We start from the raw sequence: 49,992 nt of genomic DNA, 5'->3' as shown, positions 1-49,992 counted from the left end.
CCGTCTGTCGCGAGGTGGCGTATATTACGCTTTCCTCCTTCAGAGTCAACTTCTTTTTCAGAAGTTTTTCTCCGGCGGCTCAGTTTCCTGAACCTCTCAACACCGCATTCCGTAAGCCGTTGTGCCGTGTCAGTGGAGGCGCATTATAGGGAAGCTTTCGCAGAGCGCAAGTGCAAATTTAAACTTTTTTGCTGTTCGTCTGAAATTTGCACAAAAGCGCTGTTTTACGCGTTTTTAATGTGCGAAGGCAGCTCGGCAAGACTCGCGATGACCCAGTCAGCCAGGGCCTCACCTTCAGCCGTAACCGGCTTACCGCTGCGCACTAATACCTTTTTACCCACGCCAGCGGCCTGAGCGGCCTGCATATCTTCCAGTTTGTCACCTACCATATAAGAAGCAGCCATATCGATGTGCAGCTCCTTTTGTGCTGACAGCAACATCCCTGGCTGAGGTTTACGGCAGTCACACTGCTGGCGAAATTCTTCAATTGTCGCATCGGGGAGATGCGGACAGAAATAGATACCATCAAGATCGATATCCCGATCGGCCAATGACCAGTCCATCCACTCGGTGAGCCGCATAAACTGATCTTCGCTAAACATACCGCGTGCAATGCCGGACTGGTTGGTTACGACCACCAGCGCAAAGCCCATCTTCTTTAACTGCTGTAATGCTTCAATGACGCCATCGATAAACTGGAAATTATCGATTTCATGGACATAGCCGTGATCAACATTGAGGGTGCCATCGCGATCGAGAAAAATGGCCGGGACTTGATTCGTCACGTAAAAACTCCTGCTATAAAAATTGCCGCTTAGTATCGCACGATTGCCATAAAAGGGAGAATGTCAGATTGAATCACTTCCATTGATTTAGACGTCTGGATGCCTTACCATCCATCCAGCTTATGCATGCTTTCATCTATGGAAGCACACCAGACCACGGACAATGCAAGACGATAATAAATAACGTAATGATTAAATTAGAAAATATCACCAAAGTGTTCCAGCAAGGTTCGCGTTCGATACAGGCTTTATCCAATGTCAGCCTGCATGTGCCTGCCGGACAAATCTATGGCGTCATCGGCGCATCCGGTGCCGGAAAAAGTACGCTGATTCGCTGCGTGAATCTGCTTGAACGCCCTACCTCAGGCCGGGTACTGGTTGACGGTGCGGATTTAACGGCGCTGAGTGAACGGCAGTTGACTCAGGCGCGTCGCCAGATTGGCATGATTTTTCAGCATTTTAACCTGATGAACTCCCGCACGGTATCTGGCAACGTTGCGCTGCCGTTAGAGCTGGGCAACCTCACCCGTGACGAGATTAAAAAGCGTGTGGCTGAACTGCTGGACCTGGTCGGTCTGGCTGATAAGCACGACGCCTGGCCAGCCAATCTTTCCGGTGGTCAGAAACAGCGTGTTGCCATTGCGCGTGCGCTGGCGAGCAACCCCAAGGTTCTGCTGTGCGATGAAGCCACCAGCGCGCTCGATCCAGCCACCACGCGTTCGATTCTTGAATTGCTCAAAGATATTAACCGTCGTCTCGGCCTGACCATTCTGTTGATTACGCATGAGATGGATGTCGTAAAGCGCATCTGCGATCAGGTCGCGGTGATCAGTCAAGGTGAGCTAATCGAAAAGGACAGCGTGAGCGAAGTCTTCTCGCATCCTAAAACGCCGCTGGCACAGCAGTTTATCCAGTCAACACTGCATCTGGATATTCCAGACGATTATCAACAGCGCCTGTCGCCTGAAGCCGGTCCTGAAAGCATGCCGTTGCTGCGTATGGAATTCACCGGGCAGTCCGTTGATGCACCTTTACTGTCTGAAGCCGCACGTCGTTTTAATATCAATAACAATATTATCAGTGCGCAGATGGATTACGCCGGCGGTGTGAAGTTCGGCATCATGCTGGCGGAAATTCACGGCAGTGAAAGTGATACACAAGCCGCTATTCAGTGGCTGCAAGAACATCATGTAAAAGTAGAGGTATTAGGTTATGTCTGAAGCGATGATTGCGTTGCTGGGGCGCGGCGTGTGGGAAACGTTGATGATGACCTTTGTCTCTGGCTTTTTCGGTTTCGTGCTGGGTTTACCGGTGGGCGTGCTGTTGTACGTTACTCGTCCAGGGCAGATTCTTGAAAACAAAGGCTTGTACCGGGTGCTGTCGGCGCTGGTCAACATCTTCCGCTCTATTCCTTTTATTATCCTGCTGGTATGGATGATTCCGTTTACCCGCATTATTGTCGGCACCTCAATCGGTCTGCAGGCCGCCATCGTGCCGCTGACTGTGGGCGCAGCCCCGTTTATTGCCCGTATGGTTGAAAACGCGCTGTTGGAACTTCCGACCGGATTGATTGAAGCCTCGCGCGCAATGGGCGCAACGCCGATGCAAATCGTCCGTAAAGTCCTGCTGCCTGAAGCGCTGCCCGGCCTGGTCAATGCTGCAACCATCACGCTGATTACGCTGGTTGGCTACTCTGCCATGGGTGGTGCAGTAGGCGCGGGCGGCCTGGGACAGATTGGCTACCAATATGGTTATATCGGATATAACGCGACGGTGATGAATACGGTATTAGTGTTATTAGTCGTTTTGGTGTATCTCATACAATTCTGTGGTGACCGCATCGTGCGTGCTGTGTCCCATAAATAAGCAAGCAATATCACTCTTAAGGAAAGGATATGTCTTTCAAATTTAAAAAAATTGCCGCTGTGGGTGCATTAATTGGCGCGATTGCGCTGGCAGGATGCGATCAAAAAGCTAAAGATCCAAACCACATTAAAGTGGGTGTGATCGTAGGCGCAGAGCAGCAGGTTGCAGAAGCTGCGGCCAAAGTTGCAAAAGACAAGTATGGCCTGGATGTTGAGCTGGTCACGTTTAACGACTACGTGCTGCCTAACGAAGCGTTGAGTAAAGGCGATATTGATGTGAACGCCTTCCAGCACAAACCGTATCTGGATCAACAAATCAAAGATCGCGGTTACAAGCTGGTATCCGTTGGTAATTCTTTTGTTTATCCGATTGCTGGCTACTCGAAAAAAATCAAATCACTTGATCAACTGCAGGATGGCGCACAGGTGGCGATTCCTAATGACCCAACCAATCTGGGTCGCTCGCTGCTTCTGCTGCAGAAAGTTGGCCTGATTAAGCTGAAAGACGGTGTGGGCCTGCTGCCAACCTCACTGGATATCGTTGAGAATCCAAAACACCTGAAAATTGTTGAGCTGGAAGCACCGCAGCTGCCACGTTCACTGGACGATCAGCAAATTGCGCTGGCGGTGATCAATACCACTTACGCCAGCCAGATTGGCCTGACGCCGGCGAAAGATGGCATCTTTGTTGAAGACAAAGACTCACCTTACGTCAACCTGATTGTGGCACGTGAAGACAACAAAGACGCGGAAAACGTGAAGAAATTCGTTCAGGCTTATCAGTCTGACGAAGTCGCGGACGCCGCGAATAAAGTCTTTAACGGCGGCGCGGTTAAAGGCTGGTAATCCCGTCTGACATCTTCCCTCAGGGCGGCTTTTAGCCGCCCTTTCTGTTATTGCGCTTTGCTGACTTGTTATTTATCCGTGTCCTTGTTTCAATAACGCCACTTTTTGAAACTTGAGGATGTTGCCATGCGTTTTTTACCGCTCTGCTTGTTAGCATTGATGCTGACAGGGTGTGTTCGAGAGTACCACCCAATAAGCAGCGCACCTTCTCAGCCGCAGCAACCCAGCGAACCGACACGTAAGCCAACGTATCGACCCGCGCCTGTTAAGGTTTATACCGACGCTGCCGATCTGGTGAGCAAACCCTTCCGCGATCTGGGCGAAGTGTCCGCTGAAGATTGCCAGGTAAGCAACCAGAGTTCGCCCCCCAATATCGCTACCGCACGTAAACGTATGCAAATCAAAGCGTCACAGATGAAAGCCAATGCTGTGCTGCTGCATAAATGTGAAATCGTCAGCAGCACGCCAGGCTGCTACCGTCAGGCTGTTTGTCAGGGATCGGCGCTGAAAGTCACCAGTCAATGAGTGAATTCGCCTTTGCGCAAATCGGCGTGATCCATTCACCCTGGAAAGAGAAGTTCGCCGTGCCGCGCCAGCCGGGGCTGATTCAGGATGGCGGCGGCGAACTGCATCTTTTGCCGCCTTACAATCAGGCGGATGCGGTGCGCGGCCTGGAAGACTTCAGCCATCTCTGGATACTGTTCGTTTTTCATCAGACCATGGACGGTGGCTGGCGTCCTACTGTGCGGCCGCCGCGCCTGGGCGGTAACGCCCGCATGGGCGTTTTTGCCACACGATCCACCTTTCGCCCCAACCCTGTTGGCATGTCGCTGGTTGAGCTCAAAGGCATTCGCTGCGAGAAACAACAGGTCATTCTGCAGTTGGGCAGTCTGGATTTGGTAGACGGTACACCGGTTGTCGATATCAAACCCTACCTGCCTTTTGCCGAAGCCCTGCCCCAGGCTCGTGCAGGTTTTGCCCAGTCCGCGCCGGAAAGCACCATGCCGGTCCGGTTTTCACCGCACGCCCAGCAGCAACTGCAACAACACGGCCGCTATCCCCATCTGGCGAGATTTATCAGCGAAGTACTCGCTCAGGATCCGCGGCCCGCTTACCGTAAAGGTGAAACCCAGGACAGGGAATATGCCGCCTGGCTACTGGAGTTTAATGTGCGCTGGCGCATTGATGAGGCAGGGACAGAAGTCGTGGCTATCGATCCGCGTTAAAACCCGCTTTTTAGCCAGTGATCTCACTGGTACACTAGCCGCCAGCAAATTTTTGTCTGTGAATTTCCGATCAACTGGAATCGTAATCAATGCGTACTACTCAATATCTGCTCTCTACTCAGAAAGAGACACCTTCTGACGCGGAAGTGATCAGCCATCAGCTGATGCTGCGTGCCGGAATGATCCGTAAACTGGCTTCGGGTTTATATACCTGGCTGCCAACCGGTCTGCGCGTATTAAAAAAAGTCGAAAACATCGTTCGTGAAGAAATGAACAACGCCGGTGCCATTGAGATTTCAATGCCTGTGGTCCAACCCGCAGACCTGTGGCAAGAGAGCGGGCGCTGGGAGCAGTACGGCCCAGAATTACTGCGTGTTGCGGATCGCCACGAGCGTCCGTTTGTGCTCGGCCCGACGCATGAAGAAGTGATTACCGATCTGATTCGCAATGAGCTGAGCTCATATAAGCAGCTGCCGCTGAATCTGTATCAAATCCAGACCAAATTCCGTGATGAAGTGCGCCCGCGCTTTGGCGTGATGCGCTCGCGTGAATTCATCATGAAAGATGCTTACTCTTTCCATACGACCCAGGAATCGCTGCAGGAAACCTATGACGCGATGTACCGCGCCTACAGCCAAATTTTCAGCCGTATGGGCCTGGATTTCCGCGCGGTGCAGGCTGATACCGGTTCGATTGGTGGAAGCGCGTCTCACGAATTCCAGGTACTGGCACAAAGTGGTGAAGATGATGTGATTTTCTCCACGGAGTCTGACTTCGCTGCCAACATTGAACTGGCTGAAGCCGTCGCGCCAGCTGGCGATCGTCCTGCGCCTGCAGAAGAGATGCGCCAGATCGATACGCCGAATGCCAAAACCATCGCAGAACTGGTGAGTCAGTTCCAGCTGCCGATTGAGAAAACCGTGAAAACCCTGATGGTTAAGGGCGCAGAAGAAAGCGGTCACGCATTGGTTGCGTTACTGGTTCGCGGCGATCACGAGCTGAATGAAATCAAGGCAGAAAAATCACCGCTTGTCGCTTCTCCCCTGACGTTCGCGACAGAAGACGAGATCCGCGCAGCGGTCGGTGCAGGTCCAGGCTCGCTCGGCCCGGTCGGGCTGAATATGCCGGTTATTGCCGACCGTACGGTGGCGAAGATGAGCGATTTCAGCGCCGGTGCCAACATTGATGGTAAACATTATTTCGGCATCAACTGGGAACGCGATCTTCCTATGGCGCAGGTGGCCGATATCCGCAACGTTGTGGAAGGCGACCTTAGCCCGGACGGCAAAGGCACATTGCAGATTAAACGCGGTATCGAAGTCGGCCATATTTTTCAGCTGGGCACCAAGTACTCCGAAGCGATGAAAGCCTCTGTACAGGGTGAAGATGGTCGTAACCAGGTCATGACCATGGGCTGTTACGGTATCGGTATTACCCGTGTCGTTGCGGCGGCCATCGAGCAAAACCATGACGATCGCGGCATCATCTGGCCTGCAGCACTGGCACCTTTTGAGGTGGCGATTCTGCCCATGAACATGCAGAAATCGTTCCGCGTGAAAGAGTTAGCAGAAGAGCTGTACAACACGCTGCGCGCCAAAGGCGTAGAAGTGATTCTGGACGATCGTAAAGAGCGTCCGGGTGTGATGTTTGCCGATATGGAACTGATTGGCGTACCGCACACCATCGTGATTGGCGACCGCAATCTTGATAACCACGAGATTGAGTATAAAGCCCGTCGTGCCGGTGAGAAACAGATGATCAAGCAGGATGAGATTGTCGGGTTTCTGCTTAACGCACTGAATAAGTAACCTGCCTCAAAACGCCCCTTCATGGGGCGTTTTTATTCCCCGCTGAATAACGCCCTGCTCTGTAGTTTATTTACGCTTCCAGAACCCACAGACACGTATTGCGGTTATTGAGTCCCGCGCGCATAAGCATCTAAGCGTTATTGCACCTTGCCGCGCAGCGCTTTGGTACTACTGCGACGCGACTTGCCTTCCAGCCTGCGCTCTTTCGAAGCGCGCGTAGGCCGCGTTGACCGCCGGACTTTCTCTACCGTGGTAAGCTCACGAATCAGGTTGATCAGCCGCTGCAGTGCCGCTTCCCGGTTCATCTCCTGACTACGGTATTCCTGCGCCTTAATGATGACGGTTCCCTCACCCGTAATTAAATGATGGCTGGCGTTTAACAGCCGCTCTTTATAGAACGGTGGCAAGGACGAGGCGGCAATGTCAAAACGCAGATGAATGGCGGTGCTGGTTTTATTCACATGCTGACCGCCGGAACCCTGCGCCCGAATGGCCGTCAGCTCAATTTCACTGTCCGGCAGCTCCACGTTACGTGACAGCATAATCATCTGCCACCTGCCTGCGTCCAATTCGTGTGTTTTTGTCCTGGGCTGTTCATCAACTTAACCTTTCGTGCTTTATCCTGAGTCGTCTGATACTGCATAGCCAGCTACTTTAGCAGTGATTTGCGCGTTGTTCCTGCTTTTGCCTGGCTGATTTTCTGGAAATGCCTGTGATATAGTCGCTAATCAACCAGGGTATTTATGCTCTGCTGAGGAGGTGCCTGTGCAAAAATATTGTGAGTTAGTTCGCCAAAAATATGCCGAAATCGGCAGCGGGGATCTGGGATATGTACCCGATGCGATAGGCTGCGCCTTAAAAGCGCTTGATGATATTGCCGCGAATGCTGCGCTAAATGCTTCTCTCAGGGAACAGGCGGCCTACGCCGCCGCAAACTTATTGGTGAGCGACTATGTTGATGAATGAAGCTTATAAACCCATCAATTGCGATGACTACGATAATCTGGAACTCGCCTGCCAAAAAAACTGGATGCTGACGCTGGAGTTGAAAGATGGCGAACAGCTCAAGGCCAAGGCCAGGGATATTCTTTCACGTAAAAACGTTGAGTACCTGGCGATTGATCTTTCCGGTGAAACACGCGAGCTACGTCTCGACCACATTGCCAGCTTTAGCCATCCTGAACTTGGCACCGTTGTTGTCAGCGAAGAGTAATTCACTTCCCGTCGGGCGGGATGCACTCCCGCCCATCTCATCAAGGTTTTAACGCACTGTAGTACGCGGCTAAATTCGCCATATCGTCATCACTTAAGCCTGCGACAAACGCCTTCATCACTTCAGCCTGACCGCCGCTTCGTTCCCCTTTTTTATACGCCTGTAACGCATGATTAAGATAAGCGGCATTTTGCCCGGCCAGATTAGGATAAAGGGGCGCGGTCGCTTTCCCCTGTGCCCCGTGGCAGGCCATGCAGGCGGCCGAACGTTGTTCGCCCGCTTTCACATCGCCTGCGGCGTGGGCCGGTAAGACGGTTAGCAGCAGCAAGGCTGCTAGTCGTTGTATCATCACGGCGCTCCCGTCGTTTTCTGCCAGTTGACTTGCCAGCCATGGGCATCCTGACTTGCGCCCTCACGGGTAATAAACAGCCCGGGCGCGCTAATCAGTGTCTGATTAAAATAAATTAATGGAATGCGTGTACGCTGCCAGGGGGGAATATTCAGCATCTGCCAGATTTTCTTTATGTCACGTCCCCCTGTGCGATTCACAATATGAACATAGCCTGTTGCGTAAAACCGCACGAATACCTGCTCCTCCGGCTGTGGACAGCGAAGCGTACTCACGTTTTTTTCGGACGTGAGTACGCCCAGGTTCTGCGGTAAAACCAGGGGCTGATTGAGGTCAGGCCATGCCATTTCACAGTCGGTTAAGGACGCGCTGAGAGGCAAGCGGTAAAGCTGCTGGCGGTAGCGACGGATCTCGTGGTTCCCTAACGTTAACCGCGGCTGGGCATCCTCCCGGCAGAGCATGACGTCCTGGCGAATACGGCGTAATGCTTCCCGCGAGGGCATCTTCTCACCCTGTCTGGCCAGCCAGCGACGCAACAGGGCATTCCCTTTCGCCTCACTCATGGTCAGTAACGGCGTAAAGCACAGGCTACCGTCGGGTTGTATTAGCTCGCTGAGTTGCCCGGCCAGCAATTCATCCAGGAGTTGCTCCTGCTCACCACACAAGGCGGCACTGCGTGCCGTCGCCTCGGCAAAATGCGGCCAGCGGCTCAGTACCGCAGGTAATAGCTGCTGACGTAAAAAGTTGCGGTCATAACGCAGAACCTGATTACTTTCATCCTCGACCCAGGTCAGTTGGTGCGCGTCGGCATACTGCTCCAGGCTCAGGCGGGAATGGTGTAGCAGTGGTCTTAATAAGGGATGTCCGGCAAGCGTGGTCAGCATCGGCATGGCCGCCAGGCCCGCCGGGCCGCTGCCGCGCTTCAGCGCCAGGAGCAGCGTTTCACACTGATCGTCCAGATGCTGCGCAGTCAGCAGCTTTTCATCCCCGTGGAGTGCCTGGCTCAGTGCCTGATAACGCGCCTGACGCGCCGCCGCTTCGATACCCTGTCCCTTCTCCGCGATCTGCACACGCAGAACGTCACAGGGGATCTGCCACTGTTCGCACACATTCAGGCAGTGCGCTGCCCAGTCATCGGCATTCCGGCTGAGGCCATGGTGCACATGCAGCGCACGTAGCCGGGATAACGGATGACGTTGCTGCCAGGCCCGAAGCTGATGCAGCAGGACGGTCGAATCCAGGCCACCGCTAAAGGCCACGACCAGCGCGTCACGCTCATTCAGCAGTGCGTCGAAATCAGACATGATGTCAATCCATGAGACGGCTAGCGGTGTAGCCATAAAGTCGCTATTTTACGCTTGATAGAGTTCCAGCGGCAAACCATCCGGATCGGCAAAGAACGTACAGGGTTTACCGGTCAGCGCATCGATGCGAATCGGTTCACATGCTACGCCCTGGCTCGCCAGATAATCTGCCGCGGCCTCGACATCCGGTACGCTAAAGGCCAGATGACGTAAGCCGCAGGCTTCCGGTTGACTGACGCGGGCAGGCGGCGTCGGAAAAGAAAACAGCTCAATCGTATACTGGCCGTTCAATGCCAGATCCCCTTTCCAGGAATCACGCGCTTCACGGTAGTGCTCGCTTTGCAATTCAAAGCCCAGAATGTCGCAGTAAAAAGCTTTACTGCGCGGGTAGTCAGACGCAATGATGGCGATGTGATGGATGTGCGTTAGCTGCAGCATGTTTGCTCCCTGTTAAACATTGATATCCTGGTATTCAGCCTGTTTCAGCACACGAACCCGATACTCACCCTCTTCGGTTAAGGTCGCGCCGTGAATATCTGTCTCAAAGCCGGGATAGTGGCGTCCAATGCTACACAGCATTAACAGGAAGTCGAGTACGGCGCGGCTTTGTTCTGTAATCATTTCACCGGGCATTACCAGCGGGACACCGGGAGGATAAGGCAGGATCATGTTGGCGGAGATGCGGCCCACCAGCGCATTGATGCTCACCGTTTCAATATTGCCTTTGACCTGCTGCTGAAAAGCCTGATGCGGCGTCATTTTCATTTCGGGTAAGACATCAAACGCTTTCAACATGAGCCTGGGTAGATCATGTTGCTGGATGAGACGATGAATCCCCTGCGCCAGCGTCTGAATACGCATGTTACGGTAAAAATCAGGATCTTCCGCATAGAGATCCGGCAACATATTTTTGACCCGAAGATTGAGATCGTAGGCGCGCTTAAATTCCGTTAATCCCCGCAGCACGCTCATCGCTTTGGTTTTATCGATGCCGATGCTGAAGAGGAACAGCAGATTGTAAGGGCCGGTTTTTTCAACCACAATCCCGCGCTCATCCAAAAATTTTGCCACCAGCGCGGCCGGAATCCCCTCTTCTGCCATCTCGCCCAGCTCGCTCATGCCCGGTGTCAGAATGGTCACTTTGATCGGATCAAGGTACATATGATCGCGATCGGCCTGGGTAAATCCATGCCAGTCTTCTTCCCCCGGCTGGATCGGCCAGCACTGGGCTTCATCGACGTGTTCAGGCTGCCAGATATCAAAAAACCAGCTGTCGCACTCCTCTCGCAACCGCTGTATCTCGCGACGAAAGTGCAGTGCGCGTTCCACTGAGCGATTGATAAGCCTTTTACCCGGATTCCCCCGCAGCATCGCCGCCGCCGTCTCAATGGATGAAACGATGGCATAGTTGGGTGAGGTGGTGGTGTGCATCATATAGGCTTCATTAAACGTCTGCTCGTCATACTCGCCTTTAATATGAATCAGCGACGCCTGAGAAAACGCTGCCAGCAGTTTATGCGTGGACTGGGTTTCATAAAAGACTTTACCCGGCACCCGCTCGCCACTCATGCCGCTTTTTCCCTCATAGATAGGATGGAAGTTGGTATAAGGAACCCAGGCAGAATCAAAGTGGATCGACGGCACGTCCAGCGTTTGTTTGATGTATTGCGTGTTGTAGAGCAAACCATCATAGGTCGAGTTGGTGATCACCGCATGGACCGGCCAGCTTGCGCGCGGCGTGGCGGCGACCTTCTGCTCGATGCTGGCACGGGTGAATTCTTTTTGCGGAATCCCGCCCAGAATGCCTAATGCGTTGCGTGTCGGTTTCAGCCAGACAGGGATCAAATCGCTCATCATCAACAGGTGGGTGAGCGATTTATGGCAGTTGCGATCCACCAGTATGGTGCTGCCTGCCGGTGCCGCATACATCCCCACGATCTTATTCGAGGTCGAGGTACCGTTAGTCACCATATAACTTTGTTCTGCACCAAAGGTTCTGGCGATGTACTCCTCAGCGTCGAGATGCGGCCCGGTATGATCAAGCAGCGAGCCCAGTTCCGTTACCGAAATGGAGATATCGGACTTCAGCGTATTAGCGCCAAAAAAGTCATAGAACAAACAGCCGACCGGGCTTTTCTGGAAGGCGGTGCCGGCCATATGGCCTGGCGTACAGAAGGTGTACTTCCCCTCTTTCACATAGGTAAACAACGCTTTGGTTAACGGCGGTGTAATGTTGTCGAGGTAGTCATCCGTGTACTGGCGAATGTGTAAGGCGATATCCTCGGCGGCATTCAGCGCGTACTCAAAGAAATGCAGGGGCAAACGCATTTCGTTGATGCTGATATCCATCTGAGAATGGGTATTGATAAAGGCATACAGCGGCAGATGTTCATTGAGCTGATTAATTTCGCCGCACAGCTCCGGGCTGTTGTGCTCATCCCAGTCAAAAATGACACCGCTGATTCGGGGATTGTGCTCAATGAGCTTGAGCAAATCGTCATGATTTTTGGGATGGATAAGTTGAAAACCTTGCTGACTCAGTGCGACTTCCAGCTCGCGTAAGGGTTCATCTTTGAAAAACACGCCGTGCGCGCCCATGATCGCCAGAATATTCAATGCACATCTCCCTGATTGTTGAGGCATTGAGTAAGCATAGCGAATCATACCGCTATACTGCAGTCAGATTAGTGGCATAAAAAAAGCGGACCGAAGTCCGCTTTAGCGCTTGATGAGGCTGAATCAGGCGTAACCGTAGCTCATCAGCCGTTGATAACGGCGATCTAACAGTTCTTCGGTGCTGAGTCCTTCCAGATCGGCCAGATCGGCCAACAGTTGCTTTTTCAGCGACTGTGCCATTTCAACCGGGTGACGATGTGCACCGCCCAGTGGCTCAGGGATAACCGAATCAATCAGCTTCAGCTCTTTCAGACGCGGAGCGGTAATGCCCATTGCTTCTGCAGCCAGTGGCGCTTTATCGGCGCTTTTCCACAGAATTGAGGCACAGCCTTCCGGAGAGATGACAGAATACGTGCTGTACTGGAGCATGTTAACTTTGTCACCAACACCAATCGCCAGCGCGCCACCTGAACCGCCTTCACCGATGACCGTACAAATCACCGGCACTTTCAGACCTGACATTTCCCGCAGATTACGGGCAATCGCTTCAGACTGACCGCGCTCTTCCGCGCCGACACCGGGATAAGCACCCGGCGTATCGATAAAGGTGAGGATAGGCATCTTAAAGCGTTCAGCCATTTCCATCAGGCGCAGCGCTTTGCGATAGCCTTCTGGTGCTGGCATACCAAAATTACGGCGAATCTTCTCTTTGGTTTCACGTCCTTTCTGGTGACCAATGATCATGACCGGGCGACCATCGAGTCGCGCAATCCCGCCCACAATGGCTTTGTCATCCGCATAAGCACGGTCACCCGCCAGCTCATCGAAATCGTCAAAGGCATTGCGCACGTAATCAAAGGTATAAGGACGTAATGGATGACGTGCCAGTTGCGCAATCTGCCATGCGCCCAAATCGGCGAAGATTTTACGGGTCAGCTCAACGCTTTTCTCGCGCAGTCGCTTCACTTCTTCGTCGAGATTGACGTGTTTATCGTCCTGACGACCAATCGAGGTAAGCGAATCAATTTTCGCTTCCAGTTCTGCAATTGGCTGTTCAAAATCCAGGTAATTAAGACTCATAATGTTCCTGTTTTAGTCAAACTCCAGTTCCACCTGCTCCGACCCAATTAACGACCGCAAATCGTTGAGTAAACGATCGCTGGGCGAAATTCGCCACGCTGCACCAAAGCGTAGCTTCGCTCGCGCGTCGGCTCTCTGATAGTAGAGATGCACCGGAATTGTCCCTGAACGATGAGGTTCCAGGGACTGACGGAGTCGGTTTAATAGCTGGTCATCAATTTGCCTGTCCGTCAGCGAGATAGCAAGTCCACGCGCGTATTTTTCGCGCGCTTCGTCGATGTCCATGACTTCCCGGGCGGTCATTTTAAGCCCACCGCTGAAGTCATCAAAGCTGACCTGTCCGCTAACGATCAGGATACGGTCTTTCTCCAGCAGTTGCTGGTATTTATCTAACGCATCGGTAAATAACATGACTTCGAGACGACCAGAGCGATCGTCAAGTGTACAAATACCAATTCGGTTGCCGCGTTTGGTCACCATTACACGCGCCGCAATCACCAGACCTGCCGCGACGGTAATCTTACCACGATCGGTAGGATGCATATCTTTCAAACGCATCCCGCCAACGTAACGCTCAATTTCTTTTAAATACTGGTTAATGGGATGGCCGGTAAGATACAACCCAAGGGTTTCTCGCTCACCATCCAACTGCACCTGTTCTGGCCAGGGCGTAACGCTGGCATAAGACTGTTCGACCTGTTCAGGCTCGTCGGCCAGCACGCCAAACATATCCGCCTGGCCGATGGCTTCGGCTTTCGCATGTTGATCCGCCGCTTTCAGCGCATCGTTCAGCGCACTCATCAAGGCAGCACGATGCGGACCCAGACGATCAAAGGCACCGGACATGATCAGCTTTTCCATAACCCGACGGTTGATCTTTTTGGTGTCGGTGCGCGCGCACAGATCGAACAGTTCACGGAAGTAACCACCCTCATTACGCGCATCAATGATCGCTTCGATCGGGCCTTCACCCACGCCTTTAATCGCGCCAATGCCGTAAACGATCTCGCCTTCATCGTTCACGTGGAACTGATACAGCCCTGAGTTGATATCCGGCGGCAAGACCTTCAGCCCCATGCGCCAGCATTCGTCCACCAGGCCAACCACTTTTTCGGTGTTGTCCATATCGGCCGTCATTACCGCCGCCATAAACTCAGCCGGGTAATGCGCTTTCAGCCACAGCGTTTGGTAGGACACCAGCGCATAAGCAGCCGAGTGCGATTTGTTAAAACCGTATCCAGCAAATTTCTCTACCAGATCGAAGATTTTCATCGACAGTTCACCGTCGATGCCCATCGTTTCCGCGCCGTCTTTAAATATTGAGCGCTGCTCAGCCATCTCTTCGGGTTTCTTTTTACCCATGGCGCGTCGCAGCATATCCGCCCCGCCAAGCGTATAGCCTGACAGGACCTGGGCGATCTGCATGACCTGTTCCTGGTAAAGGATGATGCCATAGGTTGGCTCAAGCACCGGCTTCAGGCTTTCATGCTGCCACTGGATATCAGGATAGGAGATGGCTTCACGACCATGCTTACGGTCGATAAAGTTGTCCACCATCCCCGACTGCAACGGGCCAGGGCGGAACAGCGCCACCAGAGCGATCATATCTTCGAAGCAGTCAGGTTTCAGGCGCTTAATCAGATCTTTCATGCCGCGCGATTCAAGCTGGAAGACCGCCGTGGTCTCCGCGCGCTGCAGCATATCAAAGCTCTTTTTGTCTTCCAGCGGGATGGTGGCGATATCAATCGGCGGCAGACCCTGCTTTTCACGGCGCGGGTTAATCATCTTCAGCGCCCAGTCAATAATGGTGAGCGTGCGTAGTCCCAGGAAGTCGAACTTCACCAGACCGGCATATTCCACATCATTTTTATCGAACTGCGTAACCGGATACTGTCCGTTTTCATCACAATAAAGCGGCGCAAAATCGGTGATTTTCGTTGGCGCGATAACCACACCGCCCGCATGTTTACCGGCGTTGCGCGTTACCCCTTCCAGCTTGCGCGCCATATCGATCAGCGCTTTGACCTCTTCATCTGCCTCATAGATTTCCGGCAGTTGCGGTTCCGCAGCAAAGGCTTTTTCCAGCGTCATGCCGGGATCGGGCGGCACCAGTTTTGAAATACGATCGACGAAACCATAAGGATGGCCCAGTACGCGACCGACATCCCGAATCACCGCTTTCGCCGCCATCGTTCCGAAGGTAATGATCTGGGACACGGCTTCGCGGCCGTACATGTCGGCAACGTGTTCAATTACCTGGTCGCGTTTTTCCATGCAGAAATCGACGTCGAAGTCGGGCATGGAGACACGTTCCGGGTTCAGGAAGCGTTCGAACAGCAGGTCAAACTCCAGCGGATCAAGATCGGTGATCTTGAGTGCATAGGCCACCAACGATCCCGCACCTGAACCACGTCCCGGACCGACCGGCACGCCATTGTCTTTGGACCACTGGATAAATTCCATCACGATCAGGAAGTAGCCCGGAAAACCCATCTGGTTGATGACGTTAAGCTCGACATCAAGACGCTCGTCGTATTCTGGACGCTTCTCTGCGCGCTCGGCTTCGTCAGGGAACAGCATCGCCAGACGCTCTTCCAGCCCTTCCCGTGATTTCACCACCAGAAAGTCTTCGGTGGTCATATCGCCGGTAGGGAACTGAGGCAGGAAGTACTCACCCAGTCGTACCGTCACATTACAACGCTTAGCAATCTCTACGCTGTTTTCCAGCGCTTCCGGGATGTCTGCGAACAACTCACACATCTCTTCTTCACTGCGCATATATTGCTGAGGGCTGTAGTTGCGCGGACGCTTAGGATCGTCGAGCGTGTAACCATCATGAATGGCAACCCGGATCTCATGGGCATCGAAATCTTCTTCATTGATGAAGCAGACTTCGTTAGTGGCAACAACCGGGATTCCTTCTGCAATCGCCAGCTCAACCGCCGCATGCAGGTAGCTCTCTTCGTCAGGACGACCGGTACGGATCAACTCCAGGAAGTAGCGATCGGCAAAGTGTTGCTGGTAGAAAGCCAGGCAGTCCGCAACCAAGGTACTGTTACCGCGCAGCAGGCTACGGCCCACATCCCCGCGTCGCCCGCCTGACAGCAGAATCAGTCCTTCCTGCAGTTCAGCCAGCCAGTCGCGATCGATAATGGGGCCGGCAATACCGTATCCCCGTTGGTAAGCACGAGAGATCAGCAGCGTCAGATTTTGATAGCCGGTGTTATTGGTCGCCAGCACGGTAATCTGGGTCAGTTCATCGCCCATTAACTCGCTGGCAACGTTAAAATCTGCCCCGATAATTGGTTTAACCCCTGCGCTATGCGCACCACCGTAAAATTTCACCAGACCGCAAAGGTTGGTGAAGTCGGTAATCGCAATGGCTGGCATACCCAGCGCAGCCGCTTTCTTAACCAACGGCCCGGTTTTCGCCAGACCGTCGACCATTGAATAGTCGCTGTGAACGCGCAGATGTATAAAACGAGGTTCGGCCATATCAGTTTCCGGTTAAAACAAGGTCGGATTAGCGCAGCGTGGTCAGGCTGCTCGCCAGCACGTCGGCATCAATCAGCGCATTGCGCACAGGCGCAAAGCTGCGCCGATGATGAGGTGTCGCACCGTACTGCGTTAACTTTTCCCTATGTAACGCCGTAGGATAACCTTTATGTTGCGCGAAACCATACTGGGGAAACAACAAATCGAGTTCTGCCATTTCGCGATCGCGCGTGACTTTGGCAATGATGGACGCGGCACTGATTTCGGCAACCAGGCTATCCCCTTTTACCACGGCCAGAGAAGGCATCGGTAACGCCGGGCAGCGATTGCCGTCAATCAGCACAAAGTCTGGCGTGAGCGGCAAGCCAGCCACCGCGCGCTGCATTGCCAGCATGGTGGCATGCAGAATATTAAGACGGTCGATCTCTTCTGGATCTGCGCGCCCCAGGCTCCAGGCGAGCGCTTTCTCTTTGATCTGATCAAACAGCGCCAGGCGGCGTTTTTCGGACAGTTTTTTGGAGTCCGCCAGACCGGGGATCGGGTTGGCGGGATCGAGGATCACGGCGGCGGTCACCACCGCGCCCACTAATGGCCCGCGGCCCACTTCATCCACACCGGCAATGCACCGGGCAGCAGGATAGATAAAATCAGCCATTGGCGAGCTCCAGCACCGCATCTGCGGCTTGTTCATCGGCGTTCCAGCGAATCTGCTGATGCAGTTCGTAAAAAGTATGCAGCAGCGTTTCACGTTCGCTACTGGCGTGCAGCAACGGGTCCAGCGCGGCTGACAGCGCTTCAGGCTGACATTCATCCTGCAACAGCTCTTTGACCAACTCACGCCCGGCCAACAGGTTTGGCAACGAAACGTAGTCAGTCTTGACCAGTCGCTTAGCCAGCCAGAAGGTGAACGGCTTCATGCGGTAGCCGACAACCATCGGACATTTTGCCAGCATGCACTCAAGCGCGGCCGTGCCAGACGCCAGCAGTGCAGCATCACTGGCCACCATCGCTTCCCGTCCCTGTCCATCCAGCAGATGCATTGGCAGCTCAGGCGCAACCTCCGCTTTGATTTTTTCAAACTGCTCGCGGCGCTTAGCGTTGACCAGGGGCACAACAATTTCCAGCGACGGATAATGTTGGCGCAGCCGTTGCGCCGTTTTGAGGAAGTCTGCACTGAGCATTTCGACTTCGGCACCGCGACTGCCCGGCAGCAACGCAAGGCAGAGCGCCTCCTCATCTATGCCCAGATGACGGCGCGCCGCTGATTTATCGGGCTGTAGCGGCATGGCATCGGCCATCGTGTGTCCAATAAAGCGACAGGGGACGTCAAAACGGTCGTAAAAGGCTTTTTCAAAAGGCAGAAACGCCAGCACCAGATCGGTGTTGCGACCAATTTTAAACACACGTTTTTGCCGCCAGGCCCAGACAGAGGGACTCACGTAATGAATGGTGCGAATACCAGCGCGTTTGAGGTTGCCTTCCAGCGTGATGTTAAAATCCGGCGCATCTATCCCAACAAATACGTCAGGTTTGAGCGAGATAAAGCGCTGGGTCAAATCGCGGCGAATCGTCAATAAACGCCGTAACCGCCCCAGCACCTCAACAATGCCCATTACCGCCAGTTCTTCCATCTCGTACCAGGCTTCACAGCCTTCGGCCTGCATCAACGGGCCAGCGACACCGACAAAGCGGGCATCAGGATGACGGGCTTTTAAAGCCCGAATCAGGCCTGCGCCAAGAATGTCGCCAGAGGTTTCTCCGGCGACCAGGGCTATCGTAAGGGGACGCGCTGACATGAATTAGCGAATTAATCCACGTGTTGAGCGGGCAAAGAAATCAAAGAAAGGCTGCACTTCGCTGTGCTGCTGAGCAATCGCTTCGATTTCCGGTTTGACTTCATCCAGCGTTCTGCCGCTGCGATAAAGTAACTTGTAGGCGTTGCGGATAGCGTGCAGTGCTTCTTTGCTGAAGCCACGGCGCTTCAGGCCTTCAATGTTGATACCGAATGGCGTGGCATGGTTGCCTTGCGCAATCACATACGGAGGGACATCCTGAACAACGCCTGAACAACCGCCGATCATGACATGTGAACCAATAGTGCACCACTGATGCACCGCCGTCATGCCGCCAATGATAGCGAAATCATCCACAGTGACATGCCCACCCAGGGTCGCGTTATTGGCAAAAATACAGCGGTTACCCACCACGCAGTCATGGGCGATATGGGCATTCACCATAAACAGGTTATCGCTACCAATGGTCGTGGTGTTAATACCCTGCGCCGTACCGCGATGAATCGTCACGCTTTCACGGATGCGATTACGGTCGCCAATATCAACCCGGGTAGGTTCACCCGCGTATTTCAAATCCTGATTCACTTCGCCAATCGATGCGAACTGATAGATCTGATTGTCTTTGCCGATACGCGTATGGCCATTCACCACCACGTGTGACTTAAGTACGGTTCCCTCACCAATCTCGACATTTGCCCCAATAAAACAGAAAGGGCCAATATGCACGCCGGGGCCAATAATTGCCCCGTCTTCGATCACTGAACTGGGATGGATGTTGGCGGTTGGATCAATCACGAATTATGCCTCCCGGCTACGGGCACACATCATGGTCGCTTCACAGACGATTTTACCATCGACAGTCGCTACGCCAGTAAAGCGAGTCAGACCGCGACGGGTTTTCTCGAAGGTCACTTCCATGATCATTTGATCGCCCGGTACAACCGGACGCTTGAAACGGGCATTATCAATGCCAGCAAAATAATAAAGCTCGCCTGGCTCCAGTTTACCTACGCTTTTGAATGCCAGAATGCCGGTGGCCTGAGCCATCGCTTCCAGAATCAGCACGCCGGGAAAAATCGGTTTACCAGGGAAATGTCCCTGGAAAAACGGTTCGTTAAAGGAGACGTTCTTCACGGCGCGCAGATATTTGTTTGCTTCAAAATCCAGCACGCGGTCTACCAGCAGAAACGGATAACGATGCGGCAGCAGCTCTAAAATCTCTTCAATTTGCAGAGTATGAGTTTCAGTAGTCAAAATACTCTTCCTGTCCTAAAAAATCTGATGACATCAATAACACGGCCTGCACCGATCATCATGATCGTTGGCAGGCCGCAAATAGGTTCCGTGGCGCCTGGCTTCCCTGCTTAACACTGTTATTATGAAAGCCGGTCAGTCATGGGATGGCGTTTAGTCGTCTTTACCGACTTTCCGCTCGATTGCTTTTAAGCGTTTGCTTATTTCATCGATATTCATCACCAACGCTGCAGTTTTGCGCCAGGTTTTGTTGGGCTGTAATGGAATCCCTGAGGAGTATACACCAGGTTCTGTTATCGGACGCATAACCATGCCCATGCCGGTTACGGTCACTTTGTCACAGATTTCCATATGGCCATTGATGACGCTGGCACCGCCAATCATACAATAACGACCAATTTTCAAACTACCCGCCATGATCACACCGCCAGCAACCGCAGTATTGTCGCCAATAACCACGTTGTGAGCAATCTGACACTGGTTGTCTATGATAACACCATTGCCGATCAGAGTGTTATCCAGAGCGCCACGATCGATGGTGGTACAGGCACCAATTTCTACCCGATCGCCAATCACCACGGAGCCCAACTGCGGTATTTTCACCCAGTTGCCGCGATCGTTAGCATAACCAAACCCATCCGAACCAATGACGGTACCGGACTGAATCAGACAATCCTGACCAATCTGCACCTCATGGTAAACCGAGACGTTAGCCCATAAACGCGAGCCCTTGCCGATACGGGTTTTTTTGCCGACGAAGCAGCCAGCGCCGATGACAACGTTATCACCGAGCTCAACATCGGACTCAATAACGGCATTCGCACCGACAGAGACATTTTCACCGAGTCTGGCGCTGGAATCGATTACGGCGCTGGGTGCAATATGCTGCGCCGGCTGCGGCGTCGTATCCAGCAACTGCGCCATGCGCGCATAGGTGAGATAAGGGTCTTTGACCACCAGCGCAGCGGTTTTACACCACTCCAGATCCGCTTCCGTCAGCACCACGGCTGATGCCTGAATCAGGGCGAGCTGCTCGCGGTAACGGCTGTTGGCAAGAAATGTGATTTGACCAGAGGTGGCGGATTGCATAGAAGCAATGCCGGAGATGACGATATCGCCATCTCCGTGCAATTCTGCATCCAACTGCTGGGCTAAATCAGCCAGTCGAATTGATGACATCGATTATTTAACCTGCTTTACAACATCATCGGTGATGTCTTTAACATCGGAACCCGAATACAGAACAGCCTGAGAATTCAGCACCAGGTCATAACCGCCGCTTTTGGCAACAGACTGAACAGCGGTCTGGATTTTTTCCAGTAACTTGTTACGTTCCTGAACCTGACGCGTCTGGTTGTCTTTTTCGAACGCATCCGCTTTCACCTGGAATGCATCACGCTCAGCGGTGATCTGCTTCTCTTTCTTGCTGCGCTCGCTGGCTTTCATGGTTGGCGCATTACGCTGCAGATCCTGCATTTCCTGCTGGATTTTATCGTGCTGAGAACGGAGTTCTGCCGCGCGGCCCTGGAACTCACTCTCGAGCTGTTTGGTGATGGTCGCGCGCTGAGGTGATTTCTGGAAAACCTGGCTCAGATCAACAGTTGCGACTTTGTCCGCCGCCTGTGCGCCAGCAGAAGCAGCCAATGCAACACCCAGAGTAACTGCACATAACAACTTTTTCACTATAAACTCCTTACCCTCAACATGTATGTTTGCAGCGTGGAGCATAGCAATGCGCCACGCCTGCAAGCTAATTTTTTCACATCCCTGTGTAGAGCATTACCAGGTTTTACCAATGTTAAACTGGAACTGCTCTGACTTATCTCCATCAACTTTCTTGATCGGCTGGGCGTAAGAGAATACCAACGGCCCCAGCGGCGACATCCACTGTAAAGATACACCGGTCGAAACGCGAATATTGTTCGGATCGCTGTAGTCAGGAATGCCAGCAGCACGCGTTTCCGCCGTGTTCTGCCATTTGGTATCCCAGACCGTACCTGCATCGACAAACAGCGAGGTACGAACCGAGTTAGCATATTTCTCACTCAGGAACGGGGTCGGCGTGATCAGCTCAAGGCTGGCAATCGCCATGGCGTTACCACCGATGGCATCACTCGACTTACAAATACCGTTCGGATCGCTCAGGTTACAGAAGGAAGAGCCATCGTTCAGGTAAGCCGCTTTGGGACCAATGGTGTTGGACTGGAAGCCACGCACGGTACTGGAGCCACCGGCATAGAAGTTCTCATAGAACGGCATCTCTTTACCGCTGAGTCCATCGCCATAACCAACACGACCACGGCCTAAGACAACCCAGGTATGATCTTTATTGATGGGCACATACTGCTGACTGTCTAAGGTCATTTTGTAGAACTGGTTGTCAGACCCCGGAATCGTGACCTTGCCGTTCAGGTTAGTACGGTTACCTGAGGTGGCAAAGAAACCACGGTCCAACGTGTTGTATGTCCAGCCATAGTTAAAGGTGAAGTCATCAGCCGAGAAGTCACCATTGCTGTTCAACTGCTGTGGCTTACCAACCGAGTCGAGATAGCGCCACATCGCAACCTGCGGACGCATGTCTGACAGGTCGTTATGGACATAGCCCAGACCGACGCGCAGCGAGTTGTTCTCATTGATTGGGAAGCCCAATGTCCCGTCTGTACCATAACTTCTGTTGGTATAGCCGGAGAGATCCGCGTTACTGGCTTTAAAGTTGTTGTAGAACACCCGGCCGCCCAGACTCACACCGTCAACGGTGAAGTAAGGATCGGTCAGAGAGAATTCTGCATAGGTCTGATAATCGTTTTTGGTCCCGCTGATACCTACCGTATTACCGGTACCGAGCCAGTTATCCTGAGTTACGCCGACCTGGAAGCTGACGCCACTTTCCGTACCGTAGCCCACACCAAAGTTAAAGGTACCGGTGTTACGCTCTTTGACTTTATACACCACGTCAACCTGGTCAGGTGAACCTGGTACACGCTGCGTATCGACATCAACGGTTTCGAAATAACCCGTACGGTTCAGACGCTCTTTGCCCTGATCGACCAGGTCGCTGCCCAGCCAGGCACCTTCCATCTGACGCATTTCACGACGTAAGACGGCATCTTTCGATGTGTCATTACCTTCGAAGCGCACTTTACGCACGTAGTAACGGTTGCCCGCATCGACGTTGATATGCAGCTTAACGGTTTTATCGGCATCGTTGATTTCAGGCTGCGTCACAACGCGGGGATAAGCGTAGCCATAGCGGCCCAGCAGCTTCTTGATATCATCTTCCATCGACGTGACTTTCGTGCCGTTATACAGCTCGCCCGCCGGTATTTTTGTCAGATGTTCGATTTCAGCCGAATGGCCTGCCATGCTGCCGTTGACGATAACGCCAGCAATCTTGTACTGATCGCCTTCGTTAATATTAACGGTGATGTAGATGCCTTTCTTGTCCGGCGTCAGGCTGACCTGCGTCGAATCGATGTTGAAACGGGCATAACCGCGATCCAGATAGAAGCTGCGCAGGGTTTCAAGGTCACCCGCCAGTTTCTGCTTCTGATATTTACGGTCACCCACGACGTTCCACCACGGCACTTCGTCGCGCAACTGGAAGCGAGAAATCAACTCATCTGAGCTAAACGCTTTGTTACCTACAATGTTGATCTGCTGAATCTTTGCAGAAACACCTTCGGTAAACACCAGTTTCAAATCGACGCGGTTACGCGGCAGCGGCGTGACCACGGCTTTAACGCTGGCGGTATATTTGCCCACGCTGTAGTAGAAGTCCTCCAGTCCCTTCTCGATAGAAGAGATGGTGGTGCGGTCCAGCGCTTCGCCGACGCGCACGCCTGAGGCTTCAAGGTTTTGTTTGAGCTGATCGTCTTTAACCGCTTTGTTACCGCTAAAGGTAATGCTGGCGATGGTGGGACGTTCTTTGACCTGAACAATCAGCGTATTACCATCTCGCAGGACCTGAACATCCTCAAAGTTGCCAGTTGCGAACAGGGAGCGAATGGTATTTCTGACGTCATCGTCATTCACCGTATCGCCAACCCGAACTGGCATGCTCAGCAGAGCCGCGCCAACGGCGACTCGCTGCAGCCCTTCGAAATGAATGTCCTTCACCACGAAATCGTCTGCACCGTAAACGGTGGCGCTGCTAAACAGCAGCGACGCTATGAGCAACTTTTTCATCGCCATCGTTATTATGCGTTTTCCTAACACATCCCACGCAAGCTCGCGTTCCAGCGGTTACAAACGTGAGAAATCATTGAAAAGTGCAAGCCCCATTAACATCACCAGCAGTATTGAACCGATGCGGTAACTAAAGTCTTGAACTCGCTCGGACACCGGTCCACCTTTAATCTTTTCGATCGCAAGGAAGAGCAAGTGCCCACCATCTAAAACCGGTAGCGGGAACAGGTTGATAATTCCTAAGTTGACGCTAATCAACGCCAGGAACATCAGGTAGTAAATCATTCCGTACTCAGCTGACAAACCTGCACCTTGCGCAATCGAAATCGGGCCGCTCAGGTTGTTCAACTTCACATCACCGGTTATTAACTTGCCCAACATGGAAACGGTCAGCTTCATTAATTGCCAGGTTTTTACACTGGCTTCACCAATGGCTGAAAACGCACCATATTGTCTTACCGTTTTGTACTCGTCTGGCAATGGCACAACGCGGGGGATCACCCCTGCGAATCCTTGCGCTGTATTCCCAGGCTTCGCTTCCGGCGTCAGGGTTAACTGCACCGCTTCACCATTACGATCGACCTCAAGAGCGATGCTTTTTCCAGGGTTATCCCGAACCTGAGTGGCAAAAAGCTGCCATTGCGTTAATAACTGACCATCGACTTTAACGATCCTGTCGCCAGCTTGCAAACCGGCTTCACTGGCTGGCGAATTCTTTTGCACTTCAGCCAGGGTCGTTTCAATCTGCGGCCCACGAGGACGAATCCCCAGCGCCACGACCGGGTCCTGCTTATCAGGCTCGAACTGCCAGTTGCGCAAATCGACCTGCTTCTGCTGCGTCCCCTGCTCGCCAAACTGGCTCACCGTTAGCGTGGTGCTGGCATCACCGATTTTACCGATGAGCGCCATGCGGACAGCTTCCCAATCAGGCGTTTCGATACCGTCAACGGCCTTAAGTTCCGTACCGGGTGTAATTTGCGCTTCTGCCGCCACCGAACCGTTCAGAATTTCACCAACAACCGGTTTTATACCGGGCACGCCATGGATAAACACGACCCAATAGGCAAAGATAGCGAACAGGAAGTTGGCAATCGGGCCCGCAGCAATAATCGAAGCGCGCTGCCAGATGGCTTTATTGTTAAATGCCTGATGCCGAAGCTCAGCGGGCACGCTTTCAACCCGCTCATCCAGCATTTTGACGTAACCGCCAAGAGGAATAAGGGCGATGACAAATTCGGTACCGTGACGGTCGCGTCGTTGCCATAACGCTTTGCCAAACCCGATCGAAAAGCGCTCTACTTTCACACCGCAACGCCGCGCCACCCAAAAGTGACCAAATTCATGCACGGTGATGAGTACGCCCAGTGCAACGATAAATGCGGCAAAACTCCAGATTACGCTTAACATCGTTGTTTGCCCTTAGAGTGTCTGAAACACCAACAGCAATAAACAGGCAAATACCGGCACTGCTGCTGTCAGGCTGTCGATGCGGTCAAGAATACCGCCATGTCCCGGAATCAGATTGCCGCTGTCTTTGATGCCGGCCTCGCGTTTAAACATGCTTTCAGTGAGATCGCCCAGTACCGATGCAAGGGTCGACATCACAGCACATATCACCAGTGTGCCGGTAGGAACGGAAAGCGGCGCAAAACTAGCAAACAGCACCGCAATCAACGCGGAAGAAACCAGTCCACCCAGAAAGCCTTCCCATGTTTTGCCCGGGGAGACTTTCGGCGCCAGTTTGTGTTTGCCAAACAGTTTGCCAAACATATAGGCACCCGAATCGGCTCCCCATACCAGAAACATGACAAACAGCAGCCACCATGCACCGGCAAAGTGATCGGCTTCGTAATGATATTGACGGAGCGCCATCATGCCCCAGAAGAAAGGGATAACCGTTAGCGCGCCAAACAACAGGCGCAATGGCCGGGAGCGACGCCATATTGCGGCAGAGGCAGGATAAAACAGAACCAGTAGTAACGCACCGATCCACCAGGCCAGCGAGGCCCACAGCCAGACAGCCACCTGCGGCAGATGCGCGTTATGTTCGTAAGGAGGAAGGGTCAACAGCATCAGCGTCAGTACCAGACCGCATATCAGTGCCAGCCAGACACGTTGCTGACGAGATGCCATACCAGACAGCTGCCCCCATTCCCAGGCGGCAAGCATGCAGATAATGATCGTAATAATTGCAAAGCCAACAGGCGGTAACCAGAACAATGCAGCGATCACCAGCGGGATAAGAATCAGCGCGGTGATCAGACGAGACTTCAGCAAAGGTTACCCCCAGATTGCTCAGGCGCCGCCTGGTGCAGCGCCGCCAAAGCGTCGCTCCCGCAGAGAGAATGCATTCAGTGCACCTTCAAAAACGTGTTCATCAAAATCCGGCCAAAGCACATCAGTAAAATAGAATTCCGCATAGGCAATTTGCCACAACAGGAAGTTGCTAATCCGATGCTCTCCCCCGGTCCTTATCACTAAATCCACTGGCGCTAACTGGTTCATACACAGTTGAGACGTCAGACTCTCTTCGGTTATCTGGTCAGGGCGTAACAAGCCTTCCTGAACCTGCTCAGCCAACTTTTTAACGCCTTCGATAATATCCCAACGCCCGCCATAGTTAGCAGCAATGTTCAGCGTCAGTCGATCGTTATTCTCCGTCAGTGCTTCTGCACGACGGACACGTTCCTGAATACGCGGGCTGAAACGGCTGATATCACCAATGATGCGTAAGCGGACATTGTGCTTGTGCAGGCTTTTCACTTCGCTATCCAGCGCCCAGACAAACAGTTCCATCAAGGCAGTCACTTCCTGCGCTGGACGGCTCCAGTTTTCGCTACTAAAGGCGTAAAGCGTTAACGCTTCCAGATTATTGCTGACGGCAAAGCTTACGGCGCGGCGCACTGATTTCACGCCAGCTTTGTGACCGGAGATACGCAGTTTTCCCTGGTTCTTAGCCCAGCGGCCGTTGCCATCCATGATGATAGCGACGTGGCGTGGACCGGTTCCCTGTTGGTCATCGGTGTTGTTGTGATTTTCAGACGACATAACGCGTAATCAATTCCTTTCATCAGAAATGCTGTGGTTTCTGAATACATTGCGCCCGGTACAAATCCCGACATTGTCTGCCAGGCCACACCGAATTTGGTGACAGACCGTTAAACGCGAGCCAGCGACTATAACATTTTCACCTGAAGCGAACAAATAGCCTCAACGCAATCGTTGTTATACCGTGTAACGTGGCAACATTTCTGTCGCCGCCGCCCGCGCGATACGATCAATTTCGATGACAGCGTCCACAGAGTCCGGTTCCTGACACTGCTGAGCTGACAGCACCGCACTGTTTAACGCCGCAATATCCGTAAAGCGAATTCGCTGATTCAGGAAAGCCGCCACGGCTATCTCATTGGCCGCATTGAGCGTGGTGGTCGCCGCCTGCCCGGCTTCGCAGGCATCAATCGCCAGTTTCAGACAGGGATAACGGCCAAAATCAGGTTCTGAGAACGTCAGTGCCGACATGCGGGTAAAGTCCAGCGGTGTGACCCCAGCGTGAATTCGCGCTGGCCAGGCCATACTGTGGGCGATAGGTGTTCGCATGTCAGGCGAACCTAACTGTGCCAGCACGCTGCCATCGCAGTAACGCACCATGGAGTGGATCACCGATTGTGGGTGCAAAATCACTTCCATCTGCGCTGCGCTGGCATTAAACAGCCAACGAGCTTCAATGTATTCAAGACCTTTATTCATCATGGTGGCCGAATCAACAGAGATTTTACGCCCCATTGACCAGTTCGGATGTGCACAGGCCTGATCTGGCGACATGCTGCTCAGATCCGCTAAATTTGTGTCACGAAAAGGGCCACCCGATCCCGTAAGAATAATCGACTCAATGCCGTTATTCTGCAGGTCAGCGTAACCTAACTGATGCTGGATGGTAGCGGGCAAACTCTGAAAAATCGCATTGTGCTCGCTGTCTACCGGCAACAGCTGGGCATTGTGCTGGCGCACCGCCTCCATAAATAAACGGCCGCAGGTCACCAGTGATTCTTTGTTAGCCAGCAAGACGGTTTTACCCGCGCGAATCGCTGCCAATGTCGGTAATAACCCTGAGGCACCCACAATCGCCGCCATCACCTGGTCAACGTCATCTAATGCTGCCAGTTCACAGGCTGCCTGAACGCCGGAGAGCACTTCAGTGTTGATCTTTAATGCTCTCAGTCGCTCACGTAGCGCGGCGGCGGACTCTTCATCTGCCATTGCCGCATAGCGCGGTTGGAACTGCACGCACTGCTCCGCCATTAGAGCCACATTTTTACCCGCCACCAGCGCCGTGACCTGGTAAAGCGTGGGATTGGCACTGACCACTGCCAGCGTACTGGTGCCTACCGAACCGGTAGAACCGAGCAGAGTTAATCGCTTCATAATGCTGTCCATGTAAAGGTAAAACGTGGGGCACAATGTAAAACGCCGCCAGAGGTGGCCTTCTGTCAGAAGGCCTCTCTGTACGGCGTTTTAATCGGTGATGATGGAATCAGAAGTCCATCAACTCCGTTTCTTTTTCGGCCAATGCCGCATCAACTTTCTTGATGTGCACATCGGTCATTTTCTGGATTTCGTCCTGCGCACGACGTTCGTCGTCTTCGCTGATTTCTTTATCTTTCAGCAACGCTTTGATTTTATCGTTGGCGTCGCGACGGACGTTACGTACGGATACACGTCCCTGCTCTGCTTCACCGCGTACGATTTTAATCAGATCTTTACGACGCTCTTCCGTCAGCGCAGGCAGTGGAACACGAATGTCCGCACCCGCTGAGTTCGGGTTAAGTCCAAGATCGGATGCCATAATCGCTTTTTCTACGGCCGGGCCGAGAGAGCGATCAAACACGTTGATTTTCAGCGTACGGGAGTCTTCAACGGTGACGGAAGCCAGCTGACGCAGTGGCGTCGGCGTACCGTAATATTCAACGATAATGCCGTCGAGCAGTGAAGGTGAAGCACGACCTGTGCGTACCTTGCTGATAGTGGTTTTGAATGCTTCGACGCATTTGTCCATGCGCGTGTCAGCATCTTTTTTAATGTCGTTAATCACGTTAAAACCCTTGGATTCGGTTTGACCTGGCCAGTTCCGGCATCACCGGAAGCGGGATCGATAATCATCGATAATCCTGACTGGTGCACGGTTAAACAATACCGCACTGACAGAATATACCTTATTTTATCTCGCCTCGGGTATTAATGCGTAATCAGGGTACCTTCTTTTTCACCCATCACTACGCGACGCAATGCGCCAGGCTTGTTCATGTTGAAAACGCGGATTGGCAGTTTGTGATCGCGCGCCAGCGTAAACGCGGCGAGATCCATCACTTTAAGCTCTTGATCCAGCACTTCCGCATAAGTCAGTTTTTCGTACAGGGTTGCATCGGGCTGCTTCACGGGGTCGGCTGAGTAAACACCGTCAACTTTGGTGGCTTTCAGCACCACATCCGCTTCGATTTCAATGCCACGCAAACAGGCAGCGGAATCCGTCGTAAAGAACGGGTTACCGGTACCCGCAGAAAAGATGACAACGCGGTTGTTACGTAACAGGCTGATGGCTTCTGCCCAACTGTAGTTGTCACAAACGCCGTTCAGGGGAATGGCGGACATCAGACGGGCGTTCACGTACGCGCGGTGCAGTGCATCACGCATTGCCAGGCCGTTCATTACCGTCGCAAGCATCCCCATATGGTCGCCCACAACACGGTTCATGCCTGCCTGTGCCAGACCGGCGCCACGGAACAGGTTACCGCCGCCAATCACAACGCCCACCTGGATACCCAGCTCGACCAGCTCTTTGACTTCCTGAGCCATGCGGTCAAGCACGCTCGCGTCGATACCAAAACCCTCTGCACCCTGGAGTGCTTCGCCGCTGAGTTTGAGCAGGATACGTTGATAAACAGGTTTTGCGTTGGTCGCCATGGTCAATTCTTCCTGGAAGATATGATGAATGAGAAGTAATTCCGATCAATCATCCGCTTAGAGCAAAAGAATTGCTATTGGGATGAAACTGAAAACGTATCTTTTGCCTGAGGCAGACAAAAAAGAACCGCCATCTGGCGGTTCTTTCAGATCATTAAGACTGTTTGGACATTGCTGCAACTTCAGCAGCAAAATCAGTCTCAACTTTTTCGATGCCTTCGCCCACTTCAAAGCGGATGAAGTTAATCACGTCAGCGCCCTGCTCTTTCAGCGCCTGGCCAACGGTTTTGCTTGGGTCGATAACGAATGCCTGACCTGTAAGAGAGACTTCACCGGTGAATTTCTTCATACGGCCTTCAACCATCTTCTCAGCGATCTCTTTTGGCTTGCCAGACTGCATCGCGATGTCCAGCTGAACCTGGTATTCTTTATCAACGACGTCTGCAGAAACGTCTTCTGGCTTAACAAACTCAGGTTTGCTTGCCGCAACGTGCATGGCGATCTGTTTGATCAGATCGTCGTTAGCGCCTTTGGCAGAAACCAGAACGCCGATACGTGCGCCGTGCAGGTAGCTGCCCAGCTCTTCGCCTTCCAGCAGTGCAACGCGACGAATGTTGATGTTCTCGCCGATTTTAGCTACCAGGGCAACACGCTCTTCTTCGAACTGTGCTTTCAGAACGTCAACGTCGGTGATGCGGTCAGCCGCAGCAGCGTCAAGAACTTTGTCAGCAAACGCCTGGAAACCGCCGTCTTTTGCAACGAAGTCAGTCTGGCAGTTAACTTCCAGAATCACACCGTAGTTACCAACGATTTTGGTTTTGATTACGCCATCAGCAGCAACGTTACCCGCTTTTTTCGCTGCTTTAATTGCGCCAGACTTACGCATGTTTTCAATCGCCAGCTCGATGTCGCCGCTCGCTTCAGTCAGCGCTTTTTTGCAGTCCATCATGCCTGCGCCAGTACGCTCACGCAGTTCTTTTACCAATGCAGCGGTAATTTCAGCCATTCCAGAATCCTCGGTTCGTACCTGAGCACAAGTGCGTCAGAAGGTACTTATTTGCGGAAAATTTACTCTGTCCCGCCGACCTGAACAGGGGCGTAACAGACTTGGATAAAATAAAGGGGCCAAGTTTGGCCCCTTACAGATCACATCTGAATGCTAAGGGCTCTTATGCAGAGCAAACCTTAATTAAGCGTTTTCTAAAGACGCTTCTTCAGCCTGCTCAGCCAGATCCTGAGAGCGGCCTTCGCGAACGGTGGTCGCAACGGCAGTCAGGTACAGGTTGATAGCACGGATCGCATCGTCGTTACCTGGGATAACGTAATCAACGCCATCTGGATCGGAGTTAGTATCAACGATAGCAAATACTGGGATACCCAGGTTGTTTGCTTCTTTGATTGCGATGTGTTCGTGGTCAGCATCGACAACAAACAGTGCATCCGGCAAACCGCCCATGTCTTTGATACCGCCCAGGCTGTTTTCCAGCTTGGCCAGCTCACGAGCGCGCATCAGCGCTTCTTTCTTGGTCAGTTTGTCGAAAGTGCCGTCCTGAGACTGAGTCTCAAGCTCTTTCAGACGTTTGATAGACTGACGAACGGTTTTCCAGTTGGTCAGCATGCCACCCAACCAGCGGTGGTTTACGAAGAACTGGTCGCAGCTCAGTGCAGACTCTTTGATCGCTTCGGCAGCAGCGCGCTTAGTACCAACGAACAGAATCTTACCTTTACGGGAAGAGATTTTGGTCAACTCAGCCAGAGCGTCGTTGAACATTGGTACCGTTTTTTCAAGGTTGATGATGTGAACTTTGTTACGCGCACCAAAAATGAATGGCTTCATTTTTGGACACCAGTAACGGGTCTGGTGACCGAAGTGAACACCAGCCTTGAGCATATCGCGCATGGAAACAGTTGCCATGATTACTACCTCTAGTTTAATTGGGGTTGGGCCTCCATGTATCCCATACAACCGACCTCTTTCAAGGCACCCCGGCGTATGTGTCGATACATGTGTGTTTTATTTACACATAGTGAGATTGTTGCGTTTCCCGCTGACCTTAACGGCCATACAGAGAATCGTCGGCGCGCTTTATACCACAATCACGCTTTGGACGCCAATAAATGTTCGCTAACTGGCCGCGAAGCGTTCTCTGTTTGGCAGCCCTTTTAGCTTGCTGTTAACATGAGAGCACAGCTTTCATTATTGCTGAAAATTTCAGCAGCAGCGGAATAATTTAATGGCAATCACAATTAAAACCCCCGAAGAAATCGAAAAAATGCGCGTCGCAGGCCGCCTGGCCGCCGAAGTGCTTGAAATGATCGAACCGCATGTGCAGCCCGGCGTGACCACCGGTGAGCTTGACCGTCTCTGCCATGAACACATTACGCAGCAGCAACAGGCCATATCCGCTTGCCTGGGTTACCACGGTTTTCCCAAATCCGTCTGTATCTCTGTGAATGAAGTGGTTTGTCACGGTATTCCCAGTGACGATCGCCCGTTAAAAGATGGCGACATCGTGAATATCGACGTGACCGTCATTAAAGACGAGTACCACGGCGATACGTCGAAAATGTTTATTGTCGGCAAACCCACTATCCAGGGTGAGCGCCTGTGTCGTGTGACGCAGGAAAGCCTCTATTTGTCCTTACGCCTGGTAAAACCGGGTATTCGCCTGCGTGAGTTAGGCCGCGCTATCCAAAAATATGTCGAAGCGAATGACTTCTCGGTGGTGCGTGAATATTGCGGTCACGGCATTGGCAAAGGTTTCCATGAAGAGCCACAGGTGCTGCACTACGATGCCGATGACAGCGGGGTTATCCTGCAGGCGGGCATGACCTTTACCGTAGAGCCGATGGTGAATGCCGGTGACTATCGCATTCGTACCATGAAAGATGGCTGGACGGTGAAAACCAAAGATCGCAGCTTGTCGGCGCAGTATGAGCATACTATTGTGGTGACGGATAACGGCTGTGAGATTTTAACCCTGCGCAAAGACGACACCCTTCCCGCGGTGTTAGTTAACCAGGATTAATTCCACCACTGATGAAAAAGCCGGCGCTATGCCGGTTTTTTTATGGTTAACGATGAGAGCGTTGCATGAGCCTGTCGCAAGAAGTAAAAAACGGCCTGAAAGATTCGCCTGGCGAGTGGCAGGACGATCAGCTAACACGTGAAATAATCAAGCAGCGCCTTGAGGGCTTCCAGCAGCACCTGGCGGCGGCCTTTGACAGTGGTGAGGCTGTCGAAAGTCTGGTTTATGCCCGAACCCTGTATATCGATCGCCTCTTACGTCGTTTATGGCGTTTTTTTGGCTTCGACAGTATGAAATCCATCGCCCTTGTCGCCGTAGGAGGCTATGGCCGGGGTGAGCTTCATCCGCTCTCCGACATTGACGTCTTAATTCTCAGTCGTCAGCCGCTGAATGAAGCGGCCGCCCAGAGTGCCAGCGCACTGCTGACGCTGATGTGGGATCTCAAGCTGGAAGTGGGCCACAGCGTACGCAGCCTGGAAGAGTGCCTGCTGGAAGGTTTATCCGACCTGACGGTGGCAACCAATCTGATTGAAGCGCGGATGCTGACCGGCGATGTCGCCCTGTTTCTTGAACTGCAAAAAAATGTCTTCAGCGATGGCTTCTGGCCGTCATCTCGCTTTTTCGCCGCCAAAATAGACGAACAGCAAGAACGCCATAAGCGCTATCACGGCACCAGCTACAACCTGGAACCGGATATTAAAAGCAGTCCCGGCGGATTACGCGATATTCATACGTTGCAGTGGGTTGCAAGGCGTCACTTTGGTGCCACAACACTTGACGAAATGGTGGGATTTGGCTTTCTGACAGAAGCCGAACGCAGCGAACTGAACGAGTGCCAGTCGTTTCTTTGGCGGATTCGTTTCGCGTTGCATTTGTCTCTGCCGCGTTACGATAACCGCCTGCTGTTTGATCGCCAACTGAGCGTTGCTCAGCGCCTTAATTATCAGGGCGAAGGCAACGAACCGGTCGAGCGCATGATGAAGGATTTTTATCGCGTCACGCGTCGTATCAGCGAACTGAACCAGATGCTGTTGCAGCTGTTCGATGAAGCCATTCTGGCGCTCTCCACTAACGAAAAACCCTGTGCCATTGATGATGACTTTCAGCTTCGGGGCAACCTGATCGATCTGCGTGATGAAACCCTGTTTGACCGCGAGCCCGAGGCGATTATGCGCATGTTCTACGTCATGGTGCGCAATCAAAATATCAAAGGCATCTACTCCACCACGCTGCGCCGCCTGCGTCATACTCGCCGCCACCTCAAGCAGCCGCTGTGCCAGTTGCCCGAAGCACGGCGCTTATTTATGTCGATCCTTCGTCATCCCGGTGCGGTCAGTCGCGCCCTGGTGCCCATGCATCGCCACAGTGTGCTCTGGGCTTATACGCCGCTCTGGGGCCAGATCGTCGGACAGATGCAATTTGACCTGTTCCACGCTTATACCGTCGATGAGCACACTATCCGGGTGTTACAGAAGCTGGAGAGTTTTGCCAACGAAGCGACGCGTCCACAGCATCCTTTATGCGTTGAGCTGTGGCCGCGCCTGCCCCAGCAGGAATTACTGCTCATGGCGGCGCTGCTGCACGACATCGCGAAAGGACGTAACGGCGATCACTCTGTTCTTGGTGCCGAGGACGCGCTGGCGTTCGCCGAGATGCACGGCCTTAACTCGCGTGAAACGCAACTTGTCGCCTGGCTGGTGCGCCATCATCTGTTAATGTCCGTGACGGCGCAGCGCCGCGACATTCAGGACCCCACGGTGATTCAGCAGTTCGCCGAGGTCATGCAGAACGAAAACCGACTGCGTTATCTGGTGTGCCTGACGGTCGCTGACATCTGCGCCACCAATGAGAGCTTATGGAACAGCTGGAAACAAAGTCTGCTGCGTGAACTGTTCTTTGCTACTGAAAAACAGCTACGCCGCGGTATGGAGAACAGCCCGGATCTGCGCGAGCGCGTGCGCCATCACCGTCTGCAGGCACTGGCACTGCTGCGCATGGACAACATTGATGAAGAGCGCTTACACCATATCTGGAACCGGTGTCGCGCCGACTACTTCCTGCGCCATACGCCCAATCAGATCGCCTGGCATGCCCGTCATTTACTGGTGCACGATCTTAATCACCCTCTGGTGCTGGTCAGCCCGCAGGCGACGCGCGGCGGCACCGAAATTTTTATCTGGAGTCCGGATCGTCCACACCTGTTTGCCGCCGTGGCAGGCGAACTGGATCGTCGCAATCTCAGCGTGCATGATGCGCAAATTTTTACCAGCCGCGATGGCATGGCGATGGACACGTTCATCGTGCTGGAGCCGGATGGCAGCCCGCTGTCGCCCGATCGTCATGCGCTGATCATTCAGGCGCTGGAACAGGCGATTACCCAGTCAGAATGGGTGCCACCGCGGACCCGTCGCCAGGCCGCCAGGCTGAAACACTTTAACGTGGATACCGAGGTGAATTTCCTGCCAACGCACACCGATCGTCGCAGTTATCTGGAGCTGGTTGCCCTGGATCAGCCGGGGTTACTGGCACGCGTGGGCGAAGTGTTTGCCGATCTTGGCGTCTCTCTGCATGGCGCACGTATCAGCACCATCGGGGAGCGAGTCGAGGATTTGTTCATTTTAGCGAATAGCGAACGCAAGGCACTGGACGAGGAAATGCGTCACACGTTGCAACAACGGTTGACAGAGGCCCTTAATCCAAACGATAAAGTGTGACCCGCTTCAATTTGTGAACATCAATTTTTTACCCGTGCCGGTCACTGGCTGGCACCACAAATGACAGATCAGGAAAAAATATGCAACAGTTACAGAGTGTTATTGAATCTGCCTTCGAACGTCGCGCTGACATCACCCCGACCAGTGTCGATACGGAAACTCGCGAAGCGATTAATCAGGTTATCGCTAAACTGGACAGCGGTGAGCTACGCGTTTCTGAAAAAATCGAGGGTGAATGGGTAACGCATCAGTGGCTGAAAAAGGCCGTTCTGCTCTCTTTCCGCATCAATGACAATCAGGTGATGGAAGGGGCTGAAACCCGTTTTTATGACAAAGTACCGATGAAGTTTGCCGACTGGGATGACGCGCGCTTTAAAGCAGCGGGCTTCCGCGTTGTACCGCCTGCTGCGGTACGCAAAGGTGCCTGTATTGCGCGTAACACGGTGTTAATGCCTTCCTATGTAAATATCGGTGCCTATGTTGACGAAGGCTCCATGGTAGATACCTGGGCGACCGTTGGCTCCTGTGCGCAGATTGGTAAAAATGTGCATTTATCCGGTGGTGTAGGAATCGGTGGTGTCCTTGAGCCGCTGCAGGCCAACCCAACCATTATCGAAGATAACTGCTTTATTGGTGCACGTTCTGAAATTGTTGAAGGCGTCATCGTTGAAGAAGGCTCCGTCATTTCAATGGGCGTTTACATCGGTCAGAGTACCAAGATTTACGACCGCGAAACCGGAGAGATCCACTATGGTCGCGTACCTGCCGGTTCTGTCGTCGTCTCGGGTAATCTGCCGTCTAAAGATGGTAGCTACAGCCTCTACTGTGCAGTGATCGTGAAAAAGGTCGATGCGAAAACCCTGGCGAAAACCGGTATCAACGAACTGCTGCGCACTATCGACTAATTTGTCGGACTGTCGGACGGGCTGCACCAGACAGCCCGTCATCTTTTGTTTACAGCTGTTACGGGTAATGTTGTTTTTCTACGCGAACCAACAGGTGCGTTTACTTTTCATCCAGGTCATAATTCGCGCCAGTTAAATCCTGTTGCGCACTGATTCATGTTATTTATGTCTATAGTCATTAAGTCATGAACACTTCTGCGCGCTTATTCATTTGGTGGAAAAAACGTTATGTATGACAATATTAAGAGCTTAGGCATTAGTAACCCTGAGGATATCGATCGCTATAGCCTGCGTCAGGAAGCGAATAACGATATTTTGAAAATTTATTTCCGCAAAGATAAAGGTGAATTCTTCGCCAAAAGCGTGAAATTTAAATATCCTCGTCAGCGTAAAACCGTCGTTGCCGATAACGCCTCTCAGGGCTATCGTGAAGTGCAGGAAATCAGCCCGAACCTGCGTTATGTTATTGATGAACTGGATCAAATCTGTCAGCGCGACCAGGTTGAAGTCGATCTGAAACGTAAAATCCTCGATGACCTGCGTCATCTTGAAGGTGTGGTTTCTCATAAGATCGCGGAAATTGAATCCGATCTGGAAAAACTGACCCGCAACGGTCGTTAATTATTTCAGACAACGATAAGGCCAGCCGTATGCGGTGGAATTCACCTCACGCGGCTGGCCTTTTTTATTGTGACCCTGCCCGGTTAGTGCCTGAGCAACCACACGTCGCGCACCACCTCGGCAGGCGCATCACGCCATACCACGTGATTGATCCAGGATTGGTAACGTTCTGACTTGAGCGTGGTATCCGCCAACAGCAGCAAGGGAATTAACCGTTCGCTGTTACGTTCGCGCGTTTTCCACGGCCAGTGACGTGCCGGATCGCTGAAAGGCGCCATATAATCCAGCGCGGTCAGCAGTGAGCCACCCTGTTTATTTTTATAATGCCAGAGATCGCCCTCTCCCCGCTGGGAAGCCAACGCCGCCATTGCGGTCAGCGCCTGTAAATTAAAGAAGCTGTAATGAAAAGAACGGGTTCGGGCCAGTTCAAGCGGTTGAGTTCCCTCACGCTCTATTTGCCCGTCAATCTTGCTTTTGGCCAGGGCAGTCATGTCTGCAATCACCGCACGGTTGTCCAGATAAGCGGCAATGCCGGCAACCTGAACACTGTACCAACTACCGTGGTTATTGGGCGCATTCCGCTCCTGTTGCGCCAGCTTACTGGTCTGCAACCAACTGAGATAGTCGCTGAACCAGCGATGCAACGCCGCTTCGTCGCTATTCCGCCAGCCGGGCGACTGACGCAGCAATATCAGCGCATCAACCATGCGGGTTGCAAAATAGCGCCCGTCCAGAACGCCATCATGACGACCCGCGGTTCGACCCGGAATGCCCTGCGCGTAGTTCAGGTTTGGGTTCATACGACGGGCAGGATCGATAAACCAGTGGCGGATCATGGATTGTGCCTTGCTGGCGTAGCGCATATCCCCTGAAAAGAACCATGCCAACGCCAGTGCCTGCACGTCTGCGCTAAATCGCGCCAGGCGCACGCCGTCGGTTTGGTCGTTTTTGGTATCAGGATTCACCTCACCATCCCGACGTATCCAGGGTAAACCCGTTTTCTGCCGGGCGTCCGGCCACCAATAGGCGCTCAGGCTGAGATAATCATGCCGCGAGCCGCTGGGTGGTATCAGACCTTTGTCCATGACGCTGGGGTCAGGCTGACTGAGCGCCTTATCCGCCTGACGTTGCAACTGACGCCAGGCCTGTTCGGTCAGTGCATCTGCCTGATGCTTCTGGAGTGCCTGTCGGGTTTTCACTAACGCGTCAGCAGACAGAAAAACCAGGTTGTCAGGCCGTGCCTGGCAGGTGAACGTGAATATCAGCAGGCAAAGTGTTAAAAACAGTGTACGCATCTGGGGTTCCTCCCGGTTACGGTGAACAGCCTCAGCCCTGCTCATCCAACTGTAATGCAATATACAGCAGTAACCGGTCGTCAAAATGGCCAATATTCAGTCCCGTCAATTCAGCAATGCGATTGAGGCGGTACTCCAGAGTATTACGGTGGATAAACAGCGCCCGCGACGTGGCACCGGGCTGCACGTTATTGCTGAACCAGGCGCTCAAAGTGCGCCGCAGTAAGCCGTTGCTGTCCATACTTTTCAGTTTTTCCAGCGGACGCGCCAGTTCGTTTGCCTGCCAGCCACCGCGCAAACTGTCCAGCAAGACCGGGAGCATCAGGTCCTGATAAAAGTAGCTGCGTACGTCTGGCATACGCTGCTTTCCCACCACCATGGTCGTGTGCGCGGTGCGATAAGAGCGGGCAATGCTGCCCGGGCCGGTGAAGAAGTTGCCCAGTGCAATACGCATTCGCAGATGACCGCTTTCGTTCATACGCTGCATGAGCTGTTCAACCCGCCGCCGGTGATCGTACTGGTCGTAACGTCCGTGTGCGTTTAAGGCGGGCTTCAGTACCACCATTTCGGTCAACGACACAATGGCTATCAGGTTATCCCTGACAGGCGTTGTCAGTAACGTTTGCAGCTGTTGTAACTCAGACATGGCGCTGTCCACGCCTAACTGCCCGCTGTCGACTTCGATAACCGCCACAACGCGGGGCTGATTAAGATCGATACCCAGGCGCTGAGCCCACTCCGTCAGTTGCGGCGTCAGCTCATCACTGCGAATCAGGTTAAGCACCAGCTCTTCACGCAGGCGGCTGTCCTGAGCCAGCATATGTAACAGCCGTGCCTGCTCCAGCATCATCTCTGCCGCCATACAGACCAGCTCACCATAGTGACGGAGTGCACCCGGCTCGCCTGTCAGACCAATTACGCCAACGATCGCCCCGTCAATGCGCAGCGGAAGATTAATGCCCGGCCGCACGCCATGCAGATGCCTTGCCACGGCATCATCAATATCCACAATGCGTCCCTGAGACAACACCAACAGCGCGCCCTCATGCAACTCGCCAATGCGCTCCCTGTCGCCGCTGCCAATGATTCGTCCACGTGCGTCCATGACGTTGACATTACCATCAATGATTTTCATGGTGCGCGCGACAATTTCCTGCGCCAGCCGTGCGTCGAGATGACAGGTAGCCATCCTTTACTCCTGAGTCATATAAGAGGGAGAACAGGATAGCGGTGCGTCACGCGCAGAACATTATGCATTCGCCCATAGCCGCGGCGGCGTTAACAGAAATGCGGCAGGCATCACATTTGTGATTTTTGGCATAAAAAAGGCGGACCGAAGTCCGCCTGCTAAACACAAGACTGTGATTACTGCATCAGCAGATAAAGCGAGGTATCGCCGCGTTGCACGTTCAGCGCCAGTACCGGTGGTTTGGTATCCAGGATCTTACGCAGTTCCCCTAAGTTGGTTACCGGCTGCTGGTTGACGCCAAGAATCAGGTCGCCTTTTTTAAGGCCCACTCGTGCCGCAGCACTGCCTGCTTTTACGCTATCGACCCGAACCCCTTTCTCTTTGCCTGCGTTGTTGCTCAGATCCGCACCTTCAATGCCCGTGTAAATCGTCGCGGACTGCACTTTGTCCTGTGTGCTCTGCTGCAACTGCACAGAGACATCCAGTGGTTTACCGTCACGCAGCAGGCCCAGCTTCAGCGTAGTGCCCACCGGTAACGATCCCACTTCAGCACGCAGTGAGGCAAAGCTGGTCAATGGCTTGCCGTTCATGGAAACGATCACGTCTCCGGCTTTAATGCCGCCTTTTGCTGCGGCTGAATTTGGCACCACCTGGCTGACGAACGCGCCGCGTTGCGCATCGACTTTCATCGCTTTAGCCAGTTCAGAATTAAGCTCGGTCCCCATGATACCCAGCTCGCCGCGTTTCACCTGACCATATTCCACCATCTGGGCGGTCAGATTTTTCACCATGTTGCTTGGGATGGCAAAACCGATACCAATGTTGCCTCCGTCCGGAGCCAGAATAGCGGTATTAATACCGATCAGCTCTCCGTTGAGATTGACCAGGGCACCACCCGAGTTACCGCGGTTAATCGCGGCATCGGTCTGAATAAAGTTTTCATAGTTCTCAACGTTCAGACCACTACGTCCTAACGCGGAGACAATGCCCGATGTCACGGTTTCGCCCAGGCCATAGGGGTTACCGATCGCCACGGTATAATCGCCAACGCGTAAATTGTCGGAGTCAGCCATTTTGATCGCGGTCAGATTCTTCGCGCCTTCCAGTTGAATCAGTGCGATATCGGAGCTGGGGTCCTTGCCGATCACCTTAGCATCATAGCTTCGGCCGTCGCTCAGTTTGACCTGGATTTTCGTCGCATCATTGACCACATGGTTATTGGTCACCACATAGCCTTTTTCTGCGTTAATAATGACGCCTGAACCCAACGCTTTAAATTTTTGCTGCTGCGTATCAGGACCGGCAGGCGCACCGCCGCCGCTGCCACCCGCGCCCTGACACAGGGGCGAGCCCATGAACGGCGAACCGTCCTGGCAGAAAGGCGAATTATCGCCAAAAAATTGCTGGAACTGCTGTGGCATCCGCGGCGTTTTGACCGTGGTGCTTCCCTCAACGCTGATGCTTACAACCGAAGGCATCACCTTCTCCAGCATCGGGGCAAGGCTTGGCAACGGCTGGGTCGTGGAGGATGAAACGGAAGATGACGTTTCTGCAGCGAAAGCACTCACAGGGGTCAGTGCCATGCCAAGACTAAGCGCCAGGGCGCTTAACATTAACGAGGTTTTTTTCATTTTGGTATCTCACAATGATGGATATACTGACCATTGCTGTGGTCGAATGTTGAGATAAATGTTTTAGCGCGAAGTTCCTCTAAAAGTTTTAGGCAAAGGTAAAAATTTATTCGCGCTCTTTACAATTCTCGGCTTATTCCACCGCCATCAAACGACGGTACTCATCCCAGGCATAGAGATCGGTCATGCCACTGATGTAGTCCTGAATTAAGCGAAACCGATAATACCGCTCCCATAATAAACGCTCATATTTATGTTCAACAACCAGCGTGCGCATTTTATGCAAATAGGCTTTCCTGTGTTTTCCAGAAAGCTTATGAAACAGGCGCGTTTCAATCGGGTGATTGCGTAAAAAGTCTTCGTTTATCAGCGTGGTGAAAGCTTCATAATTTAACATCATCAGCGGCTGATATATTTCCAGCAAACCTTTAATAACCCGGTAACCCTGGAGTTCCAACTGTTCAACCTCAGAGTGATTAAACACCTGCTGACGCGCAACGGTTTTAAATATTTGTAGTAAACGGCCCTCTTCACCCTCATCTTCTAATAACGCATGGTTGAATTTTCCATCAAAAATGGCGGGCAGGTTATCAATAAAACGCTTAACGGCATAGGTGACCAGAACATTCTGAACATTAACCCGGAGTGACATGAAGAATTGATCGCTACGGCTGCGGCGTTTTTTACTTCCCGCCTCGCGCCAGGCTTCGCCTACGGTGCGGCTGAACGCATCATTATTATTTATCGGCCCCCAGGCTTTGCTGAGATATTCATACAAACTGTCTACATTGAAAATGGCTTTTTCGACGGCATCATCCAAATCGGCAATACAATATGAAATGTCATCAGCCGCTTCCATGATATAGGTCAGGGGGAAACGATGATGCTCCGTCAAATTGGTGGCCGCACGGAGGTCGCGGATATATTCGCGTTCAGATAAATAGAAACCCGGTTTTTTCATTAAGACGCTAAATTCAGCCGGTTTCTCGCCCTGCCACCATGCCGGCGCAGTATATTTTAGAATACAGGCAACCTGGGAATAGCTCAGATTAAGCTCCAGCAGCGTGTGCACCATGCGAATGGCCTGAGCATTGCCTTCAAAATGGCATAAATCCTGACGAATCATGGCGTTCATCTGGTCAAACGCATGGCGCTGCTCATCAGTTTCTACCCCAGCCACCAGCGGATCGACCAGCTCGGCAGCCAGATTATCTTCAAACCAGTCGTTAATGGCGGCTTCGCCGAAATGGCCAAACGGTGGATTACCCACATCATGTAGCAGGCACGCCATTTCGACCAGGCTTTCAAACGCCCCTTCCATGTCTTCCAGTCCATATTTTGCCAGTCCACCCTGCGTTTTTAGCGTTTGCAGAATCTCTTTACTGATATATCGACCGGTTTGCTGCACTTCAAGCGAATGCGTCAGGCGGGAACGTACTGCGGCGTTACGCTCCAACGGGAATACCTGCGTTTTTTGTTGCAGTCGGCGAATAGCCGCCGAATTAATGATGCGTCCGCGATCGCTTTCAAAATGGCGGGTAATAAAATATTCGCCTTGCGGATCTTTACGGTTGCTATAAGGGCGAGTGAAGCTGATCTTCGTCCTGAAATTGATCGCTGCCATACATGTCCCCGTATTTTTTCGTGAAATAATCCCGTCATTGCCATGATAGACTATGCCCGATTTTTACATTCATTACATTAGCGAGACGCAAAATGAAAGCAGGCATCATTGGCGCAATGGAGCAGGAAGTTACCCTGCTGCGTGACAAAATTGAAAATCGCCAGACCCTGTCTCTGGCGGGTTGTGAAATTTACACAGGCACACTCAATGGTGTCGAGGTTGCGTTGCTGAAATCAGGCATCGGTAAAACCTCAGCCGCTCTCGGCACAACGCTGCTGCTGCAATTATGTAAACCCGATCTGGTTATTAACACCGGCTCCGCGGGCGGTTTAGCCCCTACGTTAACCGTGGGCGACATCGTGGTGTCTGAAGAAGTGCGCTATCACGATGCTGACGTCACGGCGTTTGGCTATGAACCAGGCCAGATGGCAGGTTGTCCTGCCGCCTTTACGGCTGATAGTAACCTGATTGCCGAGGCGGAAGCCTGCATAAAGCAGCTAAACCTGAACGCCGTACGCGGTCTGGTGGTCAGCGGCGATGCCTTTATCAATGGTTCAGAACCCCTGGCACGCATCCGTGCGACCTTCCCGCAGGCCATTGCGGTTGAAATGGAAGCGACCGCCATCGGCCACGTCTGCCATCAGTTCCAGGTGCCTTTTGTGGTCGTCAGGGCGATTTCCGACGTTGCCGATCAGGAATCCCACCTGAGCTTTGACGAGTTTCTAAGCGTCGCCGCCAGACAGTCATCATTGATGGTTGAAAATTTGCTGGCCCGTCTGGCTCGTGGCTAAACACCTGCTGTTTTGCTGGCTGCTGCTGTTGAGCAGCAGCCTGTTTGCTGCCCCGTCCCGCGTCATCACCCTTGCCCCGCACCTGACTGAACTGGCCTTTGCCGCCGGGATTACCCCAATTGCGGTCAGCGCATGGTCCAGTTATCCCCCTGAGGCGAAAAAAATTGAACAGGTTGCTAACTGGCAGGGCATTAATCTCGAACGTATTTTGCAGCTTAAACCCGATGTGGTACTCGCGTGGCGTGGCGGTAACCCGCAGCGTCAGGTGGATCAGCTGCGGCAGTTCGGTATTAACGTGGAATGGGTCGATGCCTCAACGCTGGATGACATGATTGATGCGCTGGCGGGATTAGCAACGTGGAGTCCGGACCCGCAACGCGCCGCGCAAGCCGCCGGGCAACTGCGAAAGCAGGAAGCCGCACTGCGACAGCGCTATAGCCAACAGCGCCCTGTCCCGGTCTTTCTGCAGTTTGGCTTTTCACCCATGTTTACCGCGGCTAAGGCGACGCTGCAGAACGACGTCATCAGGCTGTGCGGCGGGCAGAATATCTTTGCTGACAGTGCGGTCAGTTGGCCTCAGGTGAGTCGTGAACAGGTGCTGATGCGCCATCCGCAGGTCATCATCACCACCGGCGATGCCCAACAGGCGAGTCAGACTGCGCAATTCTGGCTGCCACAACTTAGCGTCAGAGTCATTGCCCTTAACGACGACTGGATCAGCCGCCCGGGGCCGCGCATCCTGTTAGCCGCAGATCAGCTTTGTAAAGCCCTGCATCCAGTTAAATAATGCTGCAGACTGGCGTGCGTAACGCTATAAATTAAAGAAATCCCCTTTACTGCCGTTAATTTTAGATATGAGACACGTGCCACGTAAGCCCGATGTCCTTTAGCGCTTAGCGCATTTGACTACACCAGGAATTTAATATGACCAAAGCCCTGCTTCTGGCCATAGGGCTTGTGATCGCGCAACAGGCATTCGCGGGATCGACGACCGGCTCTATTAACGTCAGACTCGTCATCTATTCACGTTGTGAAGTTAACACTTCAGTGGGTCAATCTGTGCCGCAGGTTGAGTGTGGTCGTCAAATCAGCGCACAGCCGCGCGTGACGCAAACGGTGCTAAAACGCCAGGGGAGTAGGGGAACCAGCGATCGGCTGGTGACCATTGAATGGTAAACGAGGCCGCCGGGTGATGGCGGCTCGCTAATCAGATGCTAAATGACGACCCGCAGCCGCAGGTGGTTTTAGCATTGGGATTGGTCACGATAAAGCGCGATCCTTCCAGCCCTTCAGTGTAATCCACAGAACCGCCCACCAGATATTGCAGGCTCATGGGATCAACCACCAGCGAAACGCCCTGCTTCTCGATGGTCATATCGCCGTCATTCATTTGATCGTCGAAGGTAAAACCATACTGAAAACCGCTGCAACCACCACCAGTGATATACACACGCAGCTTCAGCGCCGGGTTATCTTCGTCAGCAATCAGATTCTTAACTTTGTTGGCTGCTGCGTCGGTAAACTGCAACGGCAGTGCTACTACTTCATCACTCATGTGTTACTCCGTAAACGCCCGGGTCAGAAAACGACCTCAATGTTGCTATTATCTGCCAGCGACCCGACGCAATCAAGCTCTCAGCTTCGCACTCTGTGCCGGATTCACCTGGTTAATTATAGCGGCCTTTCGTCTGCCGCCCCTCTTCCGTAGAATAGCCCGATATTTTATGAACTGCTGGAGCCGAAAATGAGTAAGTCTGAAGAACTGTTCGCTGAAGCACAACGCCTGATTCCCGGCGGTGTGAACTCGCCGGTACGTGCGTTTACCGGTGTGGGCGGCGTTCCGCTGTTCATTGAACATGCTGACGGTGCATATCTTTATGACGCCGATGGTAAAAAATACATCGATTATGTCGGTTCATGGGGCCCCATGGTGCTGGGACATAATAACGATGGCATCCGTAATGCCGTGATTGAGGCAGCCCAGCGCGGCCTGAGCTTTGGTGCGCCAACTGAGATGGAAGTCACCATGGCGCAGCTGGTGTGTAAGCTGGTTCCCAGCATGGAAATGGTGCGGATGGTGAACTCCGGTACCGAAGCCACCATGAGCGCGATTCGTCTGGCGCGGGGTTTTACCGGGCGCGACAAAATCATTAAATTTGAAGGTTGCTACCACGGTCATGCCGATCACCTGCTGGTGAAAGCCGGTTCCGGTGCCTTGACGCTGGGGCAACCTAATTCCCCTGGCGTGCCTGCCGATTTTGCAAAGCATACGCTGACCTGCACATACAACGATCTCGATTCGGTTCGCGCGGCGTTTGAACAGTATCCGCAGGCTATCGCTGCCATTATCGTTGAACCCGTTGCCGGGAATATGAACTGTATTCCGCCCCAACCCACGTTTTTACCGGGCCTGCGCGCGCTCTGTGATGAGTTTGGCGCGCTGCTGATTATCGATGAAGTGATGACAGGTTTCCGCGTTGCGCTGGGTGGCGCGCAGGCACATTACAACGTGAAACCGGATCTCACCTGCCTCGGCAAAATCATCGGTGGTGGCATGCCTGTCGGTGCCTTTGGTGGCCGTCGGGAGGTGATGAATGCACTGGCACCGACCGGTCCGGTTTATCAGGCAGGTACGCTGTCCGGTAACCCTGTCGCCATGGCTGCCGGTTATGCCTGCTTAACCCAGATTGCCCAGCCGGGCATGCATGACAAGCTGAACAGCCTGACGTCACAGTTAGCACAGGGACTGGTTGAGGCGGCAAAACAGGAAAATATTCCTGTCGTCGTGAATCAGGTTGGCGGCATGTTTGGCCTGTTCTTCACCGATGCCGCGAGCGTCACCTGCTATAAAGACGTGACGCAGTGCGATGTTGAACGCTTTAAGCGCTTCTTCCATTTGATGCTCGAAGAAGGCGTTTACTTTGCGCCCTCCGCCTTTGAGGCCGGCTTTATGTCGCTGGCGCACAGTGCAGAGGATATTCAGCACACCATCGATGCCGCGCGTCGCTGCTTTGCTAAGCTGTAAGGTGACAGACCGGCAAACGCCGGTCTTTTTTTCAACGTGAACGCCGCAACAACCAGATAAAATAGGGCGCGCCTAAAAAGGTTGCCATCAATCCTGCCGGAATCTGGTTTGGAAAAGCCACCATTCGCCCGCACCAGTCAGCAACCACCATTAAACCTGCCCCGAGCAACCCAGACAGTAACAGCTGCGGTAGCGCCCGCCGGAAGCCCAGCATGCGCGCCATGTGCGGTGCCATCAGTCCCACAAAGCTCAGAGGCCCAATCGTCAGCGTGGCGCAGGCTGTTAAGGCCGCAGCCAGCAGCAGCAGTGCCAGACGCGAGGCGGTGAGCGCCATTCCGGCCGAGCGCGCCGTCGCGCTGCCAAGCGGCAACAGCGTGAGCCAACGGCTGGCCAGCGGCGCTAATGACACCAGCACCACCGCACAGACAGCACTTTGCAGCGCCTGGGTGGCACTGACGTTATAAGTGGAGCCGGAGATCCAGGTCAGTAACCCCGACATCCGGGGATCGCCATTGGCCATCAACAGCATCAGAATGGTGACAAAGGCACTGTTTAACGCCATCCCGGCCAGCAGCATGCGTTCAGGGGAAAAACCGCCGCGACTGGCCACCAACATAATGATCGCCAGCGTCACCGCCGCGCCCAGCGCACCGGCGGGTAACAGGAATGCCAGCGCATTGCCGGGCACGAAGAACAACATCACGACTGCGCCGCAGGCCGCGCCGGAACTGATGCCCAAGACTTCAGGGCTGGCCATCGGGTTCCCCGTGAGTCGCTGGATCAGGCTGCCGGCAACGCCAAGCATTAAGCCTACCTCCAGGGCCGCCAGCACACGCGGTGCGCGCCAGGGTAGCAGCTGCTGTAGCAGGTCACCGCTGGTCCAGATCCAGCCTTGCGCATCCCGTCCAAACGCCAGACACAGCCATGCCAGCATGCCTAACAGCGCTAAGCCGATCAGGCTCCAGCGCAGAACGTGATGGCGTTCGACCGGAACCTTGTCGCCCTGATCCAGTGCGGGTGGAACGGAACCGGTTCGCAGACGCGGCAACAGCCACAGCAGAATCGGCACGCCCAGTAGCGCCGTCACCGTGCCGGTAGAAACCTCGCGCCAGTGCGTCGTAAGCCACAGGACGCAGGCATCAGCCAGCCACAGCAGCAATGCGCCAATCAGCGGGGCCAGCAGCATGCGGCTCAGCAAGCGGCGTCCACCGAGCAGCCTTGCCAGCAGCGGCGCGAACAAGCCGATAAAACCAATGATACCGGCGACGCTCACCAACTGTGCGCTAAGCAATATCGCCAGCACCAGAATCGCTAACCGGGTAGCGGACAGGGCCAGCCCGAGGTTTTTTGCCACGCCATCGTCCAGCCCCATGAGCGTCAGCGGCCTCAGCAGCGCCAGAGACAGTAACAGCGCCAGCATCAGTCGCGGCCAGAGCTGGGTAACACTGTCCCAGCTCATCTGGTTCAATGCGCCTGTGCTCCACAGAAACATATTTTGCAGTTGGTCGTGATTGAAGATGGCGAAGATCTGGTTAACAGCACCGCTGTAAAGACTGAGGACCAGCCCGGCCAGGATCAAGGTTACGGGTGACAGGCGTTTGCTCCAGGCCACGCTAAATACCAGCGCCCCCACCAACAACGCACCACCCGAGGCGGCAAGCTGCTGGGTAACGACTCCGCCCGGCAGGTGCCACAACGTGGCGACGGTAATTCCCAGTTGTGCGCCGGATGAAACGCCTAATGTTCCCGGTTCCGCCAGAGGGTTACGCAGAACCTGCTGAAACAGCAGTCCCGCTAATCCCAGACCGGCCCCCACCAACAGCGCCAGCGCCCAGCGCGGCAGCAAACTGTAGTGAAACACCATCTGTTGCACATTCGTGGTATCAGGTGTCCACAGGGCCTGTGTCCATTGCCCCAGGGGCAACGCCTGCTGAAAGTTTATTGCGGTGAGCGCCAGCGCCAGTAAAAACAGTACGCCCAGCACGGTGACTGAGAAAAAACGATAGCGCATCAGACTTTCTCCAGCGCATGTTCCAGCACGCGTATAAAGTGCAAGGCAGAGAGTGTTGCCCCGTAATACCAGACCGCCGGTACGCGTTGAAAATGGCCGCTGTGGACAAAAGGCATTGCCTGCCACAGCGGGCTGCGTGACAGCTGCTGCATAACGGCCGCATTGTCATGATCGAAGCAGATGGTTTCCACGTCGTGAAACGCCGCCAGCCGCTCCAGGCCAATCACTGAACTTCCCCAGAAATTGGTTTCGCCCTGCCAGGCGTTCTGCAGACCAAGCAACGCCATGACCTCAAGGAATAAGCTGTTTTTACCGAAGGTGATGGCATGGCGACTGTCAAGCAGTGACATCAGCAGGATGGCACGTCCGGCATGCGGTGCCAGACGCTGGCGCGCCGCGGCGATTTCCTCGTCCATGCGTTGCAGGTGCGCGGCTGCCTGGGCTTCCCGCCCCAGCCTGGCGCCGAGGGCCTGCAGAGAGACACGCGCCCGGGAGAGCGGTTTACCGTCGCCGCCGTGCAGGTCAAACCCCATAATCGGCGCAATACGCTGGAGTTTTTCTTTAGGCGGTCCATAGCCGTTTGAACAGAGAATCAGTGAGGGATGCATCTGGGTCATCAGTTCAAGGTTAGGCTCGGTACGCAGCCCAACATCCACCACGCCGGCAGGCAAGGCTGGCTGCCCAACCCAGATATTATAATTATGCACATCGGCGACCCCAAAGGGCTTAACGCCTAACGCCAGCAGCAGCTCGGTGGGTAACCACTCAAGCGCGATGATGCGATCGGGATCGGGATCGGGCTGCGCCGCCTGGAGTGAAAAGGGGCTCATCAGTGGCGATAACGCCATCGCCATCATCAGGCGACGGCGGAACAAATCGGGCATTATCGGGTCCTTAACACACAAAACTCACCGGCGCACCGCCGCCGGGATGGGGGAAGATCCCCATTGGAATACCGTAAATCGCCTGCAAAACGTCCGCCTGCATAATGTGGTCCGGCCCGCCTTCAGCGATAAGCGCGCCACCGCGTAATGCCACCAGATGGTCACAGTAACGGGCAGCCATATTGATATCGTGTAATACCGTAATAACGGTTAAGCCATGCTCCCGACTCAGTGTCTGAATCAGGGCCAGCACATCAACCTGATGGGCGATATCCAGTGCGGAAGTGGGTTCATCCAGCAGCAGACAGCGGCTGTTTTGCGCCACCATCATCGCCAGCCAGGCGCGTTGCCGTTCGCCGCCCGATAAGCTGTCTACCAGCCGTGAGGCAAAAGGCGTTAACCCTACGCGCGAAATCGCCTGCTCAACGCGGTCGCGGTCCTCCTGAGTGAAACGCCCCAGCGCCCCATGCCAGGGATAGCGCCCAATGGCCACCAG

The 49,992-nt window shown here is 53.5% G+C and carries 47 protein-coding genes (1 of these 47 cut by a window edge); 16 read left to right on the top strand and 31 right to left on the bottom strand.

All coding sequences use genetic code 11. The annotated features are described in order from the left end of the window. Positions 1-224: 224 nt before the first annotated feature. A complete protein-coding gene (gmhB, locus tag NR177_RS18735; protein ID WP_256853396.1) occupies positions 225-785 on the bottom strand; it encodes a D-glycero-beta-D-manno-heptose 1,7-bisphosphate 7-phosphatase in 561 nt (186 codons plus the stop codon). Positions 786-973: 188 nt separating this feature from the next. On the opposite strand from gmhB, the gene metN reads away from it, so the two are divergent. The 6 genes from metN (at position 974) to proS (ending at position 6,530) form a co-directional block, all read left to right on the top strand. Continuing rightward, the gene (gene metN, locus NR177_RS18730; protein ID WP_145393654.1) at positions 974-2,005 is read left to right on the top strand and encodes a methionine ABC transporter ATP-binding protein MetN; all 1,032 of its coding nucleotides are present in this window, start codon (positions 974-976) and stop codon (positions 2,003-2,005) included. Continuing rightward, entirely contained in the window at positions 1,998-2,651 is a 654-nt protein-coding gene (locus NR177_RS18725; RefSeq protein ID WP_013024713.1) for a methionine ABC transporter permease MetI, read from the top strand. Before metN ends, NR177_RS18725 begins: the two co-directional genes overlap by 8 nt. Positions 2,652-2,680: 29 nt before the next feature. Beyond that, the gene (locus tag NR177_RS18720) at positions 2,681-3,496 is read left to right on the top strand and encodes a MetQ/NlpA family lipoprotein (RefSeq protein WP_014592975.1); all 816 of its coding nucleotides are present in this window, start codon (positions 2,681-2,683) and stop codon (positions 3,494-3,496) included. 126 nt (positions 3,497-3,622) lie between these two features. Next, a complete protein-coding gene (rcsF, locus tag NR177_RS18715; RefSeq protein WP_063878495.1) occupies positions 3,623-4,021 on the top strand; it encodes an Rcs stress response system protein RcsF in 399 nt (132 codons plus the stop codon). Further along, complete coding sequence (gene tsaA, locus NR177_RS18710; RefSeq protein ID WP_109718258.1) at positions 4,018-4,722, top strand: tRNA (N6-threonylcarbamoyladenosine(37)-N6)-methyltransferase TrmO; 705 nt, start codon at positions 4,018-4,020, stop codon at positions 4,720-4,722. The genes rcsF and tsaA overlap by 4 nt, the downstream gene beginning before the upstream one ends. Before the next feature lie 89 nt (positions 4,723-4,811). Further along, entirely contained in the window at positions 4,812-6,530 is a 1,719-nt protein-coding gene (gene proS / locus NR177_RS18705) for a proline--tRNA ligase (RefSeq protein WP_063878493.1), read from the top strand. A 137-nt stretch (positions 6,531-6,667) separates the two neighbouring features. Here the strand turns inward: proS and arfB are convergent, their stop codons facing one another. Further along, positions 6,668-7,078 (bottom strand): alternative ribosome rescue aminoacyl-tRNA hydrolase ArfB, encoded by a 411-nt coding sequence (arfB, locus tag NR177_RS18700; protein ID WP_063878492.1) that lies wholly within the window; start codon positions 7,076-7,078, stop codon positions 6,668-6,670. A gap of 217 nt (positions 7,079-7,295) precedes the next feature. Here arfB and NR177_RS18695 point away from each other — a divergent pair, with 217 nt between their 5' ends. Together NR177_RS18695 and rof are read left to right on the top strand one after the other, a co-directional pair. After that, positions 7,296-7,496: a YaeP family protein gene (locus tag NR177_RS18695; protein WP_063878491.1), complete on the top strand. Its 201-nt coding sequence runs from the start codon at positions 7,296-7,298 to the stop codon at positions 7,494-7,496. Continuing rightward, the gene (rof, locus tag NR177_RS18690; protein WP_063878490.1) at positions 7,483-7,743 is read left to right on the top strand and encodes a Rho-binding antiterminator; all 261 of its coding nucleotides are present in this window, start codon (positions 7,483-7,485) and stop codon (positions 7,741-7,743) included. Before NR177_RS18695 ends, rof begins: the two co-directional genes overlap by 14 nt. 40 nt (positions 7,744-7,783) lie before the next feature. Here the strand turns inward: rof and NR177_RS18685 are convergent, their stop codons facing one another. The 21 genes from NR177_RS18685 to rpsB form a co-directional block, all read right to left on the bottom strand. Continuing rightward, positions 7,784-8,092 (bottom strand): cytochrome c, encoded by a 309-nt coding sequence (locus tag NR177_RS18685; protein WP_181377171.1) that lies wholly within the window; start codon positions 8,090-8,092, stop codon positions 7,784-7,786. Next, positions 8,092-9,396, bottom strand: coding sequence for a tRNA lysidine(34) synthetase TilS (gene tilS, locus NR177_RS18680; protein WP_256853395.1), 1,305 nt, complete (start codon positions 9,394-9,396; stop codon positions 8,092-8,094). Before tilS ends, NR177_RS18685 begins: the two co-directional genes overlap by 1 nt. 48 nt (positions 9,397-9,444) lie before the next feature. Continuing rightward, a complete protein-coding gene (locus tag NR177_RS18675; protein WP_256853394.1) occupies positions 9,445-9,834 on the bottom strand; it encodes a VOC family protein in 390 nt (129 codons plus the stop codon). A 12-nt stretch (positions 9,835-9,846) separates the two neighbouring features. Further along, entirely contained in the window at positions 9,847-12,012 is a 2,166-nt protein-coding gene (locus NR177_RS18670) for a lysine decarboxylase LdcC (RefSeq protein ID WP_063878487.1), read from the bottom strand. A 123-nt stretch (positions 12,013-12,135) separates the two neighbouring features. Next, complete coding sequence (gene accA / locus NR177_RS18665) at positions 12,136-13,092, bottom strand: acetyl-CoA carboxylase carboxyl transferase subunit alpha (RefSeq protein ID WP_063878486.1); 957 nt, start codon at positions 13,090-13,092, stop codon at positions 12,136-12,138. A gap of 12 nt (positions 13,093-13,104) precedes the next feature. Further along, a complete protein-coding gene (dnaE, locus tag NR177_RS18660) occupies positions 13,105-16,587 on the bottom strand; it encodes a DNA polymerase III subunit alpha (RefSeq protein ID WP_241568486.1) in 3,483 nt (1,160 codons plus the stop codon). A gap of 28 nt (positions 16,588-16,615) precedes the next feature. Further along, on the bottom strand, positions 16,616-17,242 hold the full coding sequence (gene rnhB, locus NR177_RS18655) for a ribonuclease HII (protein WP_063878484.1): 627 nt from the start codon (positions 17,240-17,242) through the stop codon (positions 16,616-16,618). Then, positions 17,235-18,383 carry a lipid-A-disaccharide synthase gene (lpxB, locus tag NR177_RS18650; protein WP_256853393.1) on the bottom strand — a complete coding sequence of 383 codons (1,149 nt, stop codon included), beginning with the start codon at positions 18,381-18,383 and terminating at the stop codon, positions 17,235-17,237. Before lpxB ends, rnhB begins: the two co-directional genes overlap by 8 nt. A gap of 3 nt (positions 18,384-18,386) precedes the next feature. Beyond that, complete coding sequence (gene lpxA, locus NR177_RS18645) at positions 18,387-19,175, bottom strand: acyl-ACP--UDP-N-acetylglucosamine O-acyltransferase (protein WP_063878482.1); 789 nt, start codon at positions 19,173-19,175, stop codon at positions 18,387-18,389. 3 nt (positions 19,176-19,178) lie between these two features. Then, entirely contained in the window at positions 19,179-19,634 is a 456-nt protein-coding gene (fabZ, locus tag NR177_RS18640; RefSeq protein ID WP_063878481.1) for a 3-hydroxyacyl-ACP dehydratase FabZ, read from the bottom strand. 153 nt (positions 19,635-19,787) lie between these two features. After that, the gene (lpxD, locus tag NR177_RS18635) at positions 19,788-20,813 is read right to left on the bottom strand and encodes a UDP-3-O-(3-hydroxymyristoyl)glucosamine N-acyltransferase (RefSeq protein ID WP_096012107.1); all 1,026 of its coding nucleotides are present in this window, start codon (positions 20,811-20,813) and stop codon (positions 19,788-19,790) included. 3 nt (positions 20,814-20,816) lie between these two features. Then, complete coding sequence (locus NR177_RS18630; protein ID WP_063878479.1) at positions 20,817-21,317, bottom strand: OmpH family outer membrane protein; 501 nt, start codon at positions 21,315-21,317, stop codon at positions 20,817-20,819. A 96-nt stretch (positions 21,318-21,413) separates the two neighbouring features. Next, on the bottom strand, positions 21,414-23,825 hold the full coding sequence (gene bamA, locus NR177_RS18625; protein ID WP_109718251.1) for an outer membrane protein assembly factor BamA: 2,412 nt from the start codon (positions 23,823-23,825) through the stop codon (positions 21,414-21,416). 51 nt (positions 23,826-23,876) lie between these two features. Then, positions 23,877-25,226 (bottom strand): sigma E protease regulator RseP, encoded by a 1,350-nt coding sequence (gene rseP, locus NR177_RS18620; protein WP_096012105.1) that lies wholly within the window; start codon positions 25,224-25,226, stop codon positions 23,877-23,879. A gap of 12 nt (positions 25,227-25,238) precedes the next feature. Further along, positions 25,239-26,096: a phosphatidate cytidylyltransferase gene (gene cdsA / locus NR177_RS18615; protein WP_063878476.1), complete on the bottom strand. Its 858-nt coding sequence runs from the start codon at positions 26,094-26,096 to the stop codon at positions 25,239-25,241. Between the two features lie 18 nt (positions 26,097-26,114). After that, positions 26,115-26,867 (bottom strand): (2E,6E)-farnesyl-diphosphate-specific ditrans,polycis-undecaprenyl-diphosphate synthase, encoded by a 753-nt coding sequence (gene ispU, locus NR177_RS18610; protein WP_013024690.1) that lies wholly within the window; start codon positions 26,865-26,867, stop codon positions 26,115-26,117. Between the two features lie 177 nt (positions 26,868-27,044). After that, positions 27,045-28,241, bottom strand: a complete 1,197-nt coding sequence (gene ispC / locus NR177_RS18605; RefSeq protein WP_109718262.1) for a 1-deoxy-D-xylulose-5-phosphate reductoisomerase — start codon at positions 28,239-28,241, stop codon at positions 27,045-27,047. A gap of 109 nt (positions 28,242-28,350) precedes the next feature. Further along, positions 28,351-28,908, bottom strand: a complete 558-nt coding sequence (gene frr / locus NR177_RS18600; protein WP_063878474.1) for a ribosome recycling factor — start codon at positions 28,906-28,908, stop codon at positions 28,351-28,353. 143 nt (positions 28,909-29,051) lie between these two features. Next, positions 29,052-29,777: a UMP kinase gene (pyrH, locus tag NR177_RS18595; RefSeq protein ID WP_063878473.1), complete on the bottom strand. Its 726-nt coding sequence runs from the start codon at positions 29,775-29,777 to the stop codon at positions 29,052-29,054. A gap of 154 nt (positions 29,778-29,931) precedes the next feature. Beyond that, a complete protein-coding gene (gene tsf / locus NR177_RS18590; protein WP_063878472.1) occupies positions 29,932-30,783 on the bottom strand; it encodes a translation elongation factor Ts in 852 nt (283 codons plus the stop codon). A gap of 183 nt (positions 30,784-30,966) precedes the next feature. Continuing rightward, positions 30,967-31,692: a 30S ribosomal protein S2 gene (gene rpsB / locus NR177_RS18585; protein WP_014592960.1), complete on the bottom strand. Its 726-nt coding sequence runs from the start codon at positions 31,690-31,692 to the stop codon at positions 30,967-30,969. 319 nt (positions 31,693-32,011) lie between these two features. Between rpsB and map the strand changes: the two genes are divergently transcribed. From map to NR177_RS18565, 4 genes are all read left to right on the top strand, one after another. Next, entirely contained in the window at positions 32,012-32,806 is a 795-nt protein-coding gene (gene map, locus NR177_RS18580) for a type I methionyl aminopeptidase (RefSeq protein ID WP_063878471.1), read from the top strand. 65 nt (positions 32,807-32,871) lie between these two features. Then, entirely contained in the window at positions 32,872-35,520 is a 2,649-nt protein-coding gene (glnD, locus tag NR177_RS18575; RefSeq protein ID WP_256853392.1) for a bifunctional uridylyltransferase/uridylyl-removing protein GlnD, read from the top strand. A gap of 80 nt (positions 35,521-35,600) precedes the next feature. Then, positions 35,601-36,425, top strand: coding sequence for a 2,3,4,5-tetrahydropyridine-2,6-dicarboxylate N-succinyltransferase (dapD, locus tag NR177_RS18570; RefSeq protein ID WP_256853391.1), 825 nt, complete (start codon positions 35,601-35,603; stop codon positions 36,423-36,425). 228 nt (positions 36,426-36,653) lie between these two features. Further along, positions 36,654-37,046, top strand: a complete 393-nt coding sequence (locus NR177_RS18565) for a DUF3461 family protein (protein ID WP_063878468.1) — start codon at positions 36,654-36,656, stop codon at positions 37,044-37,046. Between the two features lie 83 nt (positions 37,047-37,129). On the opposite strand, the gene NR177_RS18560 is transcribed toward NR177_RS18565, so the two are convergent. The 4 genes from NR177_RS18560 to dgt all read right to left on the bottom strand — a co-directional run bounded on the left by NR177_RS18560 (position 37,130) and on the right by dgt (position 42,785). After that, the gene (locus NR177_RS18560) at positions 37,130-38,341 is read right to left on the bottom strand and encodes an alginate lyase family protein (RefSeq protein ID WP_256853390.1); all 1,212 of its coding nucleotides are present in this window, start codon (positions 38,339-38,341) and stop codon (positions 37,130-37,132) included. A 31-nt stretch (positions 38,342-38,372) separates the two neighbouring features. Further along, positions 38,373-39,530 carry a CdaR family transcriptional regulator gene (locus NR177_RS18555; protein WP_063878466.1) on the bottom strand — a complete coding sequence of 386 codons (1,158 nt, stop codon included), beginning with the start codon at positions 39,528-39,530 and terminating at the stop codon, positions 38,373-38,375. A 176-nt stretch (positions 39,531-39,706) separates the two neighbouring features. After that, positions 39,707-41,161: a serine endoprotease DegP gene (gene degP / locus NR177_RS18550; protein WP_063878465.1), complete on the bottom strand. Its 1,455-nt coding sequence runs from the start codon at positions 41,159-41,161 to the stop codon at positions 39,707-39,709. A 133-nt stretch (positions 41,162-41,294) separates the two neighbouring features. Beyond that, positions 41,295-42,785 carry a dGTPase gene (dgt, locus tag NR177_RS18545; protein ID WP_109718247.1) on the bottom strand — a complete coding sequence of 497 codons (1,491 nt, stop codon included), beginning with the start codon at positions 42,783-42,785 and terminating at the stop codon, positions 41,295-41,297. A gap of 92 nt (positions 42,786-42,877) precedes the next feature. Between dgt and mtnN the strand changes: the two genes are divergently transcribed. The 3 genes from mtnN (at position 42,878) to NR177_RS18530 (ending at position 44,752) form a co-directional block, all read left to right on the top strand. Then, a complete protein-coding gene (mtnN, locus tag NR177_RS18540; RefSeq protein WP_063878463.1) occupies positions 42,878-43,576 on the top strand; it encodes a 5'-methylthioadenosine/S-adenosylhomocysteine nucleosidase in 699 nt (232 codons plus the stop codon). Continuing rightward, entirely contained in the window at positions 43,569-44,363 is a 795-nt protein-coding gene (gene btuF / locus NR177_RS18535) for a vitamin B12 ABC transporter substrate-binding protein BtuF (protein ID WP_063878462.1), read from the top strand. The genes mtnN and btuF overlap by 8 nt, the downstream gene beginning before the upstream one ends. 137 nt (positions 44,364-44,500) lie before the next feature. Then, a complete protein-coding gene (locus NR177_RS18530; protein ID WP_172898056.1) occupies positions 44,501-44,752 on the top strand; it encodes a hypothetical protein in 252 nt (83 codons plus the stop codon). A gap of 31 nt (positions 44,753-44,783) precedes the next feature. Here the strand turns inward: NR177_RS18530 and erpA are convergent, their stop codons facing one another. Then, positions 44,784-45,131, bottom strand: a complete 348-nt coding sequence (gene erpA / locus NR177_RS18525) for an iron-sulfur cluster insertion protein ErpA (protein ID WP_006117744.1) — start codon at positions 45,129-45,131, stop codon at positions 44,784-44,786. A gap of 189 nt (positions 45,132-45,320) precedes the next feature. Between erpA and hemL the strand changes: the two genes are divergently transcribed. Next, on the top strand, positions 45,321-46,601 hold the full coding sequence (hemL, locus tag NR177_RS18520; RefSeq protein WP_063878460.1) for a glutamate-1-semialdehyde 2,1-aminomutase: 1,281 nt from the start codon (positions 45,321-45,323) through the stop codon (positions 46,599-46,601). 31 nt (positions 46,602-46,632) lie between these two features. Here hemL and fhuB read toward each other — a convergent pair whose 3' ends face one another. The 3 genes in view from fhuB to fhuC are tightly spaced (at most 10 nt apart) and all read right to left on the bottom strand, a layout consistent with a single transcriptional unit that may run on beyond the window. Further along, the gene (gene fhuB / locus NR177_RS18515) at positions 46,633-48,612 is read right to left on the bottom strand and encodes a Fe(3+)-hydroxamate ABC transporter permease FhuB (protein ID WP_256853389.1); all 1,980 of its coding nucleotides are present in this window, start codon (positions 48,610-48,612) and stop codon (positions 46,633-46,635) included. Further along, on the bottom strand, positions 48,612-49,496 hold the full coding sequence (gene fhuD / locus NR177_RS18510; protein WP_256853388.1) for a Fe(3+)-hydroxamate ABC transporter substrate-binding protein FhuD: 885 nt from the start codon (positions 49,494-49,496) through the stop codon (positions 48,612-48,614). Before fhuD ends, fhuB begins: the two co-directional genes overlap by 1 nt. Before the next feature lie 10 nt (positions 49,497-49,506). Continuing rightward, on the bottom strand, positions 49,507-49,992 hold the 3' portion of the coding sequence (gene fhuC / locus NR177_RS18505; protein ID WP_256853387.1) for a Fe3+-hydroxamate ABC transporter ATP-binding protein FhuC. 309 nt of this gene lie beyond the right edge of the window; 486 of the gene's 795 nt are visible here — the last part of the coding sequence; the start codon falls outside the window, past its right edge; it ends in the stop codon at positions 49,507-49,509.

It is taken from the genome of Pantoea sp. Fr+CA_20 (genome assembly GCF_024520835.1).
GTDB lineage: Bacteria > Pseudomonadota > Gammaproteobacteria > Enterobacterales > Enterobacteriaceae > Pantoea > Pantoea allii.
Note: the sequence above shows the minus strand (reverse complement) of the source record. Positions and strands in the feature narration are given on the sequence as shown.

Excerpts from the sequence above, each read along its gene's own strand:
- tilS (WP_256853395.1), bottom strand. The coding sequence starts at position 9,396 with ATGTCTGATTTCGACGCACTGCTGAATGAGCGTGACGCGCTGGTCGTG.
- NR177_RS18725 (WP_013024713.1), top strand. The coding sequence starts at position 1,998 with ATGTCTGAAGCGATGATTGCGTTGCTGGGGCGCGGCGTGTGGGAAACG.
- arfB (WP_063878492.1), bottom strand. The coding sequence starts at position 7,078 with ATGATTATGCTGTCACGTAACGTGGAGCTGCCGGACAGTGAAATTGAG.
- rnhB (WP_063878484.1), bottom strand. The coding sequence starts at position 17,242 with ATGGCTGATTTTATCTATCCTGCTGCCCGGTGCATTGCCGGTGTGGAT.
- NR177_RS18675 (WP_256853394.1), bottom strand. The coding sequence starts at position 9,834 with ATGCTGCAGCTAACGCACATCCATCACATCGCCATCATTGCGTCTGAC.
- lpxB (WP_256853393.1), bottom strand. The coding sequence starts at position 18,383 with ATGTCAGCGCGTCCCCTTACGATAGCCCTGGTCGCCGGAGAAACCTCT.
- fhuB (WP_256853389.1), bottom strand. The coding sequence starts at position 48,612 with ATGCGCTATCGTTTTTTCTCAGTCACCGTGCTGGGCGTACTGTTTTTA.
- tsf (WP_063878472.1), bottom strand. The coding sequence starts at position 30,783 with ATGGCTGAAATTACCGCTGCATTGGTAAAAGAACTGCGTGAGCGTACT.
- dapD (WP_256853391.1), top strand. The coding sequence starts at position 35,601 with ATGCAACAGTTACAGAGTGTTATTGAATCTGCCTTCGAACGTCGCGCT.
- erpA (WP_006117744.1), bottom strand. The coding sequence starts at position 45,131 with ATGAGTGATGAAGTAGTAGCACTGCCGTTGCAGTTTACCGACGCAGCA.
- rcsF (WP_063878495.1), top strand. The coding sequence starts at position 3,623 with ATGCGTTTTTTACCGCTCTGCTTGTTAGCATTGATGCTGACAGGGTGT.
- glnD (WP_256853392.1), top strand. The coding sequence starts at position 32,872 with ATGAGCCTGTCGCAAGAAGTAAAAAACGGCCTGAAAGATTCGCCTGGC.
- mtnN (WP_063878463.1), top strand. The coding sequence starts at position 42,878 with ATGAAAGCAGGCATCATTGGCGCAATGGAGCAGGAAGTTACCCTGCTG.
- NR177_RS18685 (WP_181377171.1), bottom strand. The coding sequence starts at position 8,092 with ATGATACAACGACTAGCAGCCTTGCTGCTGCTAACCGTCTTACCGGCC.
- NR177_RS18555 (WP_063878466.1), bottom strand. The coding sequence starts at position 39,530 with ATGGCTACCTGTCATCTCGACGCACGGCTGGCGCAGGAAATTGTCGCG.
- hemL (WP_063878460.1), top strand. The coding sequence starts at position 45,321 with ATGAGTAAGTCTGAAGAACTGTTCGCTGAAGCACAACGCCTGATTCCC.
- rof (WP_063878490.1), top strand. The coding sequence starts at position 7,483 with ATGTTGATGAATGAAGCTTATAAACCCATCAATTGCGATGACTACGAT.
- fhuD (WP_256853388.1), bottom strand. The coding sequence starts at position 49,496 with ATGCCCGATTTGTTCCGCCGTCGCCTGATGATGGCGATGGCGTTATCG.
- dnaE (WP_241568486.1), bottom strand. The coding sequence starts at position 16,587 with ATGGCCGAACCTCGTTTTATACATCTGCGCGTTCACAGCGACTATTCA.
- ispU (WP_013024690.1), bottom strand. The coding sequence starts at position 26,867 with ATGTCGTCTGAAAATCACAACAACACCGATGACCAACAGGGAACCGGT.
- ispC (WP_109718262.1), bottom strand. The coding sequence starts at position 28,241 with ATGAAGCGATTAACTCTGCTCGGTTCTACCGGTTCGGTAGGCACCAGT.
- bamA (WP_109718251.1), bottom strand. The coding sequence starts at position 23,825 with ATGGCGATGAAAAAGTTGCTCATAGCGTCGCTGCTGTTTAGCAGCGCC.
- rseP (WP_096012105.1), bottom strand. The coding sequence starts at position 25,226 with ATGTTAAGCGTAATCTGGAGTTTTGCCGCATTTATCGTTGCACTGGGC.
- NR177_RS18560 (WP_256853390.1), bottom strand. The coding sequence starts at position 38,341 with ATGCGTACACTGTTTTTAACACTTTGCCTGCTGATATTCACGTTCACC.
- proS (WP_063878493.1), top strand. The coding sequence starts at position 4,812 with ATGCGTACTACTCAATATCTGCTCTCTACTCAGAAAGAGACACCTTCT.
- map (WP_063878471.1), top strand. The coding sequence starts at position 32,012 with ATGGCAATCACAATTAAAACCCCCGAAGAAATCGAAAAAATGCGCGTC.
- accA (WP_063878486.1), bottom strand. The coding sequence starts at position 13,092 with ATGAGTCTTAATTACCTGGATTTTGAACAGCCAATTGCAGAACTGGAA.
- NR177_RS18720 (WP_014592975.1), top strand. The coding sequence starts at position 2,681 with ATGTCTTTCAAATTTAAAAAAATTGCCGCTGTGGGTGCATTAATTGGC.
- degP (WP_063878465.1), bottom strand. The coding sequence starts at position 41,161 with ATGAAAAAAACCTCGTTAATGTTAAGCGCCCTGGCGCTTAGTCTTGGC.
- NR177_RS18530 (WP_172898056.1), top strand. The coding sequence starts at position 44,501 with ATGACCAAAGCCCTGCTTCTGGCCATAGGGCTTGTGATCGCGCAACAG.
- metN (WP_145393654.1), top strand. The coding sequence starts at position 974 with ATGATTAAATTAGAAAATATCACCAAAGTGTTCCAGCAAGGTTCGCGT.
- tsaA (WP_109718258.1), top strand. The coding sequence starts at position 4,018 with ATGAGTGAATTCGCCTTTGCGCAAATCGGCGTGATCCATTCACCCTGG.
- lpxD (WP_096012107.1), bottom strand. The coding sequence starts at position 20,813 with ATGTCATCAATTCGACTGGCTGATTTAGCCCAGCAGTTGGATGCAGAA.
- NR177_RS18565 (WP_063878468.1), top strand. The coding sequence starts at position 36,654 with ATGTATGACAATATTAAGAGCTTAGGCATTAGTAACCCTGAGGATATC.
- rpsB (WP_014592960.1), bottom strand. The coding sequence starts at position 31,692 with ATGGCAACTGTTTCCATGCGCGATATGCTCAAGGCTGGTGTTCACTTC.
- pyrH (WP_063878473.1), bottom strand. The coding sequence starts at position 29,777 with ATGGCGACCAACGCAAAACCTGTTTATCAACGTATCCTGCTCAAACTC.
- dgt (WP_109718247.1), bottom strand. The coding sequence starts at position 42,785 with ATGGCAGCGATCAATTTCAGGACGAAGATCAGCTTCACTCGCCCTTAT.